The organism is Clostridioides sp. ZZV14-6345 (assembly GCF_020657775.1).
Lineage (GTDB): Bacteria > Bacillota > Clostridia > Peptostreptococcales > Peptostreptococcaceae > Clostridioides > Clostridioides difficile_D.
Window position 1 is genome coordinate 1 of sequence record NZ_JAGWCX010000008.1, and the last position, 57,671, is coordinate 57,671.

General features: G+C 29.3%; 52 protein-coding genes, 1 tRNA gene and 2 riboswitches (1 of these 55 running past the window's edge). Of the genes, 52 read left to right on the plus strand and 1 reads right to left on the minus strand.

All coding sequences use genetic code 11. From position 1 onward, the window contains the following. Position 1: 1 nt before the first annotated feature. The 28 genes from KGF39_RS03185 (at position 2) to fabZ (ending at position 26,337) form a co-directional block, all read left to right on the plus strand. Positions 2 to 75: transfer RNA gene (locus KGF39_RS03185), tRNA-Arg, on the plus strand. Between the two features lie 947 nt (positions 76 to 1,022). Then, the gene (gene cdaA / locus KGF39_RS03190; protein WP_003420697.1) at positions 1,023 to 1,862 is read left to right on the plus strand and encodes a diadenylate cyclase CdaA; all 840 of its coding nucleotides are present in this window, start codon (positions 1,023 to 1,025) and stop codon (positions 1,860 to 1,862) included. After that, positions 1,859 to 3,040: a CdaR family protein gene (locus tag KGF39_RS03195; protein ID WP_227821162.1), complete on the plus strand. Its 1,182-nt coding sequence runs from the start codon at positions 1,859 to 1,861 to the stop codon at positions 3,038 to 3,040. Before cdaA ends, KGF39_RS03195 begins: the two co-directional genes overlap by 4 nt. Before the next feature lie 304 nt (positions 3,041 to 3,344). Then, the gene (ptb, locus tag KGF39_RS03200) at positions 3,345 to 4,247 is read left to right on the plus strand and encodes a phosphate butyryltransferase (RefSeq protein WP_054272842.1); all 903 of its coding nucleotides are present in this window, start codon (positions 3,345 to 3,347) and stop codon (positions 4,245 to 4,247) included. A gap of 21 nt (positions 4,248 to 4,268) precedes the next feature. Continuing rightward, positions 4,269 to 5,348 carry a butyrate kinase gene (gene buk / locus KGF39_RS03205; protein WP_227821163.1) on the plus strand — a complete coding sequence of 360 codons (1,080 nt, stop codon included), beginning with the start codon at positions 4,269 to 4,271 and terminating at the stop codon, positions 5,346 to 5,348. Beyond that, the gene (locus KGF39_RS03210; RefSeq protein ID WP_003420704.1) at positions 5,338 to 6,015 is read left to right on the plus strand and encodes a hypothetical protein; all 678 of its coding nucleotides are present in this window, start codon (positions 5,338 to 5,340) and stop codon (positions 6,013 to 6,015) included. The genes buk and KGF39_RS03210 overlap by 11 nt, the downstream gene beginning before the upstream one ends. 42 nt (positions 6,016 to 6,057) lie before the next feature. Beyond that, a complete protein-coding gene (locus tag KGF39_RS03215; protein ID WP_003420706.1) occupies positions 6,058 to 6,273 on the plus strand; it encodes a 4Fe-4S binding protein in 216 nt (71 codons plus the stop codon). Between the two features lie 28 nt (positions 6,274 to 6,301). After that, complete coding sequence (locus KGF39_RS03220) at positions 6,302 to 7,381, plus strand: 3-methyl-2-oxobutanoate dehydrogenase subunit VorB (RefSeq protein ID WP_003432442.1); 1,080 nt, start codon at positions 6,302 to 6,304, stop codon at positions 7,379 to 7,381. Continuing rightward, positions 7,381 to 8,133, plus strand: a complete 753-nt coding sequence (locus KGF39_RS03225; RefSeq protein ID WP_003420710.1) for a thiamine pyrophosphate-dependent enzyme — start codon at positions 7,381 to 7,383, stop codon at positions 8,131 to 8,133. Before KGF39_RS03220 ends, KGF39_RS03225 begins: the two co-directional genes overlap by 1 nt. Then, on the plus strand, positions 8,134 to 8,691 hold the full coding sequence (locus KGF39_RS03230) for a 2-oxoacid:acceptor oxidoreductase family protein (RefSeq protein WP_227821164.1): 558 nt from the start codon (positions 8,134 to 8,136) through the stop codon (positions 8,689 to 8,691). It abuts the gene before it with no gap. A gap of 170 nt (positions 8,692 to 8,861) precedes the next feature. Continuing rightward, complete coding sequence (glmM, locus tag KGF39_RS03235; RefSeq protein WP_227821165.1) at positions 8,862 to 10,208, plus strand: phosphoglucosamine mutase; 1,347 nt, start codon at positions 8,862 to 8,864, stop codon at positions 10,206 to 10,208. A gap of 268 nt (positions 10,209 to 10,476) precedes the next feature. Beyond that, positions 10,477 to 12,309, plus strand: coding sequence for a glutamine--fructose-6-phosphate transaminase (isomerizing) (gene glmS, locus KGF39_RS03240; protein ID WP_227821166.1), 1,833 nt, complete (start codon positions 10,477 to 10,479; stop codon positions 12,307 to 12,309). A 98-nt stretch (positions 12,310 to 12,407) separates the two neighbouring features. Next, positions 12,408 to 13,571, plus strand: a complete 1,164-nt coding sequence (locus KGF39_RS03245) for a (Fe-S)-binding protein (protein ID WP_227821167.1) — start codon at positions 12,408 to 12,410, stop codon at positions 13,569 to 13,571. Positions 13,572 to 13,599: 28 nt separating this feature from the next. Continuing rightward, a complete protein-coding gene (locus KGF39_RS03250; protein ID WP_227821168.1) occupies positions 13,600 to 14,196 on the plus strand; it encodes a CDP-alcohol phosphatidyltransferase family protein in 597 nt (198 codons plus the stop codon). Between the two features lie 23 nt (positions 14,197 to 14,219). Continuing rightward, positions 14,220 to 15,437: an ABC transporter substrate-binding protein gene (locus KGF39_RS03255; RefSeq protein ID WP_227821169.1), complete on the plus strand. Its 1,218-nt coding sequence runs from the start codon at positions 14,220 to 14,222 to the stop codon at positions 15,435 to 15,437. Continuing rightward, positions 15,427 to 16,302 (plus strand): ABC transporter permease subunit, encoded by an 876-nt coding sequence (locus KGF39_RS03260; RefSeq protein WP_227821170.1) that lies wholly within the window; start codon positions 15,427 to 15,429, stop codon positions 16,300 to 16,302. The genes KGF39_RS03255 and KGF39_RS03260 overlap by 11 nt, the downstream gene beginning before the upstream one ends. 8 nt (positions 16,303 to 16,310) lie before the next feature. Next, positions 16,311 to 17,105, plus strand: coding sequence for an ABC transporter permease subunit (locus KGF39_RS03265; protein ID WP_227821171.1), 795 nt, complete (start codon positions 16,311 to 16,313; stop codon positions 17,103 to 17,105). 20 nt (positions 17,106 to 17,125) lie between these two features. Further along, positions 17,126 to 18,163, plus strand: a complete 1,038-nt coding sequence (locus KGF39_RS03270; protein WP_227821172.1) for an ABC transporter ATP-binding protein — start codon at positions 17,126 to 17,128, stop codon at positions 18,161 to 18,163. Positions 18,164 to 18,297: 134 nt separating this feature from the next. Further along, positions 18,298 to 19,038 carry a rhodanese-like domain-containing protein gene (locus KGF39_RS03275; RefSeq protein WP_227821173.1) on the plus strand — a complete coding sequence of 247 codons (741 nt, stop codon included), beginning with the start codon at positions 18,298 to 18,300 and terminating at the stop codon, positions 19,036 to 19,038. A 43-nt stretch (positions 19,039 to 19,081) separates the two neighbouring features. After that, positions 19,082 to 19,294 carry a hypothetical protein gene (locus KGF39_RS03280; RefSeq protein ID WP_227821174.1) on the plus strand — a complete coding sequence of 71 codons (213 nt, stop codon included), beginning with the start codon at positions 19,082 to 19,084 and terminating at the stop codon, positions 19,292 to 19,294. A gap of 172 nt (positions 19,295 to 19,466) precedes the next feature. Next, the gene (locus tag KGF39_RS03285) at positions 19,467 to 20,336 is read left to right on the plus strand and encodes a 4Fe-4S binding protein (RefSeq protein WP_227821175.1); all 870 of its coding nucleotides are present in this window, start codon (positions 19,467 to 19,469) and stop codon (positions 20,334 to 20,336) included. 86 nt (positions 20,337 to 20,422) lie between these two features. Further along, entirely contained in the window at positions 20,423 to 21,160 is a 738-nt protein-coding gene (locus KGF39_RS03290) for a YwmB family TATA-box binding protein (RefSeq protein WP_054272850.1), read from the plus strand. A gap of 20 nt (positions 21,161 to 21,180) precedes the next feature. After that, complete coding sequence (gene murA, locus KGF39_RS03295; RefSeq protein WP_227821176.1) at positions 21,181 to 22,434, plus strand: UDP-N-acetylglucosamine 1-carboxyvinyltransferase; 1,254 nt, start codon at positions 21,181 to 21,183, stop codon at positions 22,432 to 22,434. 86 nt (positions 22,435 to 22,520) lie between these two features. Next, on the plus strand, positions 22,521 to 23,585 hold the full coding sequence (gene spoIID, locus KGF39_RS03300; protein ID WP_227821177.1) for a stage II sporulation protein D: 1,065 nt from the start codon (positions 22,521 to 22,523) through the stop codon (positions 23,583 to 23,585). Between the two features lie 65 nt (positions 23,586 to 23,650). Then, a complete protein-coding gene (locus KGF39_RS03305) occupies positions 23,651 to 24,319 on the plus strand; it encodes a M23 family metallopeptidase (RefSeq protein ID WP_227821178.1) in 669 nt (222 codons plus the stop codon). Between the two features lie 97 nt (positions 24,320 to 24,416). Next, positions 24,417 to 24,677 carry a sporulation transcriptional regulator SpoIIID gene (spoIIID, locus tag KGF39_RS03310; protein WP_003420727.1) on the plus strand — a complete coding sequence of 87 codons (261 nt, stop codon included), beginning with the start codon at positions 24,417 to 24,419 and terminating at the stop codon, positions 24,675 to 24,677. Between the two features lie 195 nt (positions 24,678 to 24,872). After that, positions 24,873 to 25,892: a rod shape-determining protein gene (locus KGF39_RS03315; RefSeq protein WP_227821179.1), complete on the plus strand. Its 1,020-nt coding sequence runs from the start codon at positions 24,873 to 24,875 to the stop codon at positions 25,890 to 25,892. A 16-nt stretch (positions 25,893 to 25,908) separates the two neighbouring features. Next, the gene (gene fabZ / locus KGF39_RS03320; RefSeq protein ID WP_054272854.1) at positions 25,909 to 26,337 is read left to right on the plus strand and encodes a 3-hydroxyacyl-ACP dehydratase FabZ; all 429 of its coding nucleotides are present in this window, start codon (positions 25,909 to 25,911) and stop codon (positions 26,335 to 26,337) included. A 110-nt stretch (positions 26,338 to 26,447) separates the two neighbouring features. On the opposite strand, the gene yyaC is transcribed toward fabZ, so the two are convergent. Beyond that, positions 26,448 to 26,957 carry a spore protease YyaC gene (gene yyaC, locus KGF39_RS03325; protein WP_227821180.1) on the minus strand — a complete coding sequence of 170 codons (510 nt, stop codon included), beginning with the start codon at positions 26,955 to 26,957 and terminating at the stop codon, positions 26,448 to 26,450. Positions 26,958 to 27,145: 188 nt separating this feature from the next. Continuing rightward, a riboswitch (SAM riboswitch) is annotated at positions 27,146 to 27,249 on the plus strand. A 136-nt stretch (positions 27,250 to 27,385) separates the two neighbouring features. Between yyaC and metK the strand changes: the two genes are divergently transcribed. The 24 genes from metK to hpdB form a co-directional block, all read left to right on the plus strand. After that, positions 27,386 to 28,579: a methionine adenosyltransferase gene (gene metK, locus KGF39_RS03330; RefSeq protein ID WP_227821181.1), complete on the plus strand. Its 1,194-nt coding sequence runs from the start codon at positions 27,386 to 27,388 to the stop codon at positions 28,577 to 28,579. A gap of 318 nt (positions 28,580 to 28,897) precedes the next feature. Beyond that, the gene (locus KGF39_RS03335; RefSeq protein ID WP_054272857.1) at positions 28,898 to 29,995 is read left to right on the plus strand and encodes a hypothetical protein; all 1,098 of its coding nucleotides are present in this window, start codon (positions 28,898 to 28,900) and stop codon (positions 29,993 to 29,995) included. A gap of 263 nt (positions 29,996 to 30,258) precedes the next feature. Beyond that, entirely contained in the window at positions 30,259 to 32,478 is a 2,220-nt protein-coding gene (locus KGF39_RS03340; protein WP_227821182.1) for an ATP-dependent RecD-like DNA helicase, read from the plus strand. A 2-nt stretch (positions 32,479 to 32,480) separates the two neighbouring features. Beyond that, positions 32,481 to 33,263 (plus strand): ComF family protein, encoded by a 783-nt coding sequence (locus tag KGF39_RS03345; protein WP_227821183.1) that lies wholly within the window; start codon positions 32,481 to 32,483, stop codon positions 33,261 to 33,263. Positions 33,264 to 33,597: 334 nt separating this feature from the next. Then, entirely contained in the window at positions 33,598 to 35,511 is a 1,914-nt protein-coding gene (locus tag KGF39_RS03350; protein ID WP_227821184.1) for a BglG family transcription antiterminator, read from the plus strand. A gap of 140 nt (positions 35,512 to 35,651) precedes the next feature. Continuing rightward, a complete protein-coding gene (locus KGF39_RS03355) occupies positions 35,652 to 35,960 on the plus strand; it encodes a PTS lactose/cellobiose transporter subunit IIA (protein ID WP_227821185.1) in 309 nt (102 codons plus the stop codon). A 24-nt stretch (positions 35,961 to 35,984) separates the two neighbouring features. Next, positions 35,985 to 36,311, plus strand: a complete 327-nt coding sequence (locus KGF39_RS03360; RefSeq protein ID WP_054272862.1) for a PTS sugar transporter subunit IIB — start codon at positions 35,985 to 35,987, stop codon at positions 36,309 to 36,311. 38 nt (positions 36,312 to 36,349) lie between these two features. After that, on the plus strand, positions 36,350 to 37,684 hold the full coding sequence (celB, locus tag KGF39_RS03365) for a PTS cellobiose transporter subunit IIC (protein ID WP_227821186.1): 1,335 nt from the start codon (positions 36,350 to 36,352) through the stop codon (positions 37,682 to 37,684). A 10-nt stretch (positions 37,685 to 37,694) separates the two neighbouring features. Further along, a complete protein-coding gene (locus tag KGF39_RS03370; protein ID WP_227821187.1) occupies positions 37,695 to 38,213 on the plus strand; it encodes a GrdB-related putative oxidoreductase in 519 nt (172 codons plus the stop codon). A 93-nt stretch (positions 38,214 to 38,306) separates the two neighbouring features. After that, entirely contained in the window at positions 38,307 to 39,266 is a 960-nt protein-coding gene (locus KGF39_RS03375) for a N(4)-(beta-N-acetylglucosaminyl)-L-asparaginase (RefSeq protein WP_227821188.1), read from the plus strand. Positions 39,267 to 39,311: 45 nt separating this feature from the next. After that, positions 39,312 to 40,364, plus strand: coding sequence for a Sapep family Mn(2+)-dependent dipeptidase (locus KGF39_RS03380; RefSeq protein ID WP_227821189.1), 1,053 nt, complete (start codon positions 39,312 to 39,314; stop codon positions 40,362 to 40,364). Between the two features lie 2 nt (positions 40,365 to 40,366). Beyond that, positions 40,367 to 41,041 carry a copper homeostasis protein CutC gene (locus tag KGF39_RS03385; RefSeq protein ID WP_227821190.1) on the plus strand — a complete coding sequence of 225 codons (675 nt, stop codon included), beginning with the start codon at positions 40,367 to 40,369 and terminating at the stop codon, positions 41,039 to 41,041. Positions 41,042 to 41,598: 557 nt separating this feature from the next. Continuing rightward, positions 41,599 to 42,150 carry a ribosome hibernation-promoting factor, HPF/YfiA family gene (gene hpf, locus KGF39_RS03390; RefSeq protein WP_054272868.1) on the plus strand — a complete coding sequence of 184 codons (552 nt, stop codon included), beginning with the start codon at positions 41,599 to 41,601 and terminating at the stop codon, positions 42,148 to 42,150. A 131-nt stretch (positions 42,151 to 42,281) separates the two neighbouring features. Beyond that, entirely contained in the window at positions 42,282 to 44,957 is a 2,676-nt protein-coding gene (gene secA / locus KGF39_RS03395) for a preprotein translocase subunit SecA (RefSeq protein WP_227821191.1), read from the plus strand. A 14-nt stretch (positions 44,958 to 44,971) separates the two neighbouring features. Further along, positions 44,972 to 46,079, plus strand: a protein-coding gene (gene prfB, locus KGF39_RS03400) for a peptide chain release factor 2 (protein ID WP_227821192.1) whose coding sequence is annotated in 2 segments (ribosomal slippage) — positions 44,972 to 45,046 and positions 45,048 to 46,079 — 1,107 coding nt in all. Because the reading frame shifts where the segments join, the coding sequence is not laid out codon by codon here. A 144-nt stretch (positions 46,080 to 46,223) separates the two neighbouring features. Then, entirely contained in the window at positions 46,224 to 48,365 is a 2,142-nt protein-coding gene (locus KGF39_RS03405) for a Tex family protein (protein WP_227821193.1), read from the plus strand. A 148-nt stretch (positions 48,366 to 48,513) separates the two neighbouring features. Then, positions 48,514 to 49,680: an amidohydrolase gene (locus tag KGF39_RS03410; protein ID WP_227821194.1), complete on the plus strand. Its 1,167-nt coding sequence runs from the start codon at positions 48,514 to 48,516 to the stop codon at positions 49,678 to 49,680. 58 nt (positions 49,681 to 49,738) lie between these two features. Next, a riboswitch (FMN riboswitch) is annotated at positions 49,739 to 49,856 on the plus strand. 124 nt (positions 49,857 to 49,980) lie between these two features. Then, positions 49,981 to 50,589: an ECF transporter S component gene (locus KGF39_RS03415; protein ID WP_227821195.1), complete on the plus strand. Its 609-nt coding sequence runs from the start codon at positions 49,981 to 49,983 to the stop codon at positions 50,587 to 50,589. Positions 50,590 to 50,921: 332 nt separating this feature from the next. Beyond that, on the plus strand, positions 50,922 to 51,962 hold the full coding sequence (locus tag KGF39_RS03420) for a DUF4116 domain-containing protein (protein WP_227821196.1): 1,041 nt from the start codon (positions 50,922 to 50,924) through the stop codon (positions 51,960 to 51,962). Positions 51,963 to 52,100: 138 nt separating this feature from the next. After that, positions 52,101 to 52,553, plus strand: a complete 453-nt coding sequence (gene tsaE, locus KGF39_RS03425) for a tRNA (adenosine(37)-N6)-threonylcarbamoyltransferase complex ATPase subunit type 1 TsaE (RefSeq protein ID WP_227821197.1) — start codon at positions 52,101 to 52,103, stop codon at positions 52,551 to 52,553. Beyond that, positions 52,553 to 53,269 carry a tRNA (adenosine(37)-N6)-threonylcarbamoyltransferase complex dimerization subunit type 1 TsaB gene (gene tsaB / locus KGF39_RS03430; protein WP_054272876.1) on the plus strand — a complete coding sequence of 239 codons (717 nt, stop codon included), beginning with the start codon at positions 52,553 to 52,555 and terminating at the stop codon, positions 53,267 to 53,269. Before tsaE ends, tsaB begins: the two co-directional genes overlap by 1 nt. Beyond that, positions 53,259 to 53,735, plus strand: a complete 477-nt coding sequence (gene rimI / locus KGF39_RS03435) for a ribosomal protein S18-alanine N-acetyltransferase (RefSeq protein ID WP_227821198.1) — start codon at positions 53,259 to 53,261, stop codon at positions 53,733 to 53,735. Before tsaB ends, rimI begins: the two co-directional genes overlap by 11 nt. Positions 53,736 to 53,740: 5 nt before the next feature. Beyond that, a complete protein-coding gene (gene tsaD, locus KGF39_RS03440) occupies positions 53,741 to 54,757 on the plus strand; it encodes a tRNA (adenosine(37)-N6)-threonylcarbamoyltransferase complex transferase subunit TsaD (protein WP_227821199.1) in 1,017 nt (338 codons plus the stop codon). Positions 54,758 to 55,052: 295 nt separating this feature from the next. After that, positions 55,053 to 57,671, plus strand: the 5' portion of a protein-coding gene (gene hpdB / locus KGF39_RS03445; protein WP_227821200.1) for a 4-hydroxyphenylacetate decarboxylase large subunit. 90 nt of this gene lie beyond the right edge of the window; 2,619 of the gene's 2,709 nt are visible here — the first part of the coding sequence; its start codon is at positions 55,053 to 55,055; its stop codon lies beyond the right edge, outside the window.

The window sequence follows — 57,671 nt, forward strand, 5'->3', positions numbered from 1 at the left end:
TGGGTGCATAGCTCAGCTGGATAGAGCAACGCCCTTCTAAGGCGTGTGTCCGGGGTTCGAATCCCTGTGCGCTCATTAAGAAAAGTTTACTATAGAATATAGTAAACTTTTATATTGTTTAAAAAGACACAGGATACATGTATATTACCTGTGTCTTTTTCTTTATAAACTTTAAACTATGTAAGAGTTACAGTATATTCATTAATATTGTAAACGTATGAAGGCTAATGTATAATAGTCTACAAGAAGTTTATGAAGGTATAAGTTATATGAAGTCTCAATTGGATAGGAGCTATATACATTATATTGTATAGTATTAATATATTTAAATAGCTTATGAATTTATTTATAAAGAAATTCATTTTACCTAAATAATAAGTATAAGTAATTATAAAAGAAAATTAGATACTATAAAGAATTGACAATTTAATGTAATATTTATAAGTTATGCTAAATGAATTATTATACTATGGATAATAGATATATGACTTTGAAAATATATGTGTTATTTTGGTTATAGAACAACTTACTTAGGTATAGAAGATAAATTTTGATGGTGATTTATAGTAAGACTATTAAAATAAATTTATCTAAACTAAATATCAAATAAATTACTACTTCAATATAAAAATGATATTAATAGGACAATGTTGATAATAGATAATATTTAAATTTTGCAGTTGTTTGTAGTTGATAAGTAGATTATTAAATTTTTACTAATGAATATATATTAAGTAAAGATATATTAAAGATATTTTATAGCATAAAATTGCATTAAGGCGCGAGTACTATTTTGTATTCGCGCCTTGATGGTTTGAATTATTTGAGTAAAAACTAACTTTAATAAAAATATATATTTATTGAATTGATATTTTTGATGTGTTTAGAGATTATTTAACAATCTCTGAATATAAAACTAGAATTATTTACACAAAAGTTAAATAGTTTGTATAGAGTTAGATTTATATAGTATAATACTTAGTGTAAATAATTAAGAAGTTATCAAACAGGAGGATAAAACTGTGTTAGATATAAATTCTTTTTTAAATGGATTTTTTAATATAATATTAAGAATGAGTATATATGATTTAATTGACATATCTATAGTAGCGTATATTTTTTACAAAATATTTATGTTTATAAAAGATACAAGAGCAGAACAAGTATTTAAAGGGATAATATTTCTTTTGTTAGCAACTCAACTTAGTAACACCTTTAAATTGCATACCGTTTATTGGATATCTCTTAAAGCTTTAGATTATGGAGTTATAGCTGCTCTTATAATTTTTCAACCAGAATTTAGAGCAGGGCTTGAGCATATAGGAAGAGCAAAGTTTAATTTATTTGGAAAGAATGTAAATACTTCTGAAGAAACTCTTAATAGAAATATAGAAGAAATTGTAGAAGCTTTATATTCACTTTCTAGACAAAAAATAGGAGCCCTTATCATAATGGAGAGAGAAACTAGAATAAGTGATATAATAAATACAGGAACTATTATTGATGCTGAAATTTCTAGACAACTATTAATAAATATATTTATACCAAATACACCATTACATGATGGAGCAGTTGTAATTAGAGATTCTAAGGTAAAAGCAGCTGCATGTTTCTTACCATTGACAGAAAGTAAGGACTTAAGTAAAGATTTAGGTACTAGACATAGAGCGGGAATAGGTGTAAGTGAGGTGTCTGACTGTATAACACTGATTGTATCAGAGGAAACAGGAGGCGTATCAATTGCTAAAGCAGGTAAGTTATATAGAGATATTTCTAGAGAAAGAATGATGAATATATTACGTAGTAATTTAAAAACAAATACAGAAACAAGAAGTTTTTTCAAAGGTGGTATATTTAAATGATAAATAGACTAAAAAATAATACCAAAATAAAAATAATATCATTTTTAAGTGCGATTGCACTATGGATGTATGTTATGGCTGTAGTTGACCCTGAAGAAACTAAAGGGTTTGAAGATATACCTGTATCTATAAGTAATATAAGTGATTTAAAAGATAAAAATCTTGTTATATATCCAGACGAAAAATTAACAGCAGATGTATATATAAAAGGTAGTCTATCAAAAGTACAAAGTGTTAAGAAAGAGGACATACATGTATATGGAACTATTGAAGATCCAATACAAGGACAAAAGGAAGTTTATTTAAAAGCAAACATTCCTCAAGGTGTCACTATAGAATTTAAGCATGATGTCTTAGTAGTAAACCTTGAAAAGAATATAAAAGAAAAAAGAGATATAAAGGTAGAAGTAAGTGGAAATTCAAAAAGAAATATAAATAAAATTGAACTTAATAAGGATTTTGTCGATGTATCGGGGCCAAGAACTCTAGTTAAAGAAGTAAAAAGTGTAAGAGCTAATTTAGATGTTGGCAATGAAACAGAAGATTTCTCTAAAAAATTGGAATTAATACCATTAAATAGCGATGGAACTAAAGTTGAAGGTGTAAAATTAAGTTCATCTTTTGTAACTGCGAAAATAGAATTATTAAAGGAAAAAACTGTACCAATAAGAGTAAATTTAAGTGATAATAAATATAATAATACATTGAAAAATTATAAATTAAGTAAGGAACAAGTTACAATAAAAGGTAAAAAAGAAAATATAGACAAAATAAATTATATTAAGACAAAACCTGTTGATTTAGCTGATTTAGCTAATGGAGAAGAAAAAGAAGTTAGCTTAGATATTCCAGAAGGGATAACTCTCGAGGATAGTTCTATAACAATAAAATTGAATGAGACAAAACAATTGAGTGCAGATTTTCTATATACTGCAGGTGATATTGAGTTAAGGAATATTCCAGCAAATATGGATAATCCAAGTATAATTTCTGATATAGATATAAAAGTTGTCATAGAATCGACAGAAGATTTGAGTAAGTTAAATAAAAAAGATATTTCATTGTATATTGATTTATCACAAAGCCCTGAGAAAGATAGTAAATATAAAATAAAATATGAAACAACATATCAATTTAAAAAAATAAATATAGAACCTAATATTGTTGAAGTGGAATGAACAAATATTTCGAATATTTAGTTGTTACAAGATGCGACAAAAAAACCTATAAAATTAAGTTTGTTAATTTTATGTTTTTGTTGCATCTTGTTTATTTTAGTTATATTATAAAATAAGGACAATGAGATATTTGTTAAATCTAAAAAGCACTAAATATATGAAAAAAGACTGCTCAATAGATTTAAATAAATATTTTTGAATTAAATATTTCAATTATATCTAGGAAAACGTTGCTAAACGAGTTATAATTTAATTGAGATATAAAAAGTTCTATTTCAAAAAATTCAAGATGAGGTGGAAATGCATGAGAAGTTTTGAAGAAGTAATTAAGTTTGCAAAAGAAAGAGGTCCTAAAACTATATCAGTAGCATGTTGTCAAGATAAAGAAGTTTTAATGGCAGTTGAAATGGCTAGAAAAGAAAAAATAGCAAATGCTATTTTAGTAGGTGATATAGAAAAGACTAAAGAAATTGCAAAAAGCATAGACATGGATATCGAAAATTATGAACTGATAGATATAAAAGATTTAGCAGAGGCATCTCTAAAATCTGTTGAATTAGTTTCACAAGGAAAAGCCGACATGGTAATGAAAGGCTTAGTAGACACATCAATAATACTAAAAGCAGTTTTAAACAAAGAAGTAGGTCTTAGAACTGGAAATGTATTAAGTCATGTAGCAGTATTTGATGTAGAGGGATATGACAGATTATTTTTCGTAACTGACGCAGCTATGAACTTAGCTCCTGATACAAATACTAAAAAGCAAATCATAGAAAATGCTTGCACAGTAGCACATTCATTAGATATAAAAGAACCAAAAGTTGCTGCAATATGCGCAAAAGAAAAAGTAAATCCAAAAATGAAAGATACAGTTGAAGCGAAAGAGTTAGAAGAAATGTATGAACGAGGAGAAATCAAAGGTTGTATGGTTGGTGGACCTTTTGCAATTGATAATGCAGTGTCTTTAGAAGCTGCTAAACATAAAGGTATAAACCATCCTGTAGCAGGAAGAGCTGATATATTGTTAGCTCCAGATATAGAAGGTGGTAATATATTATATAAAGCTTTGGTATTCTTCTCAAAATCAAAAAATGCAGGAGTTATAGTTGGGGCTAAAGCGCCAATAATATTAACTTCTAGAGCAGACAGTGAAGAAACTAAACTTAACTCAATAGCTTTAGGTGTTTTAATGGCAGCGAAGGCTTAATTTTAAGGGGGAAATAGGCAAATGAGTAAAATATTTAAAATCTTAACAATAAATCCTGGTTCAACATCAACTAAAATAGCTGTATTTGATAATGAGGATTTAGTATTTGAAAAAACTTTAAGACATTCTTCAGAAGAAATAGGAAAATATGAGAAGGTGTCAGACCAATTTGAATTCCGTAAACAAGTAATAGAAGAAGCTCTAAAAGAAGGTGGAGTAAAAATATCTGAATTAGATGCTGTAGTAGGTAGAGGAGGACTTCTTAAACCTATAAAAGGTGGTACTTATTCAGTAAGTGCTGCTATGATTGAAGATTTAAAAGTAGGAGTTTTAGGAGAACATGCTTCAAACTTAGGTGGAATAATAGCAAAACAAATAGGTGAAGAAGTAAATGTTCCTTCATACATAGTAGACCCTGTTGTTGTGGATGAATTAGAAGATGTTGCTAGAATTTCTGGTATGCCTGAAATAAGTAGAGCAAGTGTAGTGCATGCTTTAAATCAAAAAGCAATAGCAAGAAGATATTCTAGAGAAATAAACGAGAAATATGAAGATATAAATCTTATAGTTGCCCACATGGGTGGAGGAGTTTCTGTTGGAGCTCATAAAAATGGTAGAATAGTAGATGTTGCAAACGCATTAGATGGGGAAGGACCTTTCTCTCCAGAAAGAAGTGGTGGATTACCAGTAGGTGCATTAGTAAAAATGTGCTTTAGTGGAAAATATACTCAAGATGAAATCAAAAAGAAAATAAAAGGTAATGGTGGGTTAGTTGCATACTTAAATACTAATGATGCTAGAGAAGTTGAAGAAAGAATAGAAGCTGGTGATGAAAAAGCTAAATTAGTATATGAAGCTATGGCATATCAAATCTCTAAAGAAATAGGAGCTAGTGCAGCAGTTCTTAAGGGAGATGTAAAAGCAATACTATTAACTGGTGGAATCGCATATTCAAAAATGTTTACAGAAATGATTGCAGATAGAGTTAAATTTGTAGCAGATGTAAAAGTTTATCCAGGTGAAGATGAAATGATTGCATTAGCTCAAGGTGGACTTAGAGTTTTAACTGGTGAAGAAGAGGCTCAAGTTTATGATAACTAATGATAAAAGAATAAGAATCATAACTGGTCACTATGGAAGTGGTAAAAGTGAATTTGCGATGAACTATGTTGTTAAGTTAAGAGATATGGTTTCTGGCAAAGTTGCTATAGCCGATTTAGATGTGGTAAATGTATACTTTAGAACTAGAGAAAAGAAAGAGTTAATGAAATCTTTAGGTATACAACCAATAGATAGTTCAATTAATGCTCCAACATTAGATTTACCAGCAGTATCAGCAGAAGTAATGTCTCCTATGGTGGATCATTCATACAATTCTGTTATAGATTTAGGTGGAGATAATGTGGGTGCTAGAGTTATAGGAAGATTTAGTCATTTGTTAAAAGAAGGCGACTATGATATGCTTTTTGTAATAAATGCAAATAGGGAGAAAACTCAAACTTCTGAAGAAGTTATCCAATATATAAAAGAAATAGAAAAATCTTCTAAATTAAAGGTAACAGGTCTAATTAATAATACTCATCTTATTAGATTTACTACTATTGATGATGTTTTAAGAGGTCAAAAAGTTGCAAAAGAAGTTTCTGAAAAATGTAATATACCTATAAGATATGTTGCATGTTTAGAAAATCTTGTTGAACAGTTACCAAAAGATTTAGAAGGAGAAATTTTTCCTATAAAATTATATATGAGAGAAGACTGGATGTAGTTTGAGCTCAAATATATAGAAAGTTTAAGGAGGCTTAGGTAAATGGCTAAAGGAAAAGTATCTTTTAATCAAGAACGTTGTAAAGGTTGTGGATTATGTGTTGAAGCATGTCCAGTAAAAATCATACAATTAGACTCAAATGTAATAAACAAAAAAGGGTATAACCCAGCAACTGTTTTTGAAATGGAAAAATGCATAGGATGTGCAAGTTGTGCAACTATGTGTCCAGATGTAGTTATAACAGTAGAAAGAGATTAATTTAATTAATATTTAAGGGGGAATTTTAATGGCTAAGATACTTATGAAAGGTAACGAAGCATTTGGAAAAGCAGCTATAGAAGCTGGCTGCAAGTATTTCTTCGGTTACCCAATAACTCCACAAAGTGAATTACCAGAATATTTATCAAGAGAGTTACCTAAAATAGGTGGAGCGTTCGTTCAAGCTGAATCAGAAGTTTCTGCGATAAACATGGTTTATGGTGGAGCAGGTGCAGGAGCAAGAGTTATGACTTCTTCATCTTCACCAGGAGTTGCTTTAAAACAAGAAGGTATAACATATGCAGTAGGAGCAGAAGTTCCTTGTGTTGTACTTAACGTAATGAGAGGTGGTCCAGGACTTGGAAGTATACAACCTTCACAAGCTGACTACTTCATGTCTACAAGAGGTGGAGGAAATGGAGACTACAGAACTCCAGTATTTGCACCAGCTACAGTTCAAGAAGCTGTTGATATGATAATGGAAGCTTTTGATGTTGCAGACTATTATAGATCACCAGTTATGGTAGTTGCAGATGGTATGATAGGTCAAATGATGGAGCCAGTTGAATTTAGAGCTCCTGAAAAGAAAAGAGAATTGCCTCCTAAAGATTGGGCAACTGTTGGAACTAAAGGAAAAAGAAAACCTAATGTAATAAACTCTCTATACTTAGAGCCAGAAGTACTAGAAGACCACTGCTGGCATTTACAAGAAAAATTTGATGCAATGGAAAAAAATGAAGTACAATACGAAATGTACAAAACAGAAGATGCTGAATTTGTATTTGCAGCTTATGGAACTACTTCAAGAGTAGTAAAAAGCGCAATTGATATATTAAGAGAAGAAGGAATAAAAGCAGGTCTTATAAGACCTAAAGTATTATGGCCATTCCCATTCGAAGCATTTAACCAAATTCCTAATGCTAGAAACATATTAACTGTTGAAATGAGTATGGGACAAATGGTGGAAGATGTTAAAATGGCAGTAGAAGGTAAATTACCAGTTTACTTCCATGGAAGACCAGGAGGAATGACTCCAACACCAGCAGAAATAGTTGAAAAAGCTAAAAAAATTATTGCCGGAGAATTGGTTGCAGGAGGTGCTAGATAATGGCTGTTGTATTTAAGAAAACTGAAGGATTACAAGATACTCAAACTCACTACTGTCCAGGATGTACACATGGTATAATCCATAGATTAGTTGGTGAAGTATTAGAAGAATTAGGAGTATTAGGTGATGCTGTAGGTGTTGTTCCAGTTGGATGTTCAGTTTTAGGATATAAATATTTTAACTGTGATACTCAAGAAGCTGCTCATGGTAGAGCACCAGCTGCAGCTACAGGAATAAAAAGAGTTCATCCTGAAAATACAGTATTCACTTATCAAGGTGATGGAGATTTAGCTTCAATCGGTACTGCTGAAATAGTTCATGCAGCTGCTAGAGGAGAGAAAATAACTACTATATTTGTAAACAATACAACTTATGGTATGACTGGTGGACAAATGGCTCCAACTACATTAGTTGGACAAAGAGCTACTACTGCTCAATCAGGAAGAAATGCTGAAACTCAAGGTTATCCAATAAGAGTAAGTGAAATGTTAGCTACATTAACAGGAGCTGTATTTGTAGAAAGAGTAGCAGTTGATACTCCAGCCCATGTTAGACAAGCTAAAAAAGCTATAAAGAAAGCATTCCAAGTTCAACAAGCAGGATTAGGATTTGGAATAGTAGAAGTATTATCTACTTGTCCTACAAACTGGGGACTGGCTCCAAACGATGCTTTACAATGGTTAAGAGACAATATGATACCATACTATCCATTAGGAAATTTCAAAAATGTTGAAGTTGAGGAGGTGAAGTAAATGTCTACAGCTAGAGTAATATGTGCAGGCTTCGGAGGCCAAGGTGTTATGTCTATGGGACAATTACTTACTTATGCAGGAATGCTAGAAGGAAAAGAAGTTTCTTGGTTACCATCTTATGGACCAGAAATGCGTGGAGGTACAGCAAACTGTGCAGTAACTGTATCTAATGAGCCAGTTGGTTCTCCACTTATAACAGATGATGCAACTGCAGCTATATTATTAAATATACCAGCATTTGAAAAATTCAAAGATGATGTTGTTCCTGGTGGAAAAATAATAGTAAATAGTTCTTTAATAAAAGAAAAAGTTGATAGAACAGATGTAGATGTTTATTATATACCAGCAAATGAATTAGCAGTTGAGTTAGGAAATGACAAAGTTGCTAATATGATAATGTTAGGAGCTTACTTAAAAGTAGCTGATACTGTAGATATAGAATCTGTATTAGAAGCATTTAAGAAAGTTTTCGGACCTAGAAAAGAAAAATTCGTTCCATTAAACAGAGAAGCTCTACAAAAAGGTATGGATGCTGCATGTTCTGGAGCAACTAACTAATAAAGAAAAAAGATGTCAAAAAAAAGACAATAGAATTATTTCTATTGTCTTTTTTGATGATAAGTATTAAAATGTTTTTATGACTGAAATTAAGAGTATAATGATATTTTATGAACTGTAAAAATATAATACAAATTGCAAGCTTTTCAATTATGAAAGGAGAATCTTTAGTGAGAAAGTATTTTGGAACTGATGGAGTCAGAGGAGTAGCAAATACAGAATTAACATGTGACTTAGCATATAAACTTGGTAGAGCTGGTGGTTTTGTTTTAGCTCAAGGAGACCACAGAGTAAAAGTAGTGGTAGGTAAAGATACAAGAATATCAGGAGATATGTTAGAAGCATCTTTAATATCAGGACTTATGTCTGTTGGATGTGATGTTATTACTGTTGGAATAATACCAACACCTGCAGTGGCATATTTAACTAGAAAATATGGTGCTGATTGTGGCGTGGTTATATCTGCATCTCATAATCCTGTTGAATATAATGGAATCAAATTCTTTAATAAGAATGGATATAAATTAGATGATGAAATTGAATTAAAAATAGAAGAGTATATAGATGATATAGACAAAATTGAATGTTTACCAATTGGTGAAAATGTAGGAAGAAGATTACATGAACATTATGCACAAAGGGACTATGTAGACTATTTGAAATCAATAATAAGCACTAATTTTAAAGGGTTAAAAGTAGTATTGGATTGTGCAAATGGTGCATCATATAAAGTAGCACCAATAGTGTTTGACGAATTAGGAGCAAGTGTAATTTCAATAAATAGTTCACCAGATGGAAATAATATAAATTATAAATGTGGTTCTACACATCCAGAACAACTTCAAAAAGCTGTTTTAGAACATAATGCTGACCTAGGTCTTGCATATGATGGAGATGCTGATAGATTAATTGCAGTAAATGAAAAGGGTCAAATTGTTGATGGAGACCATATAATGATATTGAGTGCTTTAAGTTTAAAGAAAAATAATAAATTAGCACAAGATACTTTAGTAGTTACAGTTATGAGTAATATAGGATTGACAATAGCTGCCAAAGATAATGGAATAAATTTATCTACTACAGCAGTTGGAGATAGATATGTTTTAGAAGATATGGTTAAGAATGGATATAATCTTGGTGGAGAGCAATCTGGACACATGATATTTTTAGATTACAATACTACTGGAGATGGAGTGCTTAGTTCTCTAATACTTGCAAATATAATCTTGCAAGAAAAGAAACCTTTATCAGAACTTGCATCAATAATGAGTCAATATCCACAAGTATTAGTAAATGCAACAATAAAAAATGAAAATAAGAACAAATATATGGAATATCCAGAAATAAAAACTGAGATAGAAAGAATAGAATCTATTTTAGATGGAAATGGTAGAGTTTTGATAAGACCATCAGGAACTGAGCCATTAGTTAGAGTTATGTTAGAGGGTAAAGAGGAAGGTCAAATAAAAGAATTAGCAACAAATTTAGCTAATCTTATACAAGAAAAATTATCGTAATTTACAAGGGTATTCTCAGATATAAAGACTGAGGACACCTTTCTAAGCGCCAGAACTTAGTTATAGACATAATTATTAAGTAATATATGAAACTAAGTTGACGAGGTCAGAGTTAATCGAATTGTCGGCGGATGCTCTGCGGTGTGTTTACCATCGAAAAACTTCTTTAAATAATAGGAGTAATCCTATGGACAAAGGGAAGCCAAAGTAAACTTATATGACCTAACTCTTAAAATATATAAATAATATTTTTAGGAGGACACAAATAATGTGTGGAATAGTTGGATATTTAGGAAGTAGAAAGGCAGCAGAAGTTATAGTAGAAGGGCTTTCTAAGTTAGAGTACAGAGGTTATGACTCAGCAGGAGTAGCAGTTAATAGTTCTAATGGAGAAGAGCTTAATATTAGAAAGTTTAAAGGTAGACTTTCTGTACTGGCAGAAGATTTAGAAAAGAATCCTATTGATGGAAATTTAGGAATAGGGCATACAAGATGGGCAACTCATGGAGAGCCATCTGATGTAAACTCACACCCTCATTTTAATCAAGCTAAAACAATAGCAGTTGTTCACAATGGGATAATAGAAAACTATATGGAAATAAAAGAAGAACTAATTGCTGAAGGTGTTAAGTTTGAATCTCAAACAGATACAGAAGTAATAGCACATTTAGTAGATAAATACTATGAGGGTAATTTATTAGATGCTGTATACAAAACTATATCAAAATTAAGAGGAGCTTATGCATTAGGTGTTATATGTAAAGAACATGGAAATGAATTAGTTGCAGTAAGAAAAGATAGTCCTCTTGTAGTTGGTGTTGGTGATGGTGAAAACTTTGTAGCATCAGATATACCTGCTTTATTAAAATATACTAGAGATGTTTATTTCTTAGAAAATGGAGAAGTAGTTCATCTAAAAAATGAAAATGTAACAGTTTATGACTCTAATAGAAATCTTGTAGAAAAAGAAGTATTTCATGTAACTTGGGATGTAGAGGCTGCATCTAAAGGTGGATATGATTACTTTATGTTAAAAGAAATTCATGAGCAGCCAACAGGAGTTAGAGAAACTCTAGAAAGAAGACTTGATGATAATGGAAATATAATCTTAGATAGTATAAATATTTCTAAGGAAGATTTAGAAAAAATAAATAAAGTTTATATTGTGGCTTGTGGAACAGCATATAATGCTGGTTTACTTGGCAAGTATGCTATAGAAAAATTGGTAAATATACCAGTAATAACTGATATAGCATCAGAATTTAGATATAGTGACCCATTTGTAGATGAAAATTCATTAGTAATATTAGTTAGCCAATCTGGTGAGACAGCAGATACTTTAGCAGTATTGAGGGATTCAAAGGCTAAAGGAGCAAGAATACTTTCAATAACTAATGTTGTAGGTTCATCTATAGCAAGAGAATCAGATGATGTATTCTATACTTGGGCAGGACCTGAAGTAGCAGTTGCATCGACTAAGGCATATACTACTCAAATAACTTCTTTATATATGATAGCTTTAGACTTTGCTATCAAAAAAGGAACAATAACTAGAGAATCTTATGATAGTATGATTTCTAAGATGAAAGAAATACCATCAAAAATACAAGAGATACTGGACAATGAAGAATATATAAAAGATGTTGCTAAAACAGTTGTTAGTTCTGAACATGCATTCTATTTAGGAAGAGGAATAGATTATAGTTTATCAATGGAAGGTTCATTAAAATTAAAAGAGATTTCATATATACATGCAGAAGCTTTTGCAGCAGGAGAGTTAAAGCATGGAACAATAGCTCTAATAGAAAAAGGAACTCCTGTAATTGCTATAGCTACTCAAGAGAAATTATTTGAAAAAATGGTTTCTAATATGGAAGAAGTGAGAGCAAGAGGAGCTTATGTTGTAGCAATCGCTCAAAGTCATAATAAAGATGTCGAGAAAGCTGCTGATAAAATAATCTATATACCAAATTCAGATGATATTTTATCTCCTATATTGGCTGTTGTACCAATGCAATTACTCGCTTACCATGTTTCTGTATTAAGAGGATGCGATGTTGATAAACCAAGAAATCTAGCAAAGTCAGTAACAGTTGAATAAAAACAGATTAAAAAGTGCATAGATAATATCTATTAGAAAAAACTCATTCTATTTGTTATAATGTTATAGAATGAGTTTTTTATTATAGATTAAAACTATTGATAATCTGGAGGTGTATTTGTATAAAAGAAGTAAAACTAAAACTAGAGACATTAAAAAAAATCGAAAAAAATAATGATAATTGTATAAATTGCAAAAAATGTTTTAATGTATGCCCTATGATGAAAGAATTTGGAAACTCACCAAGAGAACTTATGATAGATATTTTACAAAATAAATCAATAGATAAAAATATACCATATTCCTGCATGCTATGTGGAATATGTAAGATAGAGTGTCCAAAAGATATAGATTTAAAAGAAATGTTTTTTAATATAAGGAAAGAAATATTCCAAGAGAATCAGAAAGAATTAAATGATATAGGATATAGAACAATAAAATTCCATCAAACTAATAGTTTCTCTCGATTATTCTCAAAACAATTTATTAAAAAAAACACTAAGAAAATTTTTTTCCCAGGGTGTAGCTTTTCTAGCTATAGTAGTGACTTAGTATTAAAAACGTATAAGTATTTAGAAAATCATATAGAAAATATATCATTAGTTTTTGAATGTTGTGGCAAGCCTACTTTTTCTATGGGAGATACAAATAAATTTGATGAATATTATTCTAAAATAGACAAGCTATTTAGAGAAAATGATATAGAGGAAGTAATCGTTGCTTGTCCAAATTGTTTTAATACTATAAGAAATAATAGTGATATAAAAGTGATTTCAATATGGGAGGTAATAAAAGAATATGGACTTCCAGAAAAACTAAACAATCATTATGATGATCTAAATCAGAAATTTTTATTACATGACCCATGTCCTATAAGAAATGAACATAATATACATGAGTCAGTTAGAGAGATACTAGATTTTATGGGAATAAAAGTAATTGAATTTGAAAAAAATAGAGAGAATACAGAATGTTGTGGTTCTGGAGGTATGGTAAGGGTTACTAATAGTAAAGTTGCTATAAACCAGACCCAAAATAGAGCAAATAATGAAAAAACAGATTATGTAATCTCATACTGTCAATCTTGTTGTGAGTCTATGTTAATGGCAGATAAAAAAGTACTACATGTATTAGATTTTATTTTTGATGTTGATGTTATAAATAAAAATAGATTAACCCAGAAAAAAACATTATCTATTAAAAAATGGAGCACAAGGTATAAAGGAATAGCATTAGCAAAGAAGATGAATATAGAAACTTAATAAATGCACATAAAAAGTATATAAGCTAATGAAAGGAAATGATATGTTAGATACACATGCAAGAAAATATGTAGAGCCATTTATAAGCAAAGGAGCAGAGTTCTTTTTAAAACTTAAATTAACCCCAAATAACGTAACAATAATAGCGCTTATAGTTGGAATATCTACGTCTTTATTTATATATCTCGATATGAAAGTGCTAGCAATAATTACATTATGGGTTTCAGGATACTTAGATGCTGTAGATGGTGATATGGCTAGAAGTAGTAATAAAACATCCTTATTTGGAACATTAATGGATATTACTTTTGATAGAATAGTAGAAATAAGTATGATTTTAGTATTTGGTTTGAAGATGATTGATGTAAGATTAAATCTAATGATTCTTTTAAGTAGTATTCTTATGTCAATGACTATATTTTTAACTGTTGGTGCTTTAACTGATAAAAAAGGTATGAAATCATTTTATTATCAAGCTGGCGTAGCTGAAAGGAGTGAGGGATTTATACTTTTTACTTTGATGATTTTATTTCAAAGTTATATTGGGATAATAGCAAATATATTTTCTATAGTAGTTTTATTTACAGCAGTTCAAAGATTACTAGAAGCAAAAAAAATATTATAAATTAATTTTCGAGAGGGGAAAAAATGAAAAAAAGGATATTAACAATACTATTATGTTTAGGACTTATATTTGGATTGGTAGGGTGCTCAAATAACGATAAAAAAGAAGAGCCTCAAAAAGACATATTAGAAAGTAGCAATGAAGAGATTTTAAAATCTGCAAAAGGTACAACAGTTAACTTTTATGGATATGGTGGAAATGAAGTAATGAATAAATGGTTTGATAGTTATGTAATTCCAAAGATGAAAGAAGACTATGACATAACTGTAAAAAGAGTAGGAATGGATATAGAAAACATTCTTAATAAACTATTGTCAGAAAAACAAGCTGGAAATGCTAACGGCACTATAGATGTAGTTTGGATAAATGGAGAAAACTTTAAAACAGCAAAAGAAAATGAATTACTATTTGGACCCTTTGTAGATAAACTTTCTAATTATAAAAAGTATATTGATTCATCTTCTGAGGATATTACTACAGATTTTGGAGTGAAAGTAGATGGTATGGAAGCTCCTTGGGGTAAATCTCAATTTGCAGTTGTAACAGATACGTCTAAGATTAATACAAAAATAACTAATGCAGAAACACTAAAAGAAGTAATTGCATCTAATCCTGGTAAATTTACTTATCCAGCTCCACCGGATTTTACAGGAAGTGCATTTGTTAGAAATATAATATATGATGTAGTAGGATATGAGAAAGTAAAAAATTTACCAGAAGATGAAGCTAAAGTAAAACAAGCCATACAACCAGCTATGGACTATCTTAAAGAAATAAAACCATACTTATGGAATAAAGGTAAAACCTATCCTGCGACATCTTCTCAGTTAGATAATATGTATTCAGATAATGAAACTTATTTTACAATGACTTATGCTCCAAATGTATTATTAGGAAGAATCGCAAATGGAGAGTTTAGTAAATCTACAAAAGCAATAGAATTTGAAAAAGGAAATATAAGCAATACACATTTTGTTGCTATACCAGATAATTCTCAAAATAAAGAAGGTGCAATAGCATTAATAGATTTCTTAATGAGTATAGATGCACAGTCTTCTAAAACAGAAACTAAAAATTGGGGAGACACATCTGTTTTAGATATGAAAAAGATTCCAAGTGAAGATGTTAAGAAATTTAGTGAAACTATAGTATTAAAAAATTCAGTCCCAGAATTAAAAGCAGGAATAGTACCAATAATAGAAAAAATATGGATTCAAGAGGTACTAGAAAGTGAAAAGTAAAATAATTAATGATAAAATAATGCCATACTTATTAATAGCACCTGTATCTGTAATCTTGATACTTATAATGGGTGTAGGAATTATAAATTGTATCTCGCAAAGCCTAGGATTTTTTCCTCAGATTGGTCTTAATCAAATTACACTAAGTTATTATAGAGAAATTTTTAGAGATTCTAATTTTTTAGAGTCTCTTATCTTTAGTTTGAAGATTTCTTTAGTATCATCAATTCTAGCTGTTATTATAGGAATACTTTTAGCATATATAATGTCTCAAAATAGATTTTCTAAAGTTAGATATATGATTCTAAATATTCCACTAATAGTTCCACATATAATAGTTGTATTATTAGTATTTATAATATTTTCTCAAACAGGCATAGTTTCAAGAGTATTTTACCTTTTCCATATAATAAAAGATTCATCTGAATTTATATCAATGGTTTCTGATAAAAATGGAATAGGAATAATTTTAGTTTACCTGTGGAAAGGAGTACCATATATAACCCTAATGGTTTATAATATATTGAAAAATATAAATGATAATCTACAACAAGTATCTATAAATTTAGGTGCGAGTAAACTTCAAACTTTTAGATATATAGTGTTACCACTTGCAATGCCAACAATAATTTCTTCATTTATAATAATTTTTGCTTTTTCGTTTGGTTCTTTTGAAGTTCCTTTTTTAATAGGAGCATCAACTCCAAAAGCATTACCAGTTCAAGCATATCTAATCTATACTAGCTCAGATTTAATGCAAAGACCAATATCAATGTGTATCAATGTTGTATTATCTGGAATAAGTTTCATACTATTAATAATTTATAATAGATTTTTTAATAAAATATCAAAATATAATGTATAGGAGTATTTATGAATAAAAAATTTAATATAGTTCTCAATATCATGCTTGTAGTTATTATAGCTCCTATAATACTATTGGCAATATGGGGAGTTGTAAATACATGGCCATTTCCAAATCTTTTACCTAAGGAGTTTTCATTAAGAGGATTTAGATATATTTTGGATATAAGTAATCTGAATATTATTTTGAGAAGTATTATAATATCAATAATTGTAGTCTTAATCACTATTTTACTAAGCATACCAGCATCTAAAGCATTAGCATTATATAATTTTAAAGGAAAGAGATTTTGTGAGTTACTAATATTATCTCCAATTATAATTCCACTAATATCTATTGCTATGGGTATACATATAGCATTTATAAGAATAGGTCTAGCCAATAATATTTTGGGAGTCATTATTATAAATATACTTCCATGCATACCCTATTCAGTTCGAATAATAACAGATGTCTATAAATTAATAGGTGATAATTTAGAGATACAAGCTAAAGTACTTGGTGCAAATAGATTTAATACATTTAGATATGTTACTTTACCTTTGATTTTACCAGGGATATTGGGTGCATCAAGTATGTCTTTTATAATATCCTTTAGTCAATATTTTTTGACTCTTCTTATAAGCGGAGGTAGTGTCATAACTTATCCAATGATTATGTTTCCGTATATACAAAGTGGTGACAGAACAATAGCATCTTTGTATGGTATGTTATTTTTAACAATAAGTTTATTTATCTTAATAATAATAGAATACAATGTAAAAAAGAAATATAAGTATATTCAAAATACAAGGCTATTTTAGTTTGATTGGAGGTGTAACAATTGTCATCAGTTAAACTTGTAAATTTATGTAAAAGTTTTAACAAAATAAAAGTTTTAAACAATATAAATTTGGATATAAAAGAAGGAGAAATAGTTTCTCTTTTAGGTCCATCCGGTTGTGGGAAAAGTACTACTTTAAAATTAATTGCCGGTATTTTACATCCTGATTACGGAGATATACTTTTAAATAATGAATCCATATTAGATATACCTATAGGAAAAAGAGATACTGTAATAGTTTTTCAAGATTATTTACTATTTCCCCATATGACTTTATATGAAAATATAGAATTTGGACTTAAGATGAAAAAAATAAACACGAACATAAGAAAAAGTAAAATAAATAATCTTATAAATTTAGTTAAGTTAAAAGGATATGAAAATAAATATCCAAGTGAACTCTCAGGAGGACAACAACAACGTGTGGCAATAGCGAGGTCTTTAGCAATAAATCCAAAGGTGTTATTATTAGATGAGCCATTCTCAAATTTAGATATTAATTTACGAAATGATATGAGAGAATTTGTATTAGGATTACAAAAACATCTAAAGATAACAACCATATTAGTAACACATGACAAAGAAGAAGCGTTGATGATGAGTGATAGAATAGCAGTTATATTAAATGGTGAAGTTAAACAATTCGACACTCCATGCAATCTTTATGAAAATCCTAAGAGCAGAGAAGTTGCGAATATATTTGGAGAAAAAAATTATTTAATAGGAAATATAAGAAACGGCGAGTTTATAAATGATATAATTTCTATTAAATTAAATAAATATGAAAATATAAATATAGATAATGTCGAGTTAATGATACCAAAAGAAAATATAATCCTAAAAACGATTAATAATGATATAGGAAGAGAAGGGACTATATTAAAAAAGAGATATGCAGGAGATAAAGTTTACTATGATGTAGATATTGATGGAATGGTATTAAAAGCTAGTAGTAACAATAATTTATATGATATAAATGAAAAGGTAGATGTGCTTATAGAACCAAAAAAAATTCTATTCTTTTCGCTTGAAATATAGAAAAAAACTATAGATGTAAATTAAGTAAATAAGTATCAAATATATTTTAATTTTGTTATAATGAATTCGAATACCATAATAAAATAAGATTTTATATAAAAAAGGAATATTTTTAATATTTGGAGGGTAATTTTATGAAGTTTAGTAAAAGATTTAAAGTTTTAGTTATTGGTTTAACTTTAGTATTAACATTAGGGAGTGTAGTTGGTTGTAATTCTAAAGAATCAGAAAAATCAAAAGAATCTTATCAAAGCCAAGATAAGGCTAGTTATAAGGAAGCTACAGGGGAAGAAGCTGTAAAAATGATGAAGAAAAATAAAGAGTTATTGATACTAGATGTAAGAGGTGCAGAGGACTATGCTAAAGGTCATATTACAAATGGTATAAATATATCAGTAGATGATTTAGAAGATAAATTAAGTGATTTAGAGGGATATAAGGATAAAACTATATTAGCATATTGTAATTCAGGTAATAAAAGTGCAAAAGCTGCTGAAATATTAGTAAAAAATGGATTTAAAGATGTATATAATGCAGAAGGTGTAAAGGATTTTGATTATGGATTAGTTACGTATAATGATATAACTGCACCTGAAATGTTGAAGTTAATAAGTGAAAATAAAGATGCTATAGTAATAGATTCTAGAAAGTCAAAAGAGTTTGAAACTGGACACTTAAAAGAATCTATCAATATACCATTGGAAGATACAGAAAAGAAAATGGGAGAACTTGATAAAAATAAGAATATAATCTTATACTGTAGAACTGGAAATAGAAGTGGACAAGCAGCTAAAATACTTTCAGAGAATGGATTTACAAAAGTATACAATTCAATTGATGGCGTAGATGAATATGATTTTGATTTAGTTAAGTAGATTTAAAATAATAAAAGATTGAGTAGAAATCCGAGTACAAATTATGTCAAAGAAATTCAGAGAAGAATATAGGAGAAGATTTTTTGCTAATGTTAAATCAATTTCTATAGAAGATTTTGAAGAGAAAGTACAAGATGAGTCTTTGGATATAGTTTATACTCGTTTAAATGAGGTATTAACATATGCAAATTTTATGGTATGGAGTATTGATGATTTAAATACAATTGAAACAGGAGAGCAAGATAGAATTTTGTAAAAAATATAATAGAATTGTTTAAAATGAAGGTATATTCAGTTTATTGAGTTGAATATACCTTTATTATGTTTTAAAATATAAATGTAGTTATAATATGATTATATAAATATAACTTATTTAAACATATTATTAGCAACATAGAATTATAAATTTGTATTATGAGGTGTGAGATATGATTAGCAAAGACAAAAAAGTAAAGTTAAAAGCGGAAGGTATATTGGCTCAAAGCCAGGAAGGATATTTCTCAATAAGAATATTGAGTAGAGCTGGAAACTTTACAGCAGAACAACTTATCAATTTATCAAAGTTATCTGAAAAATACGGCAGAGGTTATTTAGGTGTTACAACTAGATTAGCTGTTGAAATACCATGGATAAAGTATGAAGATATAGATTCAATAAAAGAAGATTTGAAAGCAGTAGGTTTAAAACATGGTGGTACAGGAAAAAAAGTAAGACCATTAGTTGCATGTAAAGGCACTGTATGTCAACATGGAATCTATGATACACAAGAACTATGTGGAAAGTTACATGATTCATATTTTGGGTATGATTTGCCATCTAAAACTAAGATTACTTTAGTTGGATGTCCAAACAATTGTGCAAAGGCTAATACTAATGATGTGGGTATTGTAGGACAAGTATATGTAAAATTTAATGAAGATAAATGTAAGAATTGTGGATTGTGTACATCATCTTGTAGACAAAAATCAGTTTATATGGAAAACAAAAAATTAGTGTGGAACGAAGAAGAGTGTGTAAATTGTGGTAAATGTGCTCAAGTATGTCCATTTGGAGCTATGGAAGTTGATAAAAAAGGGTTAGCCGTTTATCTTGGTGGTAGAATGGGAAGAGGTTATAGATTTGGGGATAGACTTAGCAATTTATATACAGAAGAAAATATAGAAGAATTAGTGCAAGACATATTTGATACATATAAAAAATTAGCAAGCCCAGGAGAAAGAATAAGTAAAGTGTTAGAGAGAATTGGTATTGAAGAGTTTGAAAGACATTTAATGAATATAAAATCCCAAAGTGCATAAAAATATATATTGAGAAAGTATATCTCTCTTAAATTTGTTAATAATTCTATTATACAGAAAAACATATTTAAGGGGGATTTTTTATTATGAAAAGAATAAAATTAGCTATAAGCTTTTTTATATTAATGATTATAGGAGTAACAATATCTTATGCAGATACAAGTATAAATACTAGATATAATAGATTAACTAATGCTCTTGAAATTTCAGAAGCAGATTTCAAATTTTATAATGTCAAAATTAATTCTGTTATAAATTATAATTTATCAAATCAGGAATTTTATAATATTTTTATAGAAATAATTAACAATCTAAAGTTAGATGAAAAAGGAATAAATTGGAACAAAAAAGGGTCTGGCGATAAAATGCAATTGTGTGCTACTATAAAAGGTAGCGATAAAGAAATTTCTATAAAAGGAATAAACAAAAATAATAAAGAAAGTTACATAATAGTTGACATATTGGATAACAAAGTATATAAACATAAAGAGGATATTTGTAATAACGTAGAAAATGTGTTAAATAAATATTCATATCAAGTAGATGTGTCTGCTTGTATTGTTGGAGAATACACAAAAAGGTTACAAAACAACAAATATGATGATATTTTACAAAAAATATTATATAATATGAGTGCTAAGCAAATAGATAAAGTGAAGGACGTAAACTTTTTATCTATAACAGCATATAGTAAAGTATTAAATGATGATGATTTAGAATATTTAGGGGAAAAAATTAATTTAAATATAGGAATCAAATACAATGAGGATGATGAAAAAACACTCATATATATTGCCACACCAATTATAAAATTAGATTATTAATTATGAGGAGATCAAAAAATATGGCTAAGATAATAGTAAAAAAGAGTAATCCACTTAAAGGTAGTGTTAAAATAGATGGTGCAAAAAATGCAGTTTTACCAATAATAGCAGCGACTTTATTAGCAAACGGAAAATCAACATTAAATGGAGTACCAAATTTAAGAGATGTTCATGTTATATCAGATTTATTGAGACATATAGGAGCAGAAGTTGAATATAAAGAAAATACACTTACTGTTGATGCAAGTAATATAAAAACTTGTGAAGCTCCATATGAGCTTGTAAGAAAAATGAGGGCTTCTTTTTTGGTTATGGGACCATTACTTGCTAGATTTAATAGTACAAAAATTTCTATGCCAGGAGGATGTGCTATAGGAACAAGACCTATAGACTTACATCTAAAAGGATTTAAAGCTTTAGGAGCAAAGATAGAGATGGACCATGGTTTTGTTGAAGCAGCAACAGAAAAATTAGTAGGAAATAAATTATATTTAGACTTTCCATCTGTTGGAGCAACTGAAAACATAATGATGGCAGCTTCTTTAGCAGAGGGTACTACAATAATAGAAAATGCAGCAGAGGAGCCAGAAATAGTAGATTTAGCAAATTTCTTGAATGAAATGGGAGCAGATGTTAAAGGCGCAGGTACTAACACTATAAAGATAAACGGTGTTAAAGAGTTAAAAGGAGCAGAGCATAATGTAATTCCAGACAGAATAGAAGCAGCAACTTATATGGTTGCAGCAGCTATGACAAAAGGTGATATAACTGTTGAAAATGTTTTAATGGAGCATTTAAAACCAGTCGTAGCTAAATTAAGAGAAGCTGGTTGTGAAATTACAGAAATGGACAATTCTGTAAGAGTAGTAGGTCCTAAAGTATTAAAACCAATAGATATAAAAACTTTACCACATCCAGGATTTCCTACAGATGTTCAAGCACAATTTATGGCTATGCTTACTGTAGCTAATGGAACTGGTGTAGTTATAGAAACTGTTTTTGAAAATAGATTTATGCATGTTGCTGAGTTCAATAGAATGGGTGCTAATATAAAAATAGATGGAAGAAGTGCGGTTGTTAATGGTGTAGATGAGCTACATGGTGCAGCAGTAAATGCTACTGATTTAAGAGCAGGGGCAGCACTTATTTTATGTGGTCTTATAGCAGAAGGAGAAACTCAAATAGGAGAAATATACCATATTCAAAGAGGCTATGTTGATATAGATAAGAAGATAACAGCATTAGGTGGTCAAATCGAAATAGTAGAAGATTAATAATTGGTTTAGAGAAGAAAGTTATAAATTAATAGGGTTGTTCATATACTTAAATACAAGGTTTTAAAAGCTAAGGAGGAGAGTATATGAAGAACTCATTGGTTGTTTTGTTAGGATTTGTGACTTGCTCTGTGTTAGTTCCATCACTTATAACTTTAGTGTCTTATAAAAATATAGAATTAACTGAAAAACCAGAGAGACCAGTATCTATAAACAAAACTATTAAAAAAAGTGATATTAAGGACAAAAGTAATAAAGAAGAAAAAAAAATAGTGAACTATGAAACTGTAAATAAAAAAACACCAGTCATTAACGTTTATAATCATATAACAGGAAAAACTGAAAAAATGGACATGGAGAACTATTTATGTGGCGTACTAGCTGGTGAGATGTCATCAGAGTTTGATATAGAAGCTTTAAAAGCTCAATCTGTAGCAGCTAGAACATATGTAGTATATAAACAGGAACATAGTAAATCAAGTAAACATAAAAATGCAGTAGTATGTACTGATTATAAACACTGTCAAGAATATAAGAGTTATGATACTCTTAAAAAGCTGAATGGTGAAGAATGGATTAAAAATAAATATTCTAAAATCCAAGAAGCAGTTAGAGAAACTAAAGGGCAGATAATAACTTATAATGATAAGGCAATACTTCCTCTTTATTTTTCTACATCTTCAGGGAAAACTGAAAATAGTGAAGAAGTATTTTCTGCAAAATATCCTTATCTAAAGTCTGTAGAAAGCCCTTATGATAAGTATTCTCCTAAATTTGCATCAACTCTTAAAATAAGTAATACTGATTTTGTTAAGAGTCTTAGAAGATCATATAGCACTATTGTTATAGATGTGAATAATTTAAGCAAACAAGTTTTAATAACTAAAAGAAGTGATGCTGGAACTGTAGAAAAAATAAAATTAGGAAATAAAGAATTGACTGGAAAAGAAATTAGAACTGTTTTTAAGTTGAACTCTGCAAACTTTGACATAAAATTTGGAGAAGGATACATAGATTTTGTAGTAAAAGGATATGGTCATGGCGTTGGAATGAGCCAGTGGGGAGCAGAAGGAATGGCAGAAGAAGGCTATAAATATTATGATATATTATCACATTACTACACAGATACAAAAATAAAAGATATATACTAATAATTGTATAAAATGCTAAAAACACGTCAATAATCCAAATGTAGAAATATATTTGGAGGTGCAAAATGAAGAAAAAGCTGTTAGAAAAAGATGGTTTTTATTTATCTTTATTTGTATGTGTTTGTTTATTAGCAGTAGGTGGAGTTTGGTTTACAAATAATAATGTAGATAAATTGGCTTCTAATAAAGGCATGATAGAAAATGCTAATAAAGATAGTGAAGAGGAAATACATTTAATTGAAAAAGATAAGAAAGATGCTATTCCTACTGCAACGGATTCAAAACAAAACTTAGAAAAAGCTAAGTCAAAAGAGGAAAATAAGTCAAGTGCAACAAAATTAAATTACATTGGAGATAAAGTAATAAAAGGCTATTCAGAAAAAGAACCTAGTTATTCTAAAACACTTGATGTTTGGGAAACTCATAAAGGTGTAGATATTAGTTGTACTAAAGGTAAAGAAATAAAATCTCTATTAAACGGAATAGTAGTAGATGTATTTAACGATGAAGAATATGGAGAATCAGTAAAAATAAAAAGTGACAATAATATTGTAGTAGTATATTCAAATCTAGATAAAAATGTTAGTGTTAAAAAAGATCAGAAAATAACAGAAGGACAATCTCTAGGTACTGTAGGAAGTACTTCACAGGTAGAAAGTGAAGAAGGTATACATGTACATTTGGAGGCATATAATGGAGATAAATCTATAGACCCAATGAGTCTAATTAAGTAAAAGTATAACAAGTTTAATCATATTTGGTTAAGCTTGTTATATTTTTTGGTGTTTTTACATATATATCATTAAAGCTATTATGTGAGGGGGGTAATCTTTGAGATCTCATATAGAGGAAAGGGCCATAGTGGTAGCAAAATATATACTTGAAAAAAACACTACAGTAAGACAAACCGCCAAGACATTTGGAGTAAGTAAAAGTACAATTCATAAGGATGTTACAGAAAGATTGAAGGAAATAAATCCATCCCTTGCCAAAGAAGTTAAAAATGTGCTAGACAAAAATAAATCAGAGAGACATATTAGAGGGGGATTAGCAACGAAATTAAAATATGAGAAAGAACATAAAAAAATGTAGGTTAAAAACCTACTTTTTTTATTGAATTAAATTATTGTAAGAAATATATTAAATAATTATAAATAGCAAAATAATAATGCTCTCAAAACATTTATTTTCTCTTGATTAAAGCGAGTTTTTTGTATATGCTTTATTATAGGAGTATTAAAATAGGCTTATAATATAACCTAATATAGAAATGAAGGAGTTGAAAAAATGGCTGGAGCTGATATAGGCATAGATTTAGGTACTGCAAATGTACTTGTTTATGTTAGTGGTAAAGGAATCGTTTTAGAAGAACCATCTGTTGTGGCGATAGACAACAGAACAGATTCTGTTTTAGCTGTAGGAGAAGAAGCTAAAAAAATGATAGGGAGAACACCAGGTAACATAGTTGCTATAAGACCTTTAAGGGATGGTGTAATTTCAGATTATGATGTAACTGAGAAGATGTTAAAATCTTTTATAGATAAGATAGCTGATAAAAAGGGATTTGGAAGATTTTTTATGCCAAGAATTATGGTATGTGTACCAACAGGTGTTACAGAAGTAGAAAAAAGAGCAGTAGAAGATGCAACTAGACAGGCTGGAGCTAGAGAAGTATATATCATAGAAGAGCCAATAGCAGCAGCCATAGGAGCTGGTGTAGACATATCACAACCTAATGGTAATATGATTATAGATATTGGTGGAGGTACTGTAGATATAGCTGTAATATCTTTAGGAGGAGCTGTTGTAAGTGAATCTATAAAAGTTGGTGGAGATAGATTTGACGATGCTATAGTCAAATACATGAAAAAACAACACAATCTTCTTATAGGAGAAAGAACAGCAGAAAAAATCAAGTTTGAAATAGGTTCTGCATTTAAGAGAGAAGAAGAAAAATATATGAAGATAACAGGAAGAAATTTAATTACAGGGCTTCCTAGTTCTATAACTATAAATTCAACAGAAATGTTAGAAGCACTTAGAGAATGTGTTGAGCAAATAGTAGTGGCTACTCATGCTGTTTTAGAAAAAACACCTCCCGAGCTAGCAGCAGATATAGGAGATGTTGGTATAATAATGACTGGTGGAGGTTCATTATTATATGGATTAGATAAAATAATAGAACAAAGAACAGGAATAACTGTTACAATAGCAGATGAACCATTATCTTGTGTTGCAAAAGGTACAGGAATAGCTTTAGGTTCAATAGACTTACTTGAAACTGGTGGGTCTTTTAAAAGAAAATAATTAGGAGAGTTTTAGGATGCTAAATATAGATGAAATAAAAAAATTAATACCACATAGATATCCATTTTTATTGGTAGACAAGATTATAGAGTTAGAAGTTGGAAAAAGAGCTGTTGGCATAAAAAATGTAACAGTTAATGAGCCATTTTTTCAAGGTCACTTTCCAGAATATCCTTTAATGCCAGGAGTATTAATAGTAGAAGCTCTAGCACAAGTGTGTGGAGTTGCAATGATGTCTGTAGAGGAAAATAAAGGAAAATTAGGTGTATTTGCAGGTATAGATAAAGTTAGAATTAAGAGAGAAGTAAGACCAGGAGATACATTAACGATGGAAGTTGAAATGACAACTCTTAGAAGAAATATAGCTAAGGCAGATGCTAAGGCATATGTCGGTGAAGAACTTGTCTGTAAAGGTGAATTAATGTTTGCTTTAGTAGAAAAGTAAAAACTTGAAATATAAAAGTAAAAAGGTAGATAATTTAGAGTATTTAATCAGATGCTCTAAAATATCTACCTTTTTATATAAAGAATTTTATCAGTTAGTTTATATTGGGATTAAGTGGATACCAATAAAGCTAAGGCTATTGTTTCGGCTAAGTCCAATATAAAGCTAAGACGTATATTATTAAATGAAAGTCTATTATTTTCATCAATTTTATCTACAATTCCTACTATAGAATAATTTCCTATTTGAGGTAGTTTTTTGCCAACACCTTTTCCGGGCAGGATAGGTCCTTCTCTAATCTGTATATTACCTATGTTACTCTGCGACCCCAAGCAAGCATCTATAGCCAAGAAGTTACCTTGTATATGTGTATTTTTTATAGTATCTAGAGACTCATATATATTTAAGGCGTGAATAGGGTTATCTAGTGTACCGTAAACGGGGTATTTAAAGTTACTGTTTTTAAGTATTGTTCCAACTAAAGGGCCTAAAGTATCACCTATAGCCCTGTCTGTTCCTATGCAAACAACAATCGTATTTTCATTAATTATAGTTTTTAGAACTGAACTTAGCATCTGTATAACATCATCATCGCTGTAATTTACTTTAGCTAAATACAATAGGAACACCCCCTTCAAAAAAATATATGAATAAAAAGCATTAAAAAGACCTAACTTTAAATTTCAGATAGACAGAATATTTTATTTGTCTTACAAAAAAAGGAATAGAAAAAATATGACTAAAAATATTGACAAAATTTAAAAAAAATAGTAAGCTAGTAAAGTAAAATAAAACTTAAATCTTGATTACCTTATCAAGAGAGGCTGAGGGATAGGCCCTGTGAAGCCCAGCAACCACCCAAATGGGAAAAGGTGCTAATTCCTACAAGACAAAAGTCTTGAAAGATGAGGTCAGTTAATTAGTATGTAATTACGATTATTAACCTCTTCTTATTAAGTAGAGGTTTTTTATTTTGAGTAAAATTTCTAAAATTAAAAATAAGGTAAAATCTATAATAAAAATTAAGAATGAATAAGGGGGAATAAAAATGGCAAGACATTTATTTACGTCAGAATCAGTTACAGAAGGACATCCTGATAAGATATGTGACCAAATATCAGATTCAATATTAGATGCATTATTAGAAAAAGACCCACAATCCAGAGTAGCTTGTGAAACTACAGTTACAACTGGTTTAGTTTTAGTAGCAGGAGAAATAAGTACATCTGCTTATGTAGACATTCCTAAGTTAGTAAGAGAAACAGTAAGAGAAATTGGATATACAAGAGCAAAATATGGATTTGATTGTGATACTTGTGCAGTTATAACTTCTATTGACGAGCAATCTGGAGATATAGCTATGGGAGTTGATGAAGGTCTAGAAAGTAAGACTGGAGAAGAGATGGAAGAAGAAATAGAAAAGGTTGGAGCTGGAGACCAAGGTATAATGTTTGGATTTGCATGTAATGAAACTCCAGAGTTAATGCCACTTCCAATATCTTTAGCACATAAATTATCAAGAAGACTTACAGAAGTTAGAAAGACAGGTCTAGTTGATTATTTAAGACCAGACGGAAAAACTCAAGTTACTGTTGAATATGAAGGAAGTAAAGCTGTAAGAGTACATACAGTTCTTATATCAGCTCAACATTGTGAAACAATATTAAATGATAAAATAAGAGAAGATTTAATTAATCATGTTATTAAAGAAGTTATACCATCAGAATTACTTGATGAAGAAACTAAAATTTATATAAATCCAACTGGAAGATTTGTTATAGGAGGACCTCAAGGAGATACAGGTCTTACAGGAAGAAAAATAATAATAGATACTTATGGTGGATATTCTAGACATGGTGGAGGAGCTTTCTCAGGAAAAGACCCTACAAAAGTTGATAGATCTGCTGCTTATGCAGCTAGATATGTTGCAAAAAATATTGTTGCAGCTGGTCTTGCAGATAAATGTGAGATAGAACTTGCATATGCTATAGGTATAGCTAGACCATTATCTATATTTATAGATACTTTTGGGACAGGTAAAGTTTCAGAAGAAAAACTTGTTGAATTAGTAAATAAACACTTTGATTTAAGACCAGGAGCTATAATAAGAGACTTAGATTTAAGAAAGCCTCTTTATAAAAAAGTTGCTGCTTATGGTCACTTTGGTAGAACTGATATAGATTTACCTTGGGAAAGAACTGACAAAGTTGAACAGTTAAGAAAAGATGCTTTAGGTGAATAATTTTTAACTAAAAAGCTGTTAGAATGTAATTTTATGATTACTTTCTAACAGCTTTTTTATTATGAGTTAAATATTTTTAATAAATATTAATTTCTCATCATATAATAAATTAAACAATATTTAATTAGATTAGTACATTTTGTTTTACAATACTATATTAAATTTATACATATTATAGGATATATGTTAAAAACTAGTTAAGATTGTGTTAACTGATGTTAAATAATTAAAAATATATTGAAACATAACAATAATGAGTCTAATATAATCTTAATAAACTTACACTTTAAAAATAATTTTAATTAGGGGGAGTAGTGTATGTCAGGTAAAGTAAATATTAAAACTGTTATAAGCTTTGCTGGAGCTTATGTAGCTACTGTAATAGGTTCTGGATTTGCAACTGGTCAAGAAATACTGCAATTTTTTACGTTTTATGGATATGCTGGTATTATAGGAGGAATCATATCTATGATACTATTTTCATGGTTTGGAGCAGAAGTTATAGAGAAGGGAAGAGAATTGAAGCTTAAAGAACCAATAAAGATTTATCAAGTATATTGTGGAAAGTATCTTGGAACATTCTTTGAATGGTTTGGACCATTGTTTTTATTTGGAACATTAGTAATAATGATTGCAGGAGCAGGAGCTACATTATCAGAATACTATGGATTAAATCCATATGTAGGTAGAATTGGTATGGCAATCGTTTCTCTAATAACTGTTTCATTAGGTTTGACAAGACTTTCTAAGATACTAGGTAATATAGGTCCTATAATAATAATATTTACACTTTTAGTAGGAGCAATTAGTTTATTTAGTAATATTGATGCTTTATCAAATGCAGGAACTATGGTCGATAGCTTAAACATTAAAACTGCTACATCAAATGGATATTTCTCAGGAGTGCTTTATACATGTTATAATGTAATAATAGTAATAACATTCTTGACAGGAATGGGAGCTTCTGCAGTAAATAAGAAAGACGCTGTGTGGGGTGGTATAGTAGGTGGAGTAGCACTTATGGCAGCAGCTATAATGATGAATTTAGCATTACTTTCAGACATAGGAAATATATATACAAAAGAGATACCAGCACTTTACTTAGCTGATAAAATATCTCCAATAATAGGTATTTTATTCTCAGTAGTACTTTTGTTAGGGATATATACTACAGCTGTACCATTACTATGGTCAGTAACTAACAGATTTGTAGAAGATGACCACCCTAAATTTAAAATTATAACAATAGTAGTAAGTATATTAGCTTGTATAGGAGGTCTACTGCCATTTGATAAACTAGTAGGTACACTATATCCGTATACAGGTTATATGGGAATTTTAATTTTATTATGCATGCTTTATAGAAGAATCACTAAAACCGAGGGGTACAAAGAAAATAAATCTGAAATAAGTTAGTATTATGAATACATTTATGAAATCTAATTTGTACGCTAAACATAGAGTAATTAAAATAAAATAGCTATTTAAACATGGTACCTGTATCTTATGGTACCATATTTTTTGGATGCAGATTTTTTTTGTTTCTGATAAAATGTATAATAGTTGGAAATTACGTTAAGTATAAAAATATAAAACTTTTCTAGGACTATCATAGTTTTAACAGATAAGGTATACTAACGTTTAAACGGAGCGATTATTAGTATTTTTAGGAGATAAAAATGGAAAAATTAGAAGGAATGATAAGTGAAATAGTCTTTAAAAATGAAGATAATGGCTATACAATAGCTCATCTGGTAAATGAAAGTGATGAAATTGTCGTTGTAGGATGTATGCCTACTTTGGCAATTGGAGAAAGTATAGAAGTTGAAGGAAAGTGGGTAAACCATAAGATTTATGGGACTCAATTTGAAGTTAATAGTTTTATGCCAGTGACACCATCATCCTTAGAAGGAATTTATGTTTACTTATCTTCTGGAATGATACATGGTATTGGTGAAAAAATGGCTAAGAGAATAATTGATAAGTTTGGTGTAGATACATTAAATGTGATACAAAATTCGCCAGAAAAGCTACAAGAAGTAGAGGGGATAGGAAGTAAAAAAGTAAAACAAATAGTAAAAAGTTATGAAGAAGATAGAGAATTGAGAAATATAATAATAGAGTTGTCTCCTTTTGGAATAACACCAAATTACTGTCTAAAAATATATAAGAAATATAAAAGTAGTGCAATAGAAATTATAAATAAAAACCCATATCAACTTGCTGAAGATATAAGAGGAATTGGATTTAAGGTAGCTGATAGTATAGCAAATAAAATTGGTATAGATAAAAATTCTAAAGATAGAGTTTGTCAGGGCATCTTATATACTTTAAATAAATCTCTAAGTAACGGACATACATATTTACCAGAACATGTTCTAATACAAGATTCAGAAAAGTTATTAGAGTTAAATGGAGAAATAATAAAAGAGTGTATAGTGATGCTAGTTTATAACCAAAAAATACATATAGAGAGAGTAAACAATGAAAATCTTATATATCTTATGCCTTACTATTTAGCTGAAAATGGAGTATGTAGCCAAATAGTAAAATTATCACAGTATGAATTTGAAGACTTAAAAATAGATATAGATAGTGAGATTAATGCTTTAGAAGAAGATAAAAAAATTAAGTTAGCAGAAAAACAAATTTTAGCAGTCAAAGAATCTGTTAACAGTGGAGTATTAATTATAACTGGTGGTCCAGGAACTGGTAAAACAACTACTATTAATGCTATTATAGATATATTTGAAAATAATGGGAAAAATGTAACTTTGGCAGCTCCAACGGGAAGAGCAGCTAAGAGAATGAGTGAAACTTCTGATAAAGAGGCGAAAACTATACATAGGTTATTAGAGATGGGGTTCTCAACAGACGATGATTTAACTTTTTTTAAGGATGAAGAAGACCCAATAAATTCAGATGTAATAATTGTTGATGAGGTATCAATGGTAGATATTATCTTAATGTACAATTTGCTTAGAGCTATAAAGCTAGGAACAAGAGTAATTTTGGTTGGAGATAGTGACCAATTGCCTTCTGTAGGTGCTGGAAATGTACTTAAAGATATGATTGATTCTAATATTATAAATGTAGTTAAATTAAATGAAATATTTAGACAAGCACAAGAGAGCATGATAATTGTAAATGCCCATAAGATAAACAATGGAGAGCCCCTTTATTTAAATACAAAAGGGAAAGATTTCTTTTTTATAAGAAAGTCTACCAATGAAGAAATTTTAAATGAAATAATAGGATTAGTTAATGAAAGATTACCTAAATTTTATAAAGTTGATAAATTGAAAGATATACAAGTTTTATCTTCAATGAGAAAAGGTGAGTTAGGAGTTACTAATCTCAACATAGAGTTACAGAAGTATCTTAACAAAAAAGAAAAATTTAAAGTTGAAGAAAGTTTTTCTAAAAGATTATTTAGAGTTGGCGATAAGGTAATGCAAGTAAAAAATAATTATACAAAAAAATGGGAAACAGAAGACCAAAAAGAAAGTGGAGAAGGTATATACAATGGAGATATAGGATATGTTTATCACATAGATAAAGATAAGAAAACTATTTATGTATTATTTGACCAAACTAAAATTGTATCATATTTATATGATGAATTAGATGAAATTGATCATAGTTTCTGTACAACGATACATAAAAGTCAAGGAAGCGAATTTCCAGTTGTAGTATTGCCAATAACTTGGGCTCCTCCTATGCTACTTAGCCGTAATTTGTTATATACAGCAGTAACAAGAGCAAAAAAATTAGTTGTATTAGTTGGAGATGTGAAATATCTTGAATATATGATAAAAAATAACAGAGTGAATCAAAGGTATTCAAATTTAGGATATAAGCTGAATAAATTCAAGCGAGAAGGGCTGTTGATAGAATAAATATGAAAATATACAATGATAACTTTATTAAGAGTTTTAAAAATATGATTAATAAATGTCTGGATTTTATATATCCTGAGAATATAAGTTGCATAATTTGTGATAAATCTATAAAGAAAACAAATACTTATTCAATATGTAAAAGCTGTTTTAAAGAGATGAATTTTATACAGGATGGTTGTATGAAGTGTGGAAAGCCAATAATACGTCATTCAATTGAAAAAGAGTTTGTTGAAGAGTGTAGCTATTGTTTTAATAAAGATTTTTATTTTGACAAATCAATATCCTGCATTGAATACAATGATGTAACTAAAAAGATAGTATTAGGGCTAAAGTATAATCAAAAAACATTTATGGCTAAATATATAGCTCAGATAATGAAAGAAAAATTGTATTTAGAAAATATAAAATTTGATTATATATTATTTGTTCCACTTCATAAAAAAAGGCTAAATAAAAGAGGCTTTAATCAGGCACAAAAAATAGCATTTAATTTAAGTAAAATGGTAAATATTCCATTATTGGATTGTATAAGTAGAAAAAAATATACAAGAATGTTATATAAATTAAACAAGAAGGAACGAAAAGAAGAACTAAAAAATGTATTTGTCGTCAAAGAAAATATCAAATTAATAAATAATAAAAATATACTTTTAATAGATGATATATTTACTACTGGTTTGACAACAAATGAAATTTCTAAACTTTTAAAATTATCTGGTGTTAATAAGGTCTTTGTATTGACTTTACTCACAAAAGCAAATGATAATTATGTTATGGAATAATCTTATATATTGACAATTTTAATTTAAAATATTAAAATGGATAAGTGATATTTAGGTCTGTGGTTGAAAGTCCAAGCCAGTCGCAGGCAAAGGGATCCACGTAAGTTAACACTAAAAATTGGGTTAATGATCATGGTGCGGCTTAGAAGTAAGGCCTACCGATAATAAAATCGAGAGAGAGTAGTAGTGCGGCGAACCCAAGCGAACCCTCCAGTAGGCGAGTGTGGGGTCAAAAACCAGGTCAGCTAAATATCATATTAAAAGAGAGCTAGCATAATACTTTTATGTGTAGCTCTTTTTTATATATAATAAATTCAGGTTGAGTCATAAAGAGGTGATATGTTTGAATAAAAGACAAGAAAATTTATTGACAACATTGCTATTAAAAGAAGAATTTATAAATGTCAGTGAGATTGCTAATGATTTTGAATGTTCAGAAAGGACAATAAGAAATGATTGCAAATATATTGATGAATGGTTATCCACTTTTTGTAATGCTTATATAAAAAGAAAACCTAATATAGGAATTAAATTTAGTGGAGATGGTACAGATAAGATACTGGTAAATCAGAAGTTACGAGGTGAAGTTAAAAGAGTAAATAGTGAGCTTCATAAGCAAGTTGAGATATTAAATTTATTGCTTTGTAACAATAAAAAAGTCACTTTGAATGATTTATCTAATAAATTGTATATAAATAAAAATATTGTCAGAGAAGAAATAAGTAAATTATCAGTGGCATTAAATAATTATAACTTAAATATCTCAACCAAAAAAGGTAGTGGTATATATATCGAGGGGGATGAGAAAGACATAAGAATAATGCTAGTATCATTCTTATTTAAATACATAGATAAATATAGGTTAAATATAGATGAAATAGAATATTTCCATATAGTAGATATAATAATTGTCAAAAACATAATGTCCACTATAGAGGATAATATGGATATAAGGCTTACAGATATATCATTTAAGCAATTGATGTTATTTTTACTTATAAACATAATACGAATAAGGCTAGGAAATTCTTTAAAAATATCAAATGCCAAGAAAGAACTTAAGCTAAAAATACTTATCTTAGGTATAGAAGATGAGCTAAAATCTAATTTATCTATAGCATTAAATTACGAAGAAAAATTGTTTATAGAATCCCTAATATTTGGTATGAATAAACAAATAAATAGTAGCAATACTAAAAAATCACTATATCTAAATGAAGAATTAGTAAATTATACAAAAAAAATTATAAATTTAGTATCAGAAGAATCAGGAATAAATTTCAATAATGATAGATTACTTTATGAGCAATTAATATGTCATTTGAATTTTACAATGCACCAAATGAAAAGTAATGTTTACTTAGAAAATCCACTTTTAGATAATATAAAGACTAAATTTTGTTTTTTATTTACAGTAATATCAAGTTCAATAGAAATTGAATTAAAAGGAAAACAAATAACTGAAGATGAAATCGGTTATCTTACACTTCACTTTCAAACCTCTCTGGAAAGAAAATACAATAAAAAGGAACCAGATAAAAAAGCAAGTATTGTATGTCCATTTAGTTTTGGAGTAAGTATGTTATTAAAAGTAAAGATAGAAAAGAGATTTGATAACATAGAAATTGTTGAAACATTAAGAGAGGAAGATTTAAAAAGAGATAACTTTAATAAGAAAATAGATTTTATAATTGCATTTCAAGAGTATGAGAATATTCAAAAGCCAATTTTTATAACAACACCATTATTTACTGATGAGGATGAAAACAAACTCAAAGAGTTTACAAACAAAATAAAAGAAAAAGATACTTCGTATAAGCTTATGAACAGATTAATGATGTCTGATTATTTAATAAGGGAGTTAGAGCATGATGATATTTATGAAGCTATAACATATTTAACTAATTTATTAATTGAAAAACATTATGCAGAAAAAGAGTATTTACAATCCATTATAACAAGAGAAAAGTCATACCCAACCAATGTTGGTAAAGGAATATTATTCCCTCATGGAGATATGAAATATATAAAGCAATCTGTTCTATGTTTTGCAAGGTTAAAAACACCAATAAAAATTAGAAATGGAAAGGATATAAAAATTATACTTTTATTAGCTTATAAAAAGGATGATGATAGAAAAGTATTTAGAGAATTATTTAAAGAAATATCTAATTTAACAGAAGATGAAAATATGCTAGATATTCTAAGTAAATGTGATATTGAAAAAGTAAAATATATTCTTATATAAAATTCATAGTGAAATATGGATAAGCACAAAATTTTCCATGTGATGGAAAAAGTTGTGCATGTTTTTTTGTTTTTATGCGATATTATATGTTTGTAAGGTATAAATAAGCTAAAAGCAGATAAGCAACTTAGGAGGAAAAAATGGAAGAAATAGTTTTAAAAATTATAATTCATGCTGGTAATGCAAAATCTATGCTTTATGAAGCACTTGATTGTGCAAAGGAAAACGATTTTAAAAAAGCAGATGAATTAATGGAAAGTGCGAATGAAGAAATCTTAAAAGCACATAAAGTACAAACTGAACTTATACAAAGGGAAGCTGGAGGAAATAAGTCAGATATATCTATCTTATTGATTCACTCTCAAGACCATTTAATGACTTGCATGAGTGAGAGAAATCTTGTAAAAGAAATGATTATATTAAGAAAAGAAATTCAAAAATTAAAATAAAAAAATTAAGGGGGATTTAAAAGAATGAAAAGAAAAGTATATTTATTTTGTAGCTTTGGGATGTCAACAAGTTTACTTGCAGAGAAAATGCAGAAGGTAGCAGATGAACACAATTTACCAATAGAAGTAGAGGCATTTCCAATAGCAGAGATTGATAAAATAGTAGGAGAAAAAAATCCAGATTGTATATTATTAGGACCACAAGTTAAATACATGCTAAAGGAATTAAAACCAAAATTTGAAGCTCAAGGTAAACTTATAGACATAATCAATGAAGTTGATTATGGAACTATGAATGGGGAAAAAGTACTAAAGCTCGCTATAAAGCTAATAAAATCTAAACAAGCATAGAATTACAATAAAAAATAATGAGAAATGAGGGTGGATAGATGAATAGATTGGAAAGAATACTTATGCCATTGGCTGAAAAAATAGGTAAAAACAAGTTATTAATTGCAATTAGAGATGGTTTTTTAATATCATCACCATTATTAATAATAGGTTCATTATTTTTATTAGTATCAAATTTCCCAATAAAAGGATGGAATGAATTTGTAGGTCAAATTTTTGGTCCAGATTGGGCTGTAAAATTGCAACAACCAACTGTAGCAACATTTGAAGTAATGACCTTACTAGCAGTTTTAGGAATTGGATATTCTTATGCAAAGCAAATAGATGTAGACCCAATAGCATCAGCAGCAGTTGCAATAGTTGCTTTTTTTATAGTAACACCATTTGTAATACCATATACACCAGAGGGAACAGAATTAGTCTACATGGTAACAGGTATACCACTAGGATGGATGGGTTCTAAGGGAATGTTTGTAGGTATGATAACAGCAATAACTTCTGTAAAATTATTTGCTGTAGTTGTAAAAAAAGGATGGACATTGAAAATGCCAGATGGAGTTCCTCCAACTGTATCAAAATCATTTGCAGCATTAATACCAAGTGCAATAGTTATGATAGTTTTCTTTTTAGTTAAGATAGCTTTTGAAGCTACACCATATGGAAGCATACATGAATTTATATTTAAATTTTTACAAATACCATTATTAAAATTAGGAAATACTTTAAGTGCTACAGCAATCGCTTATGTATTCTTACATCTATTCTGGTTCTTTGGAATAAATGGAAGTAGTGTTGTTGGGGCTGTGTATAATCCCATATTAAAAATTCTATCAGCTGAAAATTTAGCTGCTTTTCAAGCTGGTACAAAACTACCGAACATAATAACTGCTCAATTTCAAGACATGTTTGCAACATTTGGTGGAGCAGGTAGTACATTATCATTAATTATAGCTATGTTATTAATATGTAAAAGTAAACGTATAAAGTCAATAGGAAAATTATCAATTTTACCAGGAATATTTGGTATAAATGAGCCATTGATATTTGGTCTACCAATAATGCTTAATCCAATACTATTGATACCATTTGCACTAGTTCCAACAGTAAATATAATAATAGCTTATTTCTGTATGTCAACAGGATTAGTGCCACTTACAAATGGAGTTCAGTTACCGTGGACAACTCCAATTATATTCTCTGGTTTTCTAACAACAGGATGGCAAGGTGCAATTTTACAAGTAGTACTTCTTATACTAGGAATATTTATGTATATACCATTTATAAAAATGCTAGACAAACAATATTTGAAAGACGAAAAATCAAATGTTGAAGAGGAAGATGATGATATATCTTTTGATGATTTAGTATTATAGGAGGAAGATTATGAAGAAAATAGTTATGATATTGGACCAAATACAAGCTGGAGCTGGAGGAAAAGAGAAAAGTAATATACCTCCTGCTGGAAAATCAAGCCCATTAGGACCAGGTATAATGATGGAACCATTTTTAAATGAATCTAAGGTAATAGCTACATTATTTTGTGGAGATGAATTTTTTGTAAATAACGAAGAAGAAGTAACAAACAAGATGATAGCTATGGTAAAAAAATTAAACCCTGATGTAGTAATTTGTGGGCCAAGTTTTAATTATGAAAACTTTTCTAAGATGTCGGCAATACTATCTAGAAACATAAATGATAAGACTGATATACCAGCTTTTGCAGCTATGTCAGAAGAAAATGTAGATGTTATAAACGAATATAAAAACGATATATGTATAGTTAAGACTCCAAAAAAAGGTGGAGTTGGGCTTAACGATTCATTAAATAACATATGTAAGTTAGCGAAAGCAATGGCAAATAAAGAAGATATAACTATGATGAAAGAAGAATTTTGTTATTAATTAAAGTATCAATAATTAACAAGTTTGAATATTATACTATTTACAATAAACATACATTAGTAGAATCTATATAATAAGGAGGGGAATTTTAACATGTGGGGTATGATAGCGACATGGAGAATGGCCCTAGAAGGGATAACTGAGGCATCAGAACATTTAGAAAAAGGCATGGAAGCAGGTGATGCTGTAGAGCTTGCTGTAAGAAGAGTTGAAGATTATCCATTCTATAAATCGGTTGGATATGGTGGACTTCCAAATGAAAACTGTGAGGTAGAACTTGATGCTGCATTTATGGATGGTAACACATTAGATATTGGAGCGGTTGCAGGTATAAGAGATTATTCTAATCCTGTCAGCATAGCTAGGAAGTTAAGCTATGAGAAGGTAAATAATTTCTTAGTTGGAATAGGTGCTGAAGAATATGCTCATAAAAATGGATTTGAAAGAAAAAATATGTTGACTGATAGAGCAAAGTTACATTATAAGAAGAGAAAAAAGGAAACTTTAGATAAGGGATTAAGTCCATATGCTGGTCATGATACTGTGGGTATGATATCTTTAGATAAAAATGGAAAGATGTGTGCAGCTACATCAACAAGTGGATTGTTCATGAAGAAAAGAGGTAGAATAGGAGATTCTGCACTATCTGGTTCGGGATTTTTTGTTGATAGTAGTGTAGGAGGAGCTACAGCTACTGGTCTGGGAGAAGATTTGATGAAGGGATGTATATCTTATGAGATAGTTAGACTTATGAAAGAAGGAAAACATCCACAAGAAGCGTGTGATATAGCAGTAAATGAACTTGACAAACAGCTTATCAAAAGAAGAGGAAAAGCTGGTGATTTATCATTAGTTGCCATGAATAATAAAGGTGAATGGGGAGTAGCTACAAATATAGCGGATTTTACTTTTTCAGTAGTAACTAAAGAGGAACCCCCTACTGTATATATTTCAAATAGAGTAGATGGAAAGACTATACATAAGGTTATATCAAATGAGTGGATGGAAGCATATGAAGCTAGAATAAAAGCACCAATAGAATTAAGTGAATAAAGTAGCTACATAATAAAGTAGAGTTTTTATAATAAGGAGATTTTTATGAATATCATAAGTAATAAAATAGATGAATTAAAAGAAGATTTATTAAGTGATATTATAGATATTGTAAAAATACCTAGTGTTAAAGGGGAGTCAGAAAATGGCTTCCCTTTTGGTGAAAAAGTAGGGGAAGCACTTAATAAAGCATTAGAAATTTCAGAAAAATTGGGATTTAAGATTAGAAATTTAGATAATTATATTGGTTATGCAGAATATGGAGATAGCGAAGAATATGTCTGTGTAATTGGGCATGTAGATGTTGTACATGAAGGAGAAGGTTGGAAGTATCAGCCTTATGAAGGAAAAGAAATTAAAGGAAGAATTTATGGCAGGGGAGTATTAGATAATAAAGGTCCTATAATGTCTGCTTTATATGGATTATATGCTATTAAAGAATTAAACCTAAAATTAGATAAAAAAATTAGGATAATATTTGGTACAAATGAAGAAAGTGGATTTGAAGATATACCATATTACTTGAAAAAAGAAAAAGCACCTATTATGGGATTTACACCAGATTGTAAGTATCCTGTTGTGTATGGTGAAAAAGGTATGGCTAAGATTAGAATCAAAAGTAAAAACAATTATGAAGAAGATACATTCTTAGGTTTTATAGAAAGTATGTCTGAAAATGTGCTTGTTACATATAAAGAGTTACATAAAGAAAATAGTAATATTATATTGGATATAAAGGTAAAATACGATTTTAGTTATAAACTAAAAGATGTGTTAGATGAGATAAAATGTAGTTTTCCAAGTAGTATTGAGATAGAGGTAATCTCTAATTTTAATCCTGTATACTTTGATAAAGAAAGTAAGCTTATTAAAAAACTTCAGATAGCTTATGAAAGGGTAACATCATTAGATGGAGCTCCAGTAACGACTAATGGAGGGACATATGCAAAAGTAATGCCAAATATAGTTCCATTTGGGCCTTCATTTCCAGGACAAAAAGGAATAGCTCATAATCCTGATGAATACATGGACATAGAAGATATAATATTAAATGCAAAGATATTTGCAAATGCAATATATGAATTGGCAAAGGAGTAGTTATGTTAGAGATAATAGGAATGACAGTAGAAGATGCTAAAATTATAGAAGATTGTGGTGCAGATAGAATAGAGTTAGTTAGTGCCTTAACTGAAGGTGGGTTGACACCAAGTTTTGGTCTTATAGAAAGAGTTGTTAACAGTGTAAAGATACCTGTGAACGTAATGGTAAGACATCATGCGAAAAGTTTTGTATATAGCAAAGAAGATATAAGTATAATGCAAAAAGATATAAGCGTAATTAAAGAGATTGGTGCTAATGGAGTTGTGTTTGGGGTATTGGATAAAAACAACAATATAGATGAGAAAAATCTAAATATCTTATTGAAATATTGTGATAATCTTGATGTTACATTTCATAGAGCTATAGACGAATCAAACACAATGGATAGTGTTAAAACTTTGAAGGATTATGATAAAATTACAAACATACTAACATCAGGGGGTAAAGGAAGTATAGTTGATAACATACAAATAATAAAGAATATGATGCTTAGTTCTAATCACATAAAAATTCTTTTAGGTGGAGGACTTAATTTTAATAATATAGAAAAAATAAAGGAATCAACTAAATCAAGTAATTTTCACTTTGGTACAGCTATTAGAATAAATAACAGTCCTTTTGAAGATATAGATAGACAAAAGCTTAAACAACTCGTAAATATAATTTCAAGATAGTTATAGATAAAAATATAAAATACTTAGTTTAAATAAAGAGTGTGAGTTAATTATAATTTGGGTATATGAATGTTAATAGGTATCAAATATGAAATTATTGTTGAGGGTGCTTTATCACTTTTGGATAGTATTAAATATAAATAATGAAAGAAAAGATAGAATATGGAGGTTTTAGAGGGTTTATATTTATAAAAGTTAAATGGCATATAATACATATAATTTCCTAAAATTACCAACTTATGACATGAATTCACATATTAATAAACAATTAATGGAGATTTTTGTGGATAGAAATGGATATAAGTAGTAGTAAAAATAGCTTTAAATAAACAAAAACAAGAGTTATTAACAATTTTATCCACATTATCCACAGGTATTTGTAATAATATTAATCCACATGAGTATTAAGATAACTAAAAATAATAAATAATTCTATCAATTGAATAGAAAAAATCATAAAAGTTAATAATAAAAAGAGGATTATGAGAGTTCGTGTAGAATATATTATTTAAAGTATAAATTTTCTTATACTGGCATAATTGAAGGGAGATGTACTTATGAACATAATTATATCTGGAAAACAAATCGAATTAACTGATGCAATAAAAAATAAAATCGAAAGCAAACTAAGTAAGTTAGATAATTACATCCATCCAGACACTGATGTAAAAGTTACAGTAAGTGCTAGAAAAGCAAGACAAAAAATAGAAGTAACAATAGCTACTGTAAATGGACCTATAATTAGAGCAGAAGATATGCAGGAAAATTTATACACAGCTATAGATGTGGTATACGATAAATTAAGTAAACAATTAAAAAAATATAAAAAGAGATTACAAGATAAACATAAAGATAACAAGAGTATAAGATTCCAAGATGCAGAGATAAATCTAGCTGATGAACAAGAGGATTATGGAGATGAAAATCAAGAGTTAGTAATTCAAAGACGTAAAAAATTTAGTGTTAAGCCAATGAGTGAAGAAGAAGCTGTATTACAGATGGAGTTAATAGGACATGATTTTTATATGTTCAAGAACATAGATTCAGATGAAATAGCAGTAGTTTATAAACGTCATAATGGTGGATATGGTATAATAGAACATGAATAAAGCAATTTAGATTTAATCATATTAGCTATCGATAAATAAATTATCGATAGCTTTTTAAATTAATATTAAAAGTATAGTTTTTATGGTAAAATGAATAATAGTACAATAAAGAACGAGGAGAGATGTAAAATATGAGCTTTATGGATAATTTATTCAACATGGCAGATAAAAAAGAATTAAAAAAGTTCAATAAAACTGTTGATATAATAGATTCATTAGAACCTAAGTTTGAATCTATGGCAGACTCGGAACTTAAAAATATGACAAATATATTTAAAGAGAGATTAGCAAATGGTGAAAGTATAGATGATATACTTCCAGAAGCTTTTGCAGTAGTTAGAGAAGTTTCTAAGAGAGTGTTAGGACTTAGACACTACAGAGTTCAAATGATTGGAGGTATAGTTCTACATCAAGGAAGAATAGCAGAAATGAAAACAGGTGAAGGTAAAACTTTGGTTGCAACTGCCCCTGTTTATTTGAATGCGCTTACTGGAAAAGGGGTACATGTTGTAACAGTAAATGATTACCTTGCAAAACGTGATAGAGACCAAATGGCAAAAATCTATGAGTTTTTAGGAATGAGTGTAGGTGTTATTATACATGGTCAAAATCCAAAAGTTAGAAAAGAGCAATATGATTGTGATATAACTTATGGTACAAATAATGAGTATGGATTTGACTACTTAAAGGACAATATGGTAATACACAAAGAGCAAAGAGTTCAAAGAGGATTAAATTATGCTATAGTGGATGAGGTTGACTCTATACTAATAGATGAGGCTAGAACACCACTTATAATATCTGGGCCTGGAGACAAATCAACTCACTTATATTCAGATGCAAATACATTTGTTTTAACTTTAAAACCAGATGATTATGAATTAGAAGAAAAAGATAAGGCTGTATCTCTAACAGCGTCAGGTATACAAAAAGCAGAAGTATATTTTAATGTTGATAATATAACAGATATATCTCATACAGAATTATATCATCATATAAATCAAGCTTTAAGAGCACATGTAATAATGAAGAAAGATGTTGATTATGTTGCTAAAGATGGAGAAATAGTAATAGTAGATGAGTTCACAGGTAGACTTATGTTTGGTAGAAGATATTCAGACGGTTTACATCAAGCAATAGAAGCAAAAGAAGGTCTTAAAATACAAAGAGAGTCCAAAACATTAGCTACTGTAACATTCCAAAATTACTTTAGAATGTACAAAAAACTTTCTGGTATGACTGGTACAGCAAAAACAGAAGAAGAAGAATTTAAAGCAATCTATAAAATGGATGTTTTCCAAGTGCCTACTAATAAACTTATGGTAAGAGAAGATTTACCAGATTGTGTATACAAAAGTGAAGCAGGTAAGTTTAATGCTGTAGCTCAAGAAATAATTGAAAGACATAAGGTTAATCAACCAATACTTGTAGGTACAGTATCAATAGAAAAGTCAGAGTTATTGTCACAAATACTAAAGAAAAAAGGTATTAAACATGAAGTATTAAACGCTAAACATCATAATAAAGAGGCAGAAATAATAGCACAAGCTGGTAGACTTGGAGCTGTTACAATAGCCACTAATATGGCTGGCCGTGGTACCGATATAGTTCTAGGTGGGAACCCAGAGTTCTTAACTAAGAGAGAAATGAGAAGAAATGGATTTAAAGAGGAAATAGTAAATAGAGTAGATACTCCAATAGAAGGAATACCTGTAAAAGGAAATGAGATTCTATTTGAAGCTAGAGCAGAGTATGAAAAACTATTTGAAAAGTTTAAGCAACAAACACAAGAAGAACAAAAACAAGTTATAGAAGCAGGTGGACTTGCTATAATTGGTACAGAAAGACACGAGTCTCGAAGAATAGATAACCAGTTGAGAGGTCGTGCTGGTCGTCAAGGTGACCCGGGTAGTTCAAGATTTTATATAGGTCTTGATGATGACCTTATGAGATTGTTTGGAAGTGATAGAATATCTGGAATCGTAGATAAAATCGGTCTTGAAGAAGATATGCCTATAGAACATAGAATATTGTCTAAATCTATTGAAGGAGCACAAAAGAAAGTCGAAGGTAAAAACTTTGGAATAAGAAAGCATGTACTTCAATACGATGATGTTATGAATAAACAAAGAGAAATAATATATGCAGAGAGAAAGCGTGTACTAGAAGGTGAAGATTTACAAGAACAAGTACAATCAATGACTCATTCTATAATAGAAGAAGCGGTTACTCTTTATACGCAAGATAAAGGATTTGATGAAGAAGGATTTAAAGAACATATGTATAATCTGTTCTTACCAAAAGGTAGTATAGAAATCCCAGAAATAGAAAAACTTAATCCAGTTGAAATAACAGAAAAGGTTTATGAAATAGCTATGAAGATATATACTTCAAAAGAAGAACAGGTTGGATATGAGAGAATGAGAGAGGTTGAGAGAGTAATCTTACTTCAAGCTGTTGATAACCATTGGATAGACCATATAGATGCTATGGACCAATTACGTCAAGGTATAGGTCTTCGTGCTGTAGGTCAACAAGATCCAGTTATTGCCTATAAAATGGAAGGTTTCGACATGTTTGATGAAATGAATAAACATATCAAGGAAGATACTGTAAGATATTTATTTAATATAACAATAGAAACTCCAGTGGAAAGAAAAGCAGTTGTAGATGTTGAAAATCTATCTTCTCCATCAGATGGAACACTTCCAACAAGTAAAACAGTTAAAAAAGATGAAAAAGTTGGAAGAAATGACTTATGCCCTTGTGGAAGTGGTAAGAAATATAAAAACTGTTGTGGAAGATAATCTCGGAGGATTAAATGTTAAAGTTACAAGAGTATAGACATAGTATGGAGCATATAGCTTCAAATTTAGAAGAATTGAGGGTTTCTCTTTGACATGGCTTCGTTGATGGAAAAAATACAAATCAATGAAGAAAAGATGAATAAACAAGACTTCTGGAACGATAATGAGGTCGCTCAAAGAGTACTTCAAGAAAATAAATCTTTAAAAGAGACATTAGAAGAATATGAAAGCTTAAAAAACTTATTAGAAGATATAGAAGTATTGATTGAAATAGGCATAGAAGAAGATGATGATTCTGTAGAAAAAGACATAGAAAAGTCCATAGAGTTAATAGAAGAAAAATTATCTGAAATAAAAATAAAAACTCTTCTAAATGGAGAGTATGATAAAAATAATGCTATATTATCTATAAACGCTGGTACTGGTGGTTTGGATGCTCAAGATTGGGCTCAAATGCTTTTGAGAATGTATATAAGATGGTCAGAAAGTAAAGGTTATAAAGTTAAGCTCTTAGATATAATATCAGACCCTGAGGCTGGAATAAAGACAGCTACAATTCTTGTAGAAGGAACAAATGCTTATGGATATTTAAAGAGTGAAAAGGGAGTTCATAGGTTGGTAAGAATATCTCCATTTGACCCATCAGGAAAAAGGCATACTTCATTTGCATCTATAGATGTAACACCAGAGCTAGATGAGAATATCGAAGTGGAAATTAATCCATCAGATTTGAAGATAGACACATATAGAGCATCTGGTGCTGGAGGTCAACATGTAAATACAACTGATTCAGCAGTTAGAATAACACATATTCCTACAGGTGTAGTAGTTCAGTGTCAAAATGAAAGGTCTCAACATCTGAACAAAGACAGAGCTATGAGACTTTTAATGGCAAAGTTGATAGAATTAAAAGAGTTAGAACAAAAAGAAAAAATAGAAGATATACAAGGAAAATACTCACAAATAACTTGGGGTAGTCAAATTAGGTCATATGTTTTTCAACCATATAAGCTGGTTAAAGACCATAGGACAAATGCTGAGTTTGGAAATGTAGATAGTGTAATGAATGGAAATATAGACTTGTTTATTAATGAATACTTAAAAATGAATAAAACAGTTTAATAAATATGCACTGTAATAAAGATATACGTATAGGAAGGTTAGTGTTTAATATGCACTTACAGCACTTAGGCTGAGGACTACAACCCTCAGCCTTCGTTCTGTCTTATTATACTTATGAAAAAACTAACATTAGGAGTGAATAAATTGGATATAAATCAAATCTTAAAAAAAGAATTTAATCTTAGAGATGAACAAATAAATAATACATTAAAACTTATTGATGAAGGAAATACAATACCATTTATAGCTAGATACAGAAAAGAAATGACCGGCGAAATGAGTGATGTTACATTAAGAGAATTCTATGAAAAATTGATGTATTTGAGAAACCTTCAAAGTAGAAAAGATGATGTAGTTAGACTAATAGATGAACAAGGTAAGTTAACAGATGAAATAACACAAAATATAGAAAAAGCAAAAACATTGCAAGAAGTAGAAGATATATATGCTCCATATAAGCAAAAGAAAAGAACCAGAGCAACAATAGCAAAAGAAAAAGGACTAGAAAACTTAGCATTGTCAATACTAGAGAATAATTTAGATAGTATAGAAATAGAGGCAAAGAATTATATAGATGAGGAGAAAGAAGTTCTTTCTGTTGAAGATGCTTTAAAAGGTGCTAGAGATATAATTGCAGAATTAGTATCAGATGATGCTAAGGTTAGAAAGTATATAAGAGAATTAGCTTTAAGAGAAGGCATGATAGTTAGCAAAAACTCTACTGATGAGAAATCAGTTTATGATATGTATTATGATTATAGTGAAGCAGTAAAAAGCATGGCTCCACACAGAGTTTTGGCAATAAATAGAGGAGAAAAAGAGAATTTTTTAAAGGTTAAGTTAGAAATAAATAATGATAAAGTTTTAAATTACATAATAAATGAATATGTAAATGATAAAAATTTTAAAAATAAAGAAGAAATCGTAAGTTCAATAGAAGATTCTTATAAAAGATTAATTTTTCCATCAATAGAAAGGGAAATAAGAAATCATTTAACAGAAATAGCTCAAGAAAGAGCTATAAGTGTATTTGGAAAAAATGTTAAAAGTTTATTACTTCAACCACCAGTTAAAGACAAAGTTGTTATGGGATTTGACCCTGCTTTTAGAACTGGATGTAAAATAGCTGTAGTAGATAAAAATGGTAAACTACTAGATTATACAACCGTATATCCAACAGACCCTCAAAATGATGTAGAAGGAGCAAAGAAAGTTTTAAAAGGATTGATTGAAAAATACGATATAGATATAATTTCAATTGGCAATGGGACTGCATCCAGAGAATCAGAGACTTTTGTATCAGAAATGATAAAAGAGATAGATAGAGAAGTACAGTATGTTATAGTTAGTGAAGCTGGAGCATCTGTTTATTCAGCATCTGAACTTGCAAATGAAGAACATCCAGATATAAATGTATCAATAAGGGGAGCTATATCTATAGCTAGAAGATTACAAGACCCATTAGCAGAACTTGTAAAAATAGACCCTAAAAGTATTGGTGTGGGTCAATATCAGCATGACTTAAATAAAAAGAGACTAGAAGAAGTACTAGATGGAGTTGTTGAAGATTCTGTAAATAGTGTTGGAGTAGATTTAAACACAGCATCATACTCTTTGCTAGAACATATTGCAGGAATAAGCAAGACCATTGCAAAAAATATAATAGCATATAGAGAAGAAAATGGAGATTTTACATCAAGAGCACAACTGAAAAAAGTAAAAAGACTGGGAGTTCAAGCATTTACTCAATGTGCTGGATTTATGAGAATTTTAGAGGGCAAAAATCCACTAGATAATACAGGTGTGCATCCTGAAAGTTATGACATATGTAAAAAAATGATTGAGATAATTGGATACTCTTTAGATGATGTAAAGAATAAAAATATAGAAGAAATAGATGAAAAAATAAAAGAGATTGGCTTGAAAGAATTAAGTGAAAAACTAGAAGTAGGACAAGTTACTTTAAAAGATATCATAGCTGAAATCAAGAAGCCAGGAAGAGACCCGAGAGAAGAAGGTATAAAACCTATACTTAGAACAGATGTCTTAAAAATTGAAGATATACAAGAAGGTATGACTTTAAAAGGTACAATAAGGAATGTTGTAGATTTTGGTGCATTTGTAGATATTGGAATAAAAAATGATGGATTAGTTCATAAATCAGAAATGAGTAATAGCTTTGTAAAAGACCCTATGAGTATTGTTACAGTAGGTGATATAGTAGATGTAAAAGTCATTGGAATTGACTTAAATAAAAAAAGAGTCGCCTTATCAATGAAAAAGTAGATAAGTTTATGTATGATTATAATGACCAAACTCTATGTCTGTAAACACGATTCATAGAATATATAAATATTAAAAAATGTAAAAGTATTTTGTAAGAAAATAGTGTTAAAAAGAAGTACGATAGTCTTGAAAATCAGGAGGAAAATGAATGGTTTTTATAAAAAATGGTAAAATAAATACCATAACAAATGGGATAATTCATGGAGATATCCTTATAGAAGAAGGAAAAATAATAGAAATAGGAAAAGATTTGATAGCACCTTTGGATGTAGATGTAATAGATGCTAGTGATAAACTTGTGTTTCCTGGATTTATAGATGCACATACTCATTTAGGTTTGTGGGAAGATGGTATAGGGTTTGAAGGAGCAGATGGAAATGAAGAAACTGACCCAATAACACCACAACTAAATCCTATAGATGGAATCAATCCAATGGATAGGACTTTTAAAGAAGCCTTTGAAGGTGGAATAACTTCTGTTTGTACAACTCCTGGAAGTGCAAATGTTATGGGTGGTCAATGTATAGCTATAAAAACATATGGAAAAAGAATTGATAAAATGGTAATAAAAAATCCAGTTGCATCTAAAATAGCATTTGGAGAAAATCCAAAGAGTTGTTATGGTCAGGATGATAAATCTCCTCAAACTAGAATGGCTATAGCAGCATTGATTAGAGAAAATTTAAAAAAAGCAGAAGAATATCTAGAAGATATTGATATGTATGAAAGTAATGATGAAGAAGATTGTGAAAAGCCTGAATACGATATAAAAATGGAAAGTTTAATACCTGTTTTAAGAAGAGAAATTCCTTTCAAGGCACATGCTCATAGAGCAGATGACATGTTTACAGCAATAAGAATTGCAAAAGAATTCAATTTAAAACTTACATTAGACCATTGTACAGAAGGTCATCTTATTGTAGATGAATTAATGGAGGAAGGATTTCCTGTAATAGTAGGTCCATCTTTATCAGAAAGGTCTAAATTTGAACTTAGAAATTTGACATTTAATACAGCTGGAATACTTTCAAATGCAGGTCTTAATGTATGTATAATGACAGACCATCCAGTAATACCAGTTCAATATCTTCCAATCTGTGCAGGTATTGCAGTCAAACATGGTATGAAAGAAGAAAAAGCAATAGAATCAATTACAATAAATCCAGCTAAGATTTTAGGGATAGAAGATAGAGTAGGCTCTATAGAAGTTGGTAAAGATGCAGACATAGTAATTTGGGATAATTCTCCACTGGAGATTCAAAGTAATGTACTTTACACTATAATAAATGGCAAAGTAGTATATGAGAAAAAATAACTTGACAATTATTAAAAAATTAACTAATATAAGAGTGTAAGGAAAATTAAAAATCAAAGAAGATCTTCGGGGCAGGGTGAAATTCCCTACCGGCGGTATAGCCCGCGAACTACTTAGGTGGTTGATTTGGTGAGATTCCAAAGCCGACAGTAAAGTCTGGATGAGAGAAGATATTTATGGAAGATAAATAAGTTTATTTTAGTTTGTTTAAACTATATCCATAAAAACTCGAAGATAGGGTCTTCGAGTTTTTTGTTTTTCCTAAAAAATATAAACATATTGATTAGGGGGAAAATAATTATGCAAAACACAGCAAAAAGAGGAAATATGATTTCAACAAGAACTTTAGTAGTAATGTCCATTTTATCTGCAATATCTTATTTATTAATGTTTATTCAAGCACCAATACCAGGTATATTTCCAGATTTCTTAAAAATAGACTTATCAGATATTCCAGCAATATTTGGAGGAATGTCTCTAGGACCATTAGTTGGATTTGGAATAGTTGTAGTAAAAAATGTGCTACAAGCGATAACAGCAACAACAACTGGAGGAATAGGAGAATTTGCAAATATATTAATTGGTGGTTCTTATGTAATGATACTTTGTTATTCATATAAGAGAAGCAGAGACTTAAAAGGTGTGTTGATTGGTTTTGTATTAGGAACAATAGCTATGACTATAATTGGTTCATTAGTAAATTATTTTGTAATGTTGCCACTTTATGGTAAATTTATGGGACTAAACGCTATAATAGGTTTAGGTTCAGCTATAAATCCTCAAGTTCATGATTTATTCACTTTTGTAATTTGGATTATAGCTCCATTTAATGTCTTGAAGGCTGTTGTAATATCTTTAGTAACAGTACCACTTTATAAAAAAATGGGAAATATAATAAAAAATAATTAGACAAGAAAATATAAAATTTCAAAATTAAATGTATTGAATAGCCATAATTTATTTGTAACTTCAGTCCTATATTGTGATTGATATATTAAATATATTATGGCTTTATTAATTTATCAAAAAATGTATATAAAATAAGAAATATTTAGACAAATTTAATTTTTAAAATAAAGGAAGAATTAAAACGATTAACTATTAAAATATGAAAAAGGTATCTACAATATACAGAGCGAATTCATAATAAACAAAAAATAAAGCTACTATTAAAAATATATAAAGATTAATAATCAAATTTTTAATAGTAACTAATTTAATAATGATGGGAGTGTATATTCATGAGCTTATCTAAAAAAATAAAAAAACTATTTTTAGATGATAAAGGGTATTATTTTAATAGTAATTGGGAAAATATTCATATTGGTATTTATGATACAAAATTAGGAGATTCTTTAAAGTATATCACTAATGAATATATTGAAAATATGGAAAGGGTAAAGTACGATTATCGTGAATTAAAAAATATAAAAAATCAAACAGATGGTATGTGTATTTTAGCTATAAGGCAGAGTTATAAGGCATTAGAGTATGTAAAAAATCAAACAGAAGAAATATGTTTAGAAGCTATAAAGTACAACTATAGAGCACTTGAATATGTAAAAGAACAAACAGAGTATCTATGTCTTGAAGCTATAAAAAAGGATTGTAATGCACTTAAGTATGTACGAAATCAAACAGAGGAGCTTATTATAAAAGCAATAAGACACTCTTCCAATATAGATGTTGTAAGTATATTAAAGGCTTTAGATGTTCAAACAAGAGGTATATGTTTAGAAGCAATTAAAAAAGATGGCAGGTGTCTTGCATATGTTAGAGAGCAGAGTGAAGAATTATGTATAGAAGCCATTAAGCAAAATTATAAAGCATTAAAATATGTACAAAATCAAACGGAAAAAATGTGTATAGAATCTGTAAGCCAAAATGGTATGGCATTACAATATGTAAATAAACAAACTGACAAAATATGTATGGAAGCTGTCAAACAAGATGGCAGGAGTCTACAATTTGTTAATAATAAGACAGAAGAAATATGTATAAATGCGATAAGATATTTAAATAAAAGATACAATATTAAAGATGTATTATGTTACATAGATAACTATACAGAGGATATATGTATAGAGATTGTAAGACAAAATGGAAAGATGCTCATGTATATAAAAAATCAAACAGAAAGAATGTGTATTGAAGCAGTAAAAGAGAATTATAAGTCTCTTAAGTATGTAAAAGAGCAATCTGAGAGAATATGTAAAGAAGCATTAAAGCAAAATTATAAAGCAAAAGAGTACGTAAAAATTGCTATTGACGATTGTATATAAGGTGTAGATAAAGCCATCAATAGTAAAAGATAAAAAAAGATAAATACAAGTACTTTATAATAATCTAGGCTTATACTATAATTAATTAAGCAGTGATATAAATTCACATGACGATTATATCAAAATGGAGATGAATTGATGGTAAAAATATACTTAGAAAATGAAAATAAAACTAGAGAAATAGGATATAAATTAGGTAAACTTTTAAAAGAAGGTAGTGTTATCTGTTTAGTAGGAGATTTAGGGGCTGGCAAAACTACAATGACACAAAGTTTGGCAGATTCATTAGGTATAAAAGATTATATAACAAGTCCTACTTTTACTATAATAAATGAATATGAAGGGAAAATACCTTTGTATCATTTTGATGTTTATAGAATAGTTAGTAGTGATGAAATGTATGATATTGGATATGATGAATATATAAATTCAAATGGAATTTGTATAATAGAATGGGCTAATCTAATAGAAGAGATACTTCCAAAAGAATATTTAAATATAGAATTGAGATATAAGGATGAAGGAAGAGAAATGATATTAACTCCAAAAGGAGAGGTTTATAAAGAGATAGTTGAGGAGCTGACTAAATAATGAAAATACTAGGTATGGATACATCTTCTATGGCAGCAAGTGTATCAGTTGTTGAAGATGATAACTTAATATGTGAGTTTACAGTGAATAACAAAACAACACATTCACAAAAGCTTATGCCAATGATAGAAAATATGTTAAGCATAAGTGATTTAAGTATAAAAGATATGGATTTATTGGCTGTATGTATAGGGCCAGGTTCATTTACAGGTCTTAGAATAGGTATGGCCACAGTAAAAGCTATTGCTCATGTAAATAATATACCAATAATAGCTGTGAATTCTTTAGAATCTCTAGCAAATAACATGAATTTCTGTGATAGAAAGATATGTTGTATATTAGATGCACAAAAAAATCAAGTTTATTCAGCTAAATACAAGTTTGAAAATGGAGAGCTGATAGAATTAGATGGTGTTGATGTTGTAGAATTTGATACTTTAGTGGATGAAATTGTATCAAGTAACGAAGAATTTATAATAGTTGGAGAAGCTGTATACAAATATAAAGATAAGCTAGAGAATATAAAAAATATAAAAATACCCTCACAAGCTCATAATGTATCTAATGCAGGAAGCTTATGTTCTCTAGCACTAAATAAATATAATAAAAATATAGATGTACATACTTGTTATACAATAAATCCTATGTATATCAGAAAATCTCAAGCTGAAGTACAATATGATGAAAAAATGAAGAGGCTAAATAATGAAAGATAATACAAAATTAATAGCAGATGATATAAAAATAGAAGAAATGACCATTAAAGATATAGATGAAGTTTTTGAAGTAGAAAAAAATTGTTTTGAAGATTACTGGTCAAAAGAGTCTTTTAGAAAAGAGTTGTCTAATGAAGTCGCAAGGTATATAGTAGCTAAGTTAGATGGAAAAATTGTTGGATATGTGGGAATTTGGCTTATATTTGATGAAGGCCATATAAATAATGTGGCTGTTCATAGTGACTATAGAGGTAAAAAAATAGGGGACAAGTTAATAAAAGGCATAGTTGATTTATGTAAAGATAATAATATTGCATCTATGACATTAGAAGTTAGAGCATCAAATAAAATAGCACAAAATTTATATAGAAAATATGGATTTAAAATGGGTGGAATAAGAAAAGAATACTACAGTGATAATAAAGAAGATGCAATTATAATGTGGAACCAATTAAAAGAGGTGTAGAGTTTATGAGTGATATAATAACATTAGCTATAGAAAGTAGTTGTGATGAAACAGCTGCATCAGTTTTAAAAAATGGTAGAGAAGTACTTTCAAACATAATCTCTACTCAAATAGAGACACATAAAAAATTTGGCGGTGTAGTTCCTGAGGTAGCTTCAAGAAAACATGTGGAGAATATTGATATAGTTGTTCAAGAAGCTTTATACAAAGCAAATATAGGATTTAGTGATATAGACCATATTGCAGTTACATATGGACCTGGATTAGTAGGAGCTTTATTAGTAGGTCTATCTTATGCTAAGGCACTTGCATATACCTTGAATATTCCACTTGTAGGAGTGAATCATATAGAAGGTCATCTAAGTGCAAATTATATAGAGCATAAGGACTTGAAACCTCCTTTTATAACATTGATAGTATCTGGAGGTCATACTCATTTAGTAGAAGTTAAAGATTATGGTAAATATGAAATTTTAGGAAAGACAAGAGATGATGCGTCTGGAGAAGCCTTCGATAAGATTTCAAGAGCTATGAATTTGGGTTACCCAGGAGGGCCTATTATTGATAATTTAGCTAAAAAGGGAAATAAGTATGCTATAGAATTTCCAAGAGCTTATTTAGAAGAGGATAGCTATGACTTTAGTTTTAGTGGTCTAAAATCTTCTGTATTAAATTATCTAAATGGAAAAAGGATGAAAAATGAAGAAATAGTAGTTGAAGATGTTGCTGCATCTTTTCAAGAGGCTGTAGTTGAAGTTTTAACTACTAAAGCATTAAAAGCAGTAAAAGATAAAGGCTATAATATCATAACTCTTTCTGGTGGAGTTGCTTCTAATTCAGGTCTTAGAGCTAAAATAACAGAGCTTGCAAAAGAGAGTGGTATTGTTGTTAAATATCCTCCTCTAATTTTATGCACAGATAATGCAGCCATGATAGGGTGTGCAGGATATTATAATTTTATAAATGGTAAAACACATGATATGAGTCTAAATGCAGTTCCAAATTTAAAGATAAATCAGTAATATGAACCAAATTTATAAATATATTAAGAAATTGTTTTAAAACAATAAATAAAAGTAAAATTAAATATAATAAAATAAGTTCAGTATATATTAAAACTTGAAGTAAAACTATATATAACCTTTATATTCTGATGAATTTCAATGTGTTTAGGATATAAATATTATTTATGGTTTGAATTTGCTTCAAGTTTTATTTTTTTGTAGAAAGATTATTTTAAAAAGTGGGTAATGTGCCCTTTTTTTTCATTGTAAAAAAGTTTTATACTAATTATAGAAATATTAAGGAGGGGAAGAAATGAGTCAAAGTAAAGAAGAGAAAATAAGAAGTATTTTGGAAGCAAAAAATATTAAGTCAAATTTTCAGAATAAAGAAAATTTAAATGAATTTAATGAAAAAAAAGCAAGTAAAAGAGCTGACGATTTATTAAATGTATACTACAATACATTATCTACAGCTGATATGGAATTTCCATATTGGTATAATAGAGAATATAGAAAATCAGATGGTGATATACCAGTAGTTAGAAGAGCTAAAGCTCTTAAAGCTGCTTTTTCCCATATGACTCCAAATATAATACCAGGTGAAAAGATAGTAATGCAAAAAACACGACATTATAGAGGGTCATTCCCAATGCCTTGGGTAAGTGAAAGTTTCTTCGTGGCTCAAGGAGAACAAATGAAGGAAGAAGCGAAGAAGTTAGCTAGTAACACAGCAGATGAACTTACAAAATTTGGTTCTGGTGGGGGAAATGTAACTGAAAGTTTTGGAAATGTTGTTTCAATAGCTGGTAAATTTGGAATGAGAAAAGAAGAAGTACCTGTACTTGTAAAAATGGCTAAGGAATGGGTTGGAAAATCCGTTGAAGATTTAGGTTTTCACTATGAAAAAATGATGCCAGATTATGATTTGAAAGAAAATTTAATGAGTACACTTATTTGTATGTTCGATTCAGGGTATACACTTCCTCAAGGTAGAGAAGTTATAAATTACTTTTATCCTTTAAATTATGGATTAGATGGAATTATAGAAATGGCAATGGAATGTAAAAAAGCAGTTGCAGGAAATGCATCTGGAGATGGGCTTATTGGAATGGACCGTCTATATTTTTATGAGGCTGTTATTCAAGTTATTGAAGGATTACAAACTTGGATTTTAAATTATGCAAAGCATGCAAAATATTTAGAAATTATAGAGACGGATTTAGAAGCTAAAAAAGAATATTCAGATTTAGTGGAAATATTAGAACATATTGCACATAAACAACCTCGTACATTTAGAGAAGCCCTTCAATTGACTTATACAATTCATATAGCATCAGTAAATGAGGACGCTATATCTGGTATGTCTATAGGTCGTTTTGGTCAAATTTTATATCCTTGGTATGAACAAGATATAGAAAAAGGAATAATTACAAAAGAAGAGGTTATAGAATTATTGGAGCTTTATAGGATAAAAATCACTTGTATTGACTGTTTTGCTTCAGCAGGTGTAAATGGAGGAGTATTATCAGGAAATACATTTAATACTTTATCTATAGGTGGATTAAGAGAAGATGGTTCTACAGGAGCTAACGAATTAGAAGAGTTATTATTAGAAGCAAGTATGAGATGTAGAACTCCTCAACCTAGTTTAACTATGTTATATGATGAAAAGCTTCCAGAAGATTTCTTAATGAAAGCTGCTGAATGTACAAAGCTTGGTTCTGGTTATCCAGCATGGGTGAATAACTCAAATGGAACAACATTTATGATGAAACAATTTGCTGAGGAAGGTATGACTGTTGAGGAAGCAAGAGCATTTGCATTAGGTGGATGTTTGGAAACATCTCCAGGATGTTGGAAACAATTGACTTTAAATGGAAAAACATACTCTATTGCAGGTGGAGCAGGACAATCTGCTGGCTCTGGAGTCCATTTTATAGCTAATCCTAAAATCTTAGAACTTGTTCTTATGAATGGTAAAGACCATCGTATGAATATACAAGTATTTGAACCTCATAATAAGCCATTAGATACTTATGAAGAAGTTATAGAAGTATTTAAAGATTATTATAAACAAGCAATAAATGTTTTAGAAAGAGCAAACAATATTGAGTTAGATATATGGAGAAAATTTGATACTTCTATAATAAATTCACTATTAAAACCAGACTGTTTAGACAAAGGTCAACATATAGGAAATATGGGGTATCGTTATAATGCAACATTAAATGTAGAAACTTGTGGTACTGTTACTATGGTTAATTCATTTGCAGCGCTTAAAAAACTTGTATATGATGACAAAGCGTTTACAATAGAGGAAATGAAGGAGGCTATATTAAATAACTTTGGATTTAAAGATGCATTAGAAGTTGGAAATTATTCTATGGCAGACCAAGTAAAAGTAGATAAAACTGGTAAGTATGATGTTATTTACAAGGCCTGTCTTGATGCACCTAAATATGGAAATAATGATTTGTATGCAGATAATATTCTTAAAAACTATGAGGTATGGTTATCAAAAGTATGTGAAGAAGCACAATCTTTATATGCTAAGAAGATGTATCCTTGCCAAATATCTGTTTCTACACATGGACCACAAGGAGCTGCTACTTTGGCTACTCCAGATGGTAGACTAAGTGGAACAACATATTCAGATGGTTCAGTTTCTGCATATGCAGGAACAGATAAAAATGGTGTATATGCATTATTTGAGTCTGCAACTATTTGGGACCAAGCAGTAGTTCAAAATTCTCAGATGAATTTAAAACTTCATCCGACAACTATAAAAGGACAACAAGGTACTAAAAAATTATTAGATTTAACAAGAAGTTATTTAAGAAAAGGTGGATTCCATATTCAATATAATGTTGTAGATTCAGAAACATTGAAAGATGCACAAAAAAATCCTGACAATTATCGCCAATTAATGGTA

What these genes read in the sequence shown, in the direction of transcription:
- KGF39_RS03195 (WP_227821162.1), top strand. Translation starts at nt 1,859, where the DNA reads ATGATAAATAGACTAAAAAATAATACCAAAATAAAAATAATATCATTT.
- ptb (WP_054272842.1), top strand. Translation starts at nt 3,345, where the DNA reads ATGAGAAGTTTTGAAGAAGTAATTAAGTTTGCAAAAGAAAGAGGTCCT.
- buk (WP_227821163.1), top strand. Translation starts at nt 4,269, where the DNA reads ATGAGTAAAATATTTAAAATCTTAACAATAAATCCTGGTTCAACATCA.
- KGF39_RS03210 (WP_003420704.1), top strand. Translation starts at nt 5,338, where the DNA reads ATGATAACTAATGATAAAAGAATAAGAATCATAACTGGTCACTATGGA.
- KGF39_RS03215 (WP_003420706.1), top strand. Translation starts at nt 6,058, where the DNA reads ATGGCTAAAGGAAAAGTATCTTTTAATCAAGAACGTTGTAAAGGTTGT.
- KGF39_RS03220 (WP_003432442.1), top strand. Translation starts at nt 6,302, where the DNA reads ATGGCTAAGATACTTATGAAAGGTAACGAAGCATTTGGAAAAGCAGCT.
- KGF39_RS03225 (WP_003420710.1), top strand. Translation starts at nt 7,381, where the DNA reads ATGGCTGTTGTATTTAAGAAAACTGAAGGATTACAAGATACTCAAACT.
- KGF39_RS03230 (WP_227821164.1), top strand. Translation starts at nt 8,134, where the DNA reads ATGTCTACAGCTAGAGTAATATGTGCAGGCTTCGGAGGCCAAGGTGTT.
- glmS (WP_227821166.1), top strand. Translation starts at nt 10,477, where the DNA reads ATGTGTGGAATAGTTGGATATTTAGGAAGTAGAAAGGCAGCAGAAGTT.
- KGF39_RS03250 (WP_227821168.1), top strand. Translation starts at nt 13,600, where the DNA reads ATGAAAGGAAATGATATGTTAGATACACATGCAAGAAAATATGTAGAG.
- KGF39_RS03255 (WP_227821169.1), top strand. Translation starts at nt 14,220, where the DNA reads ATGAAAAAAAGGATATTAACAATACTATTATGTTTAGGACTTATATTT.
- KGF39_RS03265 (WP_227821171.1), top strand. Translation starts at nt 16,311, where the DNA reads ATGAATAAAAAATTTAATATAGTTCTCAATATCATGCTTGTAGTTATT.
- KGF39_RS03275 (WP_227821173.1), top strand. Translation starts at nt 18,298, where the DNA reads ATGAAGTTTAGTAAAAGATTTAAAGTTTTAGTTATTGGTTTAACTTTA.
- KGF39_RS03280 (WP_227821174.1), top strand. Translation starts at nt 19,082, where the DNA reads ATGTCAAAGAAATTCAGAGAAGAATATAGGAGAAGATTTTTTGCTAAT.
- KGF39_RS03285 (WP_227821175.1), top strand. Translation starts at nt 19,467, where the DNA reads ATGATTAGCAAAGACAAAAAAGTAAAGTTAAAAGCGGAAGGTATATTG.
- KGF39_RS03290 (WP_054272850.1), top strand. Translation starts at nt 20,423, where the DNA reads ATGAAAAGAATAAAATTAGCTATAAGCTTTTTTATATTAATGATTATA.
- murA (WP_227821176.1), top strand. Translation starts at nt 21,181, where the DNA reads ATGGCTAAGATAATAGTAAAAAAGAGTAATCCACTTAAAGGTAGTGTT.
- spoIID (WP_227821177.1), top strand. Translation starts at nt 22,521, where the DNA reads ATGAAGAACTCATTGGTTGTTTTGTTAGGATTTGTGACTTGCTCTGTG.
- KGF39_RS03305 (WP_227821178.1), top strand. Translation starts at nt 23,651, where the DNA reads ATGAAGAAAAAGCTGTTAGAAAAAGATGGTTTTTATTTATCTTTATTT.
- KGF39_RS03315 (WP_227821179.1), top strand. Translation starts at nt 24,873, where the DNA reads ATGGCTGGAGCTGATATAGGCATAGATTTAGGTACTGCAAATGTACTT.
- fabZ (WP_054272854.1), top strand. Translation starts at nt 25,909, where the DNA reads ATGCTAAATATAGATGAAATAAAAAAATTAATACCACATAGATATCCA.
- metK (WP_227821181.1), top strand. Translation starts at nt 27,386, where the DNA reads ATGGCAAGACATTTATTTACGTCAGAATCAGTTACAGAAGGACATCCT.
- KGF39_RS03335 (WP_054272857.1), top strand. Translation starts at nt 28,898, where the DNA reads ATGTCAGGTAAAGTAAATATTAAAACTGTTATAAGCTTTGCTGGAGCT.
- KGF39_RS03340 (WP_227821182.1), top strand. Translation starts at nt 30,259, where the DNA reads ATGGAAAAATTAGAAGGAATGATAAGTGAAATAGTCTTTAAAAATGAA.
- KGF39_RS03345 (WP_227821183.1), top strand. Translation starts at nt 32,481, where the DNA reads ATGAAAATATACAATGATAACTTTATTAAGAGTTTTAAAAATATGATT.
- KGF39_RS03355 (WP_227821185.1), top strand. Translation starts at nt 35,652, where the DNA reads ATGGAAGAAATAGTTTTAAAAATTATAATTCATGCTGGTAATGCAAAA.
- KGF39_RS03360 (WP_054272862.1), top strand. Translation starts at nt 35,985, where the DNA reads ATGAAAAGAAAAGTATATTTATTTTGTAGCTTTGGGATGTCAACAAGT.
- celB (WP_227821186.1), top strand. Translation starts at nt 36,350, where the DNA reads ATGAATAGATTGGAAAGAATACTTATGCCATTGGCTGAAAAAATAGGT.
- KGF39_RS03370 (WP_227821187.1), top strand. Translation starts at nt 37,695, where the DNA reads ATGAAGAAAATAGTTATGATATTGGACCAAATACAAGCTGGAGCTGGA.
- KGF39_RS03375 (WP_227821188.1), top strand. Translation starts at nt 38,307, where the DNA reads ATGTGGGGTATGATAGCGACATGGAGAATGGCCCTAGAAGGGATAACT.
- KGF39_RS03380 (WP_227821189.1), top strand. Translation starts at nt 39,312, where the DNA reads ATGAATATCATAAGTAATAAAATAGATGAATTAAAAGAAGATTTATTA.
- KGF39_RS03385 (WP_227821190.1), top strand. Translation starts at nt 40,367, where the DNA reads ATGTTAGAGATAATAGGAATGACAGTAGAAGATGCTAAAATTATAGAA.
- hpf (WP_054272868.1), top strand. Translation starts at nt 41,599, where the DNA reads ATGAACATAATTATATCTGGAAAACAAATCGAATTAACTGATGCAATA.
- secA (WP_227821191.1), top strand. Translation starts at nt 42,282, where the DNA reads ATGAGCTTTATGGATAATTTATTCAACATGGCAGATAAAAAAGAATTA.
- KGF39_RS03410 (WP_227821194.1), top strand. Translation starts at nt 48,514, where the DNA reads ATGGTTTTTATAAAAAATGGTAAAATAAATACCATAACAAATGGGATA.
- KGF39_RS03415 (WP_227821195.1), top strand. Translation starts at nt 49,981, where the DNA reads ATGCAAAACACAGCAAAAAGAGGAAATATGATTTCAACAAGAACTTTA.
- KGF39_RS03420 (WP_227821196.1), top strand. Translation starts at nt 50,922, where the DNA reads ATGAGCTTATCTAAAAAAATAAAAAAACTATTTTTAGATGATAAAGGG.
- tsaE (WP_227821197.1), top strand. Translation starts at nt 52,101, where the DNA reads ATGGTAAAAATATACTTAGAAAATGAAAATAAAACTAGAGAAATAGGA.
- tsaB (WP_054272876.1), top strand. Translation starts at nt 52,553, where the DNA reads ATGAAAATACTAGGTATGGATACATCTTCTATGGCAGCAAGTGTATCA.
- rimI (WP_227821198.1), top strand. Translation starts at nt 53,259, where the DNA reads ATGAAAGATAATACAAAATTAATAGCAGATGATATAAAAATAGAAGAA.
- tsaD (WP_227821199.1), top strand. Translation starts at nt 53,741, where the DNA reads ATGAGTGATATAATAACATTAGCTATAGAAAGTAGTTGTGATGAAACA.